Origin of the sequence: Pontibacter sp. E15-1 (assembly GCF_022601975.1) — a bacterium.
In the GTDB taxonomy this organism is placed as follows: Bacteria; Bacteroidota; Bacteroidia; order Cytophagales; family Hymenobacteraceae; genus Pontibacter.
In genome coordinates this window covers 57,672-115,342 of the sequence record NZ_JAKVIR010000003.1, presented here as the reverse complement: position 1 = coordinate 115,342, position 57,671 = coordinate 57,672, and the positions used below count along the sequence as shown (strand labels likewise).

54 protein-coding genes and 2 pseudogenes (1 of these 56 only partly in view) are annotated in these 57,671 nt (G+C 51.2%); 41 read left to right on the top strand and 15 right to left on the bottom strand.

What is annotated here, in order from left to right; all coding sequences use genetic code 11:
- Positions 1-334: 334 nt before the first annotated feature.
- Positions 335-889 (bottom strand): annotated as a pseudogene (locus MKJ04_RS22935) (choice-of-anchor D domain-containing protein); the annotation flags it as partial.
- 1,126 nt (positions 890-2,015) lie between these two features.
- Between MKJ04_RS22935 and MKJ04_RS22930 the strand changes: the two are divergent.
- Positions 2,016-2,411: pseudogene (locus MKJ04_RS22930) on the top strand (SprB repeat-containing protein); the annotation flags it as partial.
- Positions 2,412-2,711: 300 nt separating this feature from the next.
- Positions 2,712-3,419, top strand: a complete 708-nt coding sequence (locus MKJ04_RS22745; protein ID WP_241639300.1) for a T9SS type A sorting domain-containing protein — start codon at positions 2,712-2,714, stop codon at positions 3,417-3,419.
- A gap of 77 nt (positions 3,420-3,496) precedes the next feature.
- Here the strand turns inward: MKJ04_RS22745 and MKJ04_RS03145 are convergent, their stop codons facing one another.
- The 4 genes from MKJ04_RS03145 to MKJ04_RS03130 all read right to left on the bottom strand — a co-directional run bounded on the left by MKJ04_RS03145 (position 3,497) and on the right by MKJ04_RS03130 (position 5,884).
- Complete coding sequence (locus MKJ04_RS03145) at positions 3,497-4,192, bottom strand: metallophosphoesterase family protein (RefSeq protein ID WP_241639298.1); 696 nt, start codon at positions 4,190-4,192, stop codon at positions 3,497-3,499.
- A 103-nt stretch (positions 4,193-4,295) separates the two neighbouring features.
- Positions 4,296-4,532 carry a hypothetical protein gene (locus MKJ04_RS03140; RefSeq protein ID WP_241639296.1) on the bottom strand — a complete coding sequence of 79 codons (237 nt, stop codon included), beginning with the start codon at positions 4,530-4,532 and terminating at the stop codon, positions 4,296-4,298.
- 91 nt (positions 4,533-4,623) lie between these two features.
- Entirely contained in the window at positions 4,624-4,932 is a 309-nt protein-coding gene (locus MKJ04_RS03135) for a hypothetical protein (protein WP_241639295.1), read from the bottom strand.
- 91 nt (positions 4,933-5,023) lie between these two features.
- Entirely contained in the window at positions 5,024-5,884 is an 861-nt protein-coding gene (locus tag MKJ04_RS03130) for an SDR family oxidoreductase (protein WP_241639294.1), read from the bottom strand.
- Positions 5,885-5,997: 113 nt separating this feature from the next.
- Here MKJ04_RS03130 and MKJ04_RS03125 point away from each other — a divergent pair, with 113 nt between their 5' ends.
- The 6 genes from MKJ04_RS03125 to MKJ04_RS03100 all read left to right on the top strand — a co-directional run bounded on the left by MKJ04_RS03125 (position 5,998) and on the right by MKJ04_RS03100 (position 9,839).
- Complete coding sequence (locus MKJ04_RS03125) at positions 5,998-6,270, top strand: 4a-hydroxytetrahydrobiopterin dehydratase (RefSeq protein ID WP_241639292.1); 273 nt, start codon at positions 5,998-6,000, stop codon at positions 6,268-6,270.
- A gap of 121 nt (positions 6,271-6,391) precedes the next feature.
- Entirely contained in the window at positions 6,392-7,102 is a 711-nt protein-coding gene (rsmI, locus tag MKJ04_RS03120) for a 16S rRNA (cytidine(1402)-2'-O)-methyltransferase (protein WP_241639291.1), read from the top strand.
- A gap of 1 nt (position 7,103) precedes the next feature.
- Positions 7,104-8,336: a DUF4105 domain-containing protein gene (locus tag MKJ04_RS03115; RefSeq protein WP_241639289.1), complete on the top strand. Its 1,233-nt coding sequence runs from the start codon at positions 7,104-7,106 to the stop codon at positions 8,334-8,336.
- On the top strand, positions 8,333-9,136 hold the full coding sequence (locus MKJ04_RS03110) for an inositol monophosphatase family protein (RefSeq protein WP_241639286.1): 804 nt from the start codon (positions 8,333-8,335) through the stop codon (positions 9,134-9,136). The genes MKJ04_RS03115 and MKJ04_RS03110 overlap by 4 nt, the downstream gene beginning before the upstream one ends.
- 31 nt (positions 9,137-9,167) lie before the next feature.
- The gene (locus tag MKJ04_RS03105; RefSeq protein WP_241639283.1) at positions 9,168-9,344 is read left to right on the top strand and encodes a FeoB-associated Cys-rich membrane protein; all 177 of its coding nucleotides are present in this window, start codon (positions 9,168-9,170) and stop codon (positions 9,342-9,344) included.
- 156 nt (positions 9,345-9,500) lie between these two features.
- Entirely contained in the window at positions 9,501-9,839 is a 339-nt protein-coding gene (locus MKJ04_RS03100) for a hypothetical protein (RefSeq protein ID WP_241639280.1), read from the top strand.
- 78 nt (positions 9,840-9,917) lie between these two features.
- Here the strand turns inward: MKJ04_RS03100 and MKJ04_RS03095 are convergent, their stop codons facing one another.
- The 6 genes from MKJ04_RS03095 to MKJ04_RS03070 form a co-directional block, all read right to left on the bottom strand.
- Entirely contained in the window at positions 9,918-10,850 is a 933-nt protein-coding gene (locus tag MKJ04_RS03095; RefSeq protein WP_241639277.1) for a mechanosensitive ion channel family protein, read from the bottom strand.
- 38 nt (positions 10,851-10,888) lie between these two features.
- The gene (locus MKJ04_RS03090) at positions 10,889-11,911 is read right to left on the bottom strand and encodes an SPASM domain-containing protein (RefSeq protein WP_241639522.1); all 1,023 of its coding nucleotides are present in this window, start codon (positions 11,909-11,911) and stop codon (positions 10,889-10,891) included.
- 123 nt (positions 11,912-12,034) lie between these two features.
- Complete coding sequence (locus tag MKJ04_RS03085) at positions 12,035-13,216, bottom strand: hypothetical protein (RefSeq protein ID WP_241639275.1); 1,182 nt, start codon at positions 13,214-13,216, stop codon at positions 12,035-12,037.
- Positions 13,217-13,354: 138 nt separating this feature from the next.
- The gene (locus MKJ04_RS03080) at positions 13,355-14,419 is read right to left on the bottom strand and encodes a LacI family DNA-binding transcriptional regulator (protein WP_241639272.1); all 1,065 of its coding nucleotides are present in this window, start codon (positions 14,417-14,419) and stop codon (positions 13,355-13,357) included.
- A gap of 334 nt (positions 14,420-14,753) precedes the next feature.
- A complete protein-coding gene (gene radA, locus MKJ04_RS03075; RefSeq protein ID WP_241639269.1) occupies positions 14,754-16,136 on the bottom strand; it encodes a DNA repair protein RadA in 1,383 nt (460 codons plus the stop codon).
- Positions 16,137-16,321: 185 nt separating this feature from the next.
- Positions 16,322-19,243, bottom strand: a complete 2,922-nt coding sequence (locus MKJ04_RS03070) for a CHASE domain-containing protein (RefSeq protein ID WP_241639266.1) — start codon at positions 19,241-19,243, stop codon at positions 16,322-16,324.
- A 405-nt stretch (positions 19,244-19,648) separates the two neighbouring features.
- Between MKJ04_RS03070 and MKJ04_RS03065 the strand changes: the two genes are divergently transcribed.
- The 5 genes from MKJ04_RS03065 (at position 19,649) to MKJ04_RS03045 (ending at position 25,611) form a co-directional block, all read left to right on the top strand.
- The gene (locus MKJ04_RS03065) at positions 19,649-20,365 is read left to right on the top strand and encodes a hypothetical protein (protein ID WP_241639263.1); all 717 of its coding nucleotides are present in this window, start codon (positions 19,649-19,651) and stop codon (positions 20,363-20,365) included.
- A 195-nt stretch (positions 20,366-20,560) separates the two neighbouring features.
- Positions 20,561-21,958, top strand: a complete 1,398-nt coding sequence (fumC, locus tag MKJ04_RS03060; RefSeq protein WP_241639261.1) for a class II fumarate hydratase — start codon at positions 20,561-20,563, stop codon at positions 21,956-21,958.
- 373 nt (positions 21,959-22,331) lie between these two features.
- Positions 22,332-23,777, top strand: coding sequence for a hypothetical protein (locus MKJ04_RS03055; RefSeq protein WP_241639259.1), 1,446 nt, complete (start codon positions 22,332-22,334; stop codon positions 23,775-23,777).
- 250 nt (positions 23,778-24,027) lie between these two features.
- A complete protein-coding gene (locus MKJ04_RS03050; protein WP_241639256.1) occupies positions 24,028-24,969 on the top strand; it encodes a hypothetical protein in 942 nt (313 codons plus the stop codon).
- Positions 24,970-24,972: 3 nt separating this feature from the next.
- A complete protein-coding gene (locus MKJ04_RS03045) occupies positions 24,973-25,611 on the top strand; it encodes a hypothetical protein (RefSeq protein WP_241639253.1) in 639 nt (212 codons plus the stop codon).
- Positions 25,612-25,787: 176 nt separating this feature from the next.
- Here the strand turns inward: MKJ04_RS03045 and MKJ04_RS03040 are convergent, their stop codons facing one another.
- On the bottom strand, positions 25,788-26,099 hold the full coding sequence (locus MKJ04_RS03040; RefSeq protein WP_241639250.1) for a winged helix-turn-helix transcriptional regulator: 312 nt from the start codon (positions 26,097-26,099) through the stop codon (positions 25,788-25,790).
- 122 nt (positions 26,100-26,221) lie between these two features.
- On the opposite strand from MKJ04_RS03040, the gene MKJ04_RS03035 reads away from it, so the two are divergent.
- The 12 genes from MKJ04_RS03035 to MKJ04_RS02980 all read left to right on the top strand — a co-directional run bounded on the left by MKJ04_RS03035 (position 26,222) and on the right by MKJ04_RS02980 (position 33,885).
- Positions 26,222-26,737, top strand: coding sequence for a VOC family protein (locus MKJ04_RS03035; protein WP_317246696.1), 516 nt, complete (start codon positions 26,222-26,224; stop codon positions 26,735-26,737).
- 34 nt (positions 26,738-26,771) lie between these two features.
- A complete protein-coding gene (locus MKJ04_RS03030; protein WP_241639247.1) occupies positions 26,772-27,092 on the top strand; it encodes a hypothetical protein in 321 nt (106 codons plus the stop codon).
- A gap of 360 nt (positions 27,093-27,452) precedes the next feature.
- The gene (locus MKJ04_RS03025) at positions 27,453-28,082 is read left to right on the top strand and encodes a hypothetical protein (RefSeq protein WP_241639244.1); all 630 of its coding nucleotides are present in this window, start codon (positions 27,453-27,455) and stop codon (positions 28,080-28,082) included.
- A gap of 7 nt (positions 28,083-28,089) precedes the next feature.
- Positions 28,090-28,398 carry a transcriptional regulator gene (locus tag MKJ04_RS03020; protein ID WP_317246695.1) on the top strand — a complete coding sequence of 103 codons (309 nt, stop codon included), beginning with the start codon at positions 28,090-28,092 and terminating at the stop codon, positions 28,396-28,398.
- 188 nt (positions 28,399-28,586) lie between these two features.
- On the top strand, positions 28,587-28,877 hold the full coding sequence (locus tag MKJ04_RS03015; RefSeq protein WP_241639242.1) for a hypothetical protein: 291 nt from the start codon (positions 28,587-28,589) through the stop codon (positions 28,875-28,877).
- A gap of 11 nt (positions 28,878-28,888) precedes the next feature.
- Entirely contained in the window at positions 28,889-30,133 is a 1,245-nt protein-coding gene (locus MKJ04_RS03010; protein WP_241639241.1) for a hypothetical protein, read from the top strand.
- 300 nt (positions 30,134-30,433) lie between these two features.
- A complete protein-coding gene (rlmF, locus tag MKJ04_RS03005; protein WP_241639240.1) occupies positions 30,434-31,411 on the top strand; it encodes a 23S rRNA (adenine(1618)-N(6))-methyltransferase RlmF in 978 nt (325 codons plus the stop codon).
- Positions 31,412-31,503: 92 nt separating this feature from the next.
- On the top strand, positions 31,504-31,713 hold the full coding sequence (locus MKJ04_RS03000; RefSeq protein WP_241639518.1) for an alkylphosphonate utilization protein: 210 nt from the start codon (positions 31,504-31,506) through the stop codon (positions 31,711-31,713).
- A 104-nt stretch (positions 31,714-31,817) separates the two neighbouring features.
- Positions 31,818-32,213, top strand: a complete 396-nt coding sequence (locus MKJ04_RS02995; protein WP_241639238.1) for a methionine-R-sulfoxide reductase — start codon at positions 31,818-31,820, stop codon at positions 32,211-32,213.
- 357 nt (positions 32,214-32,570) lie between these two features.
- On the top strand, positions 32,571-32,954 hold the full coding sequence (locus MKJ04_RS02990) for a diacylglycerol kinase family protein (protein WP_241639236.1): 384 nt from the start codon (positions 32,571-32,573) through the stop codon (positions 32,952-32,954).
- A gap of 56 nt (positions 32,955-33,010) precedes the next feature.
- Positions 33,011-33,406: a DUF6970 domain-containing protein gene (locus tag MKJ04_RS02985; protein WP_241639234.1), complete on the top strand. Its 396-nt coding sequence runs from the start codon at positions 33,011-33,013 to the stop codon at positions 33,404-33,406.
- 2 nt (positions 33,407-33,408) lie between these two features.
- Positions 33,409-33,885, top strand: a complete 477-nt coding sequence (locus MKJ04_RS02980) for a DinB family protein (protein WP_241639233.1) — start codon at positions 33,409-33,411, stop codon at positions 33,883-33,885.
- 131 nt (positions 33,886-34,016) lie between these two features.
- On the opposite strand, the gene MKJ04_RS02975 is transcribed toward MKJ04_RS02980, so the two are convergent.
- A complete protein-coding gene (locus tag MKJ04_RS02975; protein WP_241639231.1) occupies positions 34,017-37,040 on the bottom strand; it encodes an AsmA-like C-terminal region-containing protein in 3,024 nt (1,007 codons plus the stop codon).
- 163 nt (positions 37,041-37,203) lie between these two features.
- Between MKJ04_RS02975 and MKJ04_RS02970 the strand changes: the two genes are divergently transcribed.
- The 4 genes from MKJ04_RS02970 (at position 37,204) to MKJ04_RS02955 (ending at position 40,991) form a co-directional block, all read left to right on the top strand.
- A complete protein-coding gene (locus MKJ04_RS02970) occupies positions 37,204-38,196 on the top strand; it encodes a PorP/SprF family type IX secretion system membrane protein (protein WP_241639227.1) in 993 nt (330 codons plus the stop codon).
- 64 nt (positions 38,197-38,260) lie between these two features.
- Positions 38,261-39,496, top strand: a complete 1,236-nt coding sequence (gene gldJ, locus MKJ04_RS02965) for a gliding motility lipoprotein GldJ (protein ID WP_241639224.1) — start codon at positions 38,261-38,263, stop codon at positions 39,494-39,496.
- Positions 39,497-39,574: 78 nt separating this feature from the next.
- Positions 39,575-40,048, top strand: coding sequence for a DUF4265 domain-containing protein (locus tag MKJ04_RS02960; RefSeq protein ID WP_241639222.1), 474 nt, complete (start codon positions 39,575-39,577; stop codon positions 40,046-40,048).
- A 22-nt stretch (positions 40,049-40,070) separates the two neighbouring features.
- Positions 40,071-40,991 carry a class I SAM-dependent methyltransferase gene (locus MKJ04_RS02955; protein ID WP_241639221.1) on the top strand — a complete coding sequence of 307 codons (921 nt, stop codon included), beginning with the start codon at positions 40,071-40,073 and terminating at the stop codon, positions 40,989-40,991.
- Positions 40,992-41,009: 18 nt separating this feature from the next.
- Here the strand turns inward: MKJ04_RS02955 and MKJ04_RS02950 are convergent, their stop codons facing one another.
- Positions 41,010-41,696, bottom strand: coding sequence for a ComF family protein (locus MKJ04_RS02950; protein ID WP_241639220.1), 687 nt, complete (start codon positions 41,694-41,696; stop codon positions 41,010-41,012).
- A gap of 91 nt (positions 41,697-41,787) precedes the next feature.
- Between MKJ04_RS02950 and MKJ04_RS02945 the strand changes: the two genes are divergently transcribed.
- The 12 genes from MKJ04_RS02945 to MKJ04_RS02890 all read left to right on the top strand — a co-directional run bounded on the left by MKJ04_RS02945 (position 41,788) and on the right by MKJ04_RS02890 (position 57,061).
- Positions 41,788-42,141: a carboxymuconolactone decarboxylase family protein gene (locus tag MKJ04_RS02945; protein WP_241639218.1), complete on the top strand. Its 354-nt coding sequence runs from the start codon at positions 41,788-41,790 to the stop codon at positions 42,139-42,141.
- 77 nt (positions 42,142-42,218) lie between these two features.
- Entirely contained in the window at positions 42,219-42,566 is a 348-nt protein-coding gene (locus tag MKJ04_RS02940; RefSeq protein ID WP_241639216.1) for a hypothetical protein, read from the top strand.
- Positions 42,567-42,668: 102 nt separating this feature from the next.
- Positions 42,669-43,502: an exodeoxyribonuclease III gene (locus MKJ04_RS02935; protein ID WP_241639214.1), complete on the top strand. Its 834-nt coding sequence runs from the start codon at positions 42,669-42,671 to the stop codon at positions 43,500-43,502.
- 74 nt (positions 43,503-43,576) lie between these two features.
- Positions 43,577-46,885, top strand: coding sequence for a DUF4175 family protein (locus MKJ04_RS02930; RefSeq protein WP_241639212.1), 3,309 nt, complete (start codon positions 43,577-43,579; stop codon positions 46,883-46,885).
- 29 nt (positions 46,886-46,914) lie between these two features.
- Entirely contained in the window at positions 46,915-47,340 is a 426-nt protein-coding gene (locus tag MKJ04_RS02925; RefSeq protein WP_241639209.1) for an ATP-binding protein, read from the top strand.
- A complete protein-coding gene (ybeY, locus tag MKJ04_RS02920; protein ID WP_241639206.1) occupies positions 47,324-47,752 on the top strand; it encodes an rRNA maturation RNase YbeY in 429 nt (142 codons plus the stop codon). The genes MKJ04_RS02925 and ybeY overlap by 17 nt, the downstream gene beginning before the upstream one ends.
- 66 nt (positions 47,753-47,818) lie before the next feature.
- Entirely contained in the window at positions 47,819-49,681 is a 1,863-nt protein-coding gene (gene mnmG / locus MKJ04_RS02915; protein ID WP_241639203.1) for a tRNA uridine-5-carboxymethylaminomethyl(34) synthesis enzyme MnmG, read from the top strand.
- A complete protein-coding gene (locus MKJ04_RS02910; protein WP_241639200.1) occupies positions 49,682-50,569 on the top strand; it encodes a class I SAM-dependent methyltransferase in 888 nt (295 codons plus the stop codon).
- Positions 50,570-50,647: 78 nt separating this feature from the next.
- A complete protein-coding gene (locus tag MKJ04_RS02905) occupies positions 50,648-52,261 on the top strand; it encodes an Ig-like domain-containing protein (RefSeq protein ID WP_241639197.1) in 1,614 nt (537 codons plus the stop codon).
- A 1,707-nt stretch (positions 52,262-53,968) separates the two neighbouring features.
- Positions 53,969-56,044 (top strand): cation:proton antiporter, encoded by a 2,076-nt coding sequence (locus MKJ04_RS02900; RefSeq protein ID WP_241639194.1) that lies wholly within the window; start codon positions 53,969-53,971, stop codon positions 56,042-56,044.
- Entirely contained in the window at positions 56,010-56,567 is a 558-nt protein-coding gene (locus MKJ04_RS02895) for a DUF4385 domain-containing protein (protein WP_241639191.1), read from the top strand. Before MKJ04_RS02900 ends, MKJ04_RS02895 begins: the two co-directional genes overlap by 35 nt.
- A gap of 35 nt (positions 56,568-56,602) precedes the next feature.
- On the top strand, positions 56,603-57,061 hold the full coding sequence (locus tag MKJ04_RS02890; protein WP_241639187.1) for a hypothetical protein: 459 nt from the start codon (positions 56,603-56,605) through the stop codon (positions 57,059-57,061).
- A 132-nt stretch (positions 57,062-57,193) separates the two neighbouring features.
- Here the strand turns inward: MKJ04_RS02890 and MKJ04_RS02885 are convergent, their stop codons facing one another.
- A protein-coding gene (locus MKJ04_RS02885) for a hypothetical protein (protein WP_241639184.1) crosses the window boundary here: on the bottom strand, positions 57,194-57,671 show its final stretch. Its footprint extends 659 nt past the window's final position; the window shows 478 of its 1,137 coding nt (coding positions 660-1,137); the start codon falls outside the window, past its right edge — the gene reads right to left on this strand; its stop codon occupies positions 57,194-57,196.

Below are 57,671 nucleotides of genomic sequence, written 5' to 3'. Positions count from 1 at the left end.
CTGTGATCCGGGGGGAGGTTACCGTAAACGTTGTGCTTTCTGCAAACTTACCTCCAGTGGTGGTTACCCTAATAAGACCTGTAGTTGCATTTTGAGGAACGACAGCATCGATTTGCGTGGCGCTGACCACAGTGAAAGACGCTGCTGTACCATTAAACGCAACTGAAGACACAGCGCTAAGATTAGTACCGGTAATTGTTACAGTAATGCCTATTTTGCCGGAGGTAGGGTTGACACTTGTTATGGTTGGGGTTAATTCTTCCGCGGTTCCTGTCAGGGCAAATGTGTATGGATTTTCGTCTGCATCGTTGTTCGCAATGCTCAATGTCGCTGTTTTATTACCGAAGCTGCTTGGATTGAAAGAAATTTCAAAACTCGTGGATGCCCCAGCTGCGACAGTACCCAGTGTTGTCGATTCGTTTACGACAAACTGGGCTGCATCAGTGCCAGATATAACCACTTTTGGGTTCCCTGTAAGCGTTAAGCTTTCGGTGCCGCTATTTTCTACCACAAAGCTTTTGGGGTTACCAGTACCAACACCCACAGTACCAAATGCAAAACTTCCGCCTGAGCTGATGCTTGTACTATTTTGTTTTATATTAATTTCAGGCCCTGGAACAGCTTCTGTTAACGTAATGTCATCCAGTAATATAGATGCGGTAAATTTAGTTGTTATATAGGTAAACTTAATATATCTCGTGCTGGCCTTAGGATTAACAGCGTATTTGGTACCCTCTAGTACATTTGGAATACTCGTATGGCTGTTTAGCAACGTATAGGTTATCCCATCTGCTGATTCCCAAACCTGAAATTCATTCCCATCAATGGTCGCTGCATACTGGTAGGAGAGCCAGTAAGTCAGAATACCTGGCACCTGGTTGAATTGCATCACGAGGTTATGCAATTCGCCGGGATCAAATCCTGCTGAGCCACCAGTCGTACTGTTTCCTAGCTCATCAAGAAAATCCAGCCCCAAGCTTCCGCTCAATCCTGTAGGCAGCCTCCCTTCCCATTCTCCTCCATAATTGAAAGGCAAAACTGCCTGAGCAAACCCGGCAGACGCGATCCCCAGCGCTAAGATGCATTGTAACAGCAGCGGCAAGAAAATGCCACGGAAGGAACAGGTGAAAACTTTATTCATATTGCTAACTTTTAAATACTTGCCTTTCACCTATGTGGTGTTTCTCTCTACATATCCTGACATGAATTGTCTTATTTTTACAGTTTAAGAAAGTAACACATCTAGTATATAGCACTCAAATCACTCAGCATCCAAAGCAGCTATCTATGTGATGTACTATTACATAAGTCTTCCGAAAGATAAGCAAGCTTTTATCAATTATGCAATATATATAGGCTTGTATTTTATTTATCAAATTGAATTTTTATACTTTCCCAGATCATCGATTCTCGCCTGTCAACATTTATACCGCTGGTTGTCTCAGTCTTCAACTATGCAGCTACGATGTACAGTTTCAATGCAAAAGCAATACTCCTCAATAAGGCATCTAGGGTAAAATTTATGTATGCCCCAGATTCAACCTCTTCACATAGCAATACAAACCCTAGTATAACTCATCGCCAGTTTGCCATACCACACTATTCATATAATTATGTTTAACTAAATAAAACTCTTATGTTATAGTGCAAAGATTTGATAGAAATACAATTTACAGATATCCATACTACTTATTTAGAAGTCTAACATCTCCTATTTATAGGACAATAATGAAAAAGCCTGTCATATTCGTACTCGGCAGGATTATAAGGCATCCCAACTAATCAAATTTTATAGCCTGCTTAAAGCTTTTTCTGAAATCAGCACTTGGCGCTTTATCCAATGCAGCGCTAATCAACATAAACAATCAAATTTAATTTTATAATAAAAAAAGCATTTATATATATAAATTGCTTAATATAATATTTGTAATTACTTTCCCTCTTTCAAACGCACTGCACGCTGGTGCCTGTCTGAAACAACTTCATTTTATACACAAATAAATTTCACAGAAACCATGGGGAAAATTTTACTCAGTCTTAATATTGCATCTGCAAAATTAGGATTATTTGGTCTTTCAGATCGAAAGAAAACAGGATTGGGTACGCTATCGGGAAGCACACGCCTCTGCCTGATCGGCTTAATGCTTTTTCACAGTATTTCTGGTATAGCTGCACCTGCCAAGGGTGACATACCCACAGTAATCAATGCGTATAAGGCGGCTAGCCAGTCGAGCCGGGGCGCAGACGTTCGTAGGATCAGCAGTGAAAGCGCTGATTTCGCTACAGCGCTTGCTAGCCAGTGCACGGTGCAGGTTACGTCCAGGATAGCCGCAAGCTCCTGTACAAATCAAAAAAACGGCAAGGTAGAATTGACCGGAAGTAACGGAGTGGCCCCTTATACCTATTCTCTGGACGGTGGTCAGCTTTATCAGAGCGCCTCTTGGTTTGAGAATTTGGCCCCCGGCAATTATGTTGCGCACGTAAAAGATGCGACTGGGTGTGTGAGCGAGCCACTGCAGGTTACCCTGACAGAGGCGCCACTTCCTGCGGTGGCTATATCCTTGCCTTATACGTCCTTCTGTATAAATGCCGCCGCGATCATTCCTACAGGCGGGTCTCCGGCTGGAGGTTTCTATAACGGGCCTGGTATGTTGAGAGGTAAATTCTACCCTTCACGCGCGGGCATAGGCACACATACGCTAACATATTCTGTGCTTAACGAAAACGGTTGCATCGGCTATGCATCTCAGACCATAACCGTTGACCCGATGCTTGAGGTAGATGCCGGGCCTGACAAGACAGTGTACCCGGGCTACAAGGCTGCTAACCGCGCCACACTCACGGCAAGCACGAACATCACCAAAGCGTCACATACCTTTAAGTGGAGTAACGGTGCCACGTCACAGTATGTAGAAGTATCGCCCGAGGTAACGACGAGCTATACTGTAACTGCCACTGACCCGTCCGGATGCTCCAGCACAGATGAGGTAACTGTGTTTGTAGATGACTCCCGTTGTGGCAAGAATGGCGAGAAAATAGTTGTTTGCCATAAAGGAAAATCGCTTTGCGTGGCACAGGATGCTGTAGAAGACCACTTAGCACATGGCGACGCTATCGGCGACTGCGGTACCGAAGACAAAAAATCGGATGCTAAAAAACCGCAGGAGTTCTCGGTATACCCTAACCCAATGGGCACAAAGGCACAGGTTACGTTACGGCTACAGGAGCAGGACTACATCACACTCGACATACTCGACATGGACGGAAAGGTGGTTCAGCAACTGTACCGGGGCACCGCCGCCGCCAACGAAAAGCTGAATTTTGACATCAAGCGCAGCATCGGGAACCAAAGCATGTATGTTGCCCGACTCACAACATCCCAAGGCACGGAGTTTATTAAGATTGTGATGGAAAAATAAATTTGATTGGCATAAAAGCAAAAGGGCAGGTTTTCACCTGCCCTTTTGCTTTTATATGGCTCCCAAACTGGCGCCTTTCAGCTTTTCCGGGCAACGGGGTAGGGCCGGTCCTGGTTGGGCTGGATGAACAGTTGCTGCGTGTCCAGGTCCAGGGCGACGAGGTTGCCGTAGGCCGCGTTCCTGTAGTAGACGCAGCCTGCGTCCAGGTTCAGCCTTTGGTCTTTGTGCGAGATGGTCTTTTTTATGCTGTGCAGCGCCGTAGGGGTATGGCCGTGCAGCAGCAGCTTGTTGTTGATCTTCTGCCAGTCCACGGTATAGCCCCGGAGGTTTAGCATGGCATCCTTGTCCTCAAAAATATCCTCTCTCGTGAAGTTAAAGCCCGCGTGCACCAGAAAGTAGTCTGGCAGCTCGAGGTAGTAGGGCAGGCTTTTCAGGAACTTCCTGTACGGCTCGGGCAGGTCCTCGAACTGCGAGATGCCGAAGCTTTCCAGCACGAGTTTTTTCTCCGTGTCTGTCAGGTTTAGTTTCTGCGGGCCGTGCCTGGCGGCTTTCAGCAGCATCTGGTCGTGGTTGCCGCGCAGGCAGTGCACCTGGTGTTGCTGTGCCTGCAGTTCCAGCACAAAGTCAATCACGCCTTTGCTATCGGGCCCCTTGTTCACCAGGTCGCCAAGTATGTATAGCTCGTCGGAGGGCTGCAGTTTGAGCTGCTCCAGCACGAGCGCTCTGAAAGTACGGGCACAGCCGTGGATATCTGTGAGGGCGTAACGGGCCATGGAAGTATAGGGTATGGTCTAATACGGGAGGGCAAGGTAGGTATAAATAGAGATAGCACCCGCCGGAGCAGGTGCTATCTCTAAAAAATATGCGGCCACAAGCCTAGTTATACGTGTTGTTGTCAATCTCAGGCTTATCGAGGTTACGGTTTGGGTTGTTAGTCTTGGCGTTTTGCCCTGCCTCATCCGGCCCGTCGGTGTGTTTCTTTTTCAGCTCTTCGTGCCCGGCACGCGTCTGGTTCGGGTCCACGGGCTTTCCGCCGGCCGCTTTATCCTGGCCTTTTCCGCTTGGCTTACCCTCGTTCTCAGCACTTGGCTGTGTATGCTTATATGATGTCATGATGCTTTTCTTTAATTGGTTAATATAAGACCCTGGCGCAAATTGGTTAATATAAGACCCTGGCGCAGGGAAATTGCGCCAGTGGCAGGAATTATGAGCCCCTTCCTTCTTCCTCGGTGCGCATATTGTCCGGTGGCGGTGTACCATCGTCGGCAAAGTCGTTTACGCCGGTGGCCGATGGCCCCTCCGAGGCAGTGTCGCTGCCGTAACCCTCTTTGCCGTCGCGGTTGCCGAAGCCTCCGCGCTGGTGCTCGTTTTTGGGCGGATCTGCCCCGGGCGTGATGTGCCCGGCTTTCATCTCCTCTTCGCTTGTGTCGTCCTCTATCACGCGGTAGGGCCGCTCGTTGGGCGATTGGCCCTGAAGCTTGTTCTCTTTATCTTTATCTTTATCTTCTGCCATAATGGTATACTTTTAAATTGCCCGGGCACCCATACACGGGGTATCCGTTAGTAGCTTTTACTCTGTTGGAGGCGTCAGGGTTTAGGTTTGGTCAGGAGCCGATCTGCTCTCCGCCATTCACGTGTATCACCTGCCCTGTGATGTATGACCCATCATCCGAAGCCAGTAAAACATAGGCTGGCGCCACCTCAGAGGGCTGCCCGGGGCGCTTCAGGGGCACGTTCTGCCCAAACTCCTTAACTTTATCTTCGCTGAAAGAGGCCGGGATCAGCGGTGTCCAGATGGGGCCGGGGGCCACGGCGTTCACGCGGATGGGCTTCTCGGCAAGGTTGGCGGAAAGCGAGCGGGTGAACGCTGTGATCGCGCCTTTGGTGGAGGCATAGTCCATGAGGTGGTGGCTGCCCCGGTAGGAGGTGATGGACGTGGTGTTGATGATGCAACTGCCTTTCTGCATATGCTCAAGAGCCGCTTTCGTGACGTAAAACATCCCGAAAATATTGGTCTGGAACGTGCGCTGCAGCTGCTCCGCCGAAATGTCCTTTAAATCCTGCTGCTCGTGCTGCTCGGCCGCGTTATTCACCAGGATGTCCAGCTTGCCAAACTCGGCCACGGTGCGCTGCACTGCCTCCTGGCAAAACGCCTCCTCGCCCACATCCCCGGCCAGGAGCATACATTTCCGCCCTTCAGCCTCTACCATTTTTTGGGTGTCTTTGGCATCTTTGTCCTCATTGAGGTATATAATGGCCACGTCGGCTCCCTCGCGTGCAAAATGCACGGCCACGGCCCGGCCAATGCCGCTGTCGCCTCCTGTTATCAGGGCCACTTTTCCTTTCAGCTTATCGCTCCCGCGGTAGGAGTCGCGGATAATCTCCGGCTCGGGGCGCATTTTATACTCATCGCCCGGCTGTTTCTCCTGTTTCTGCGCGGGTAAAGATTCTGGTTTGTTTTTCATAGTTCTGGATGGCTTAAATTCGTAACAATTTATACCTATACGCCCCGCCGTTTTGGCTTGTTTCCGGAACAGGCGCGCGGGGAGGGTATGGGGAGGTATAAAACGCTAAAACTATGTGGCAGGAAGAAGACAACAAGTTAAAAAGCAGCTTCACGTTCAAGGACTTTGAGCAGGCGATGGAATTTATGCAGGAAGTGGCCGTTGTGGCCGGCGAAATGGACCACCACCCGTGGTGGAGCAACATGTATAACAAGGTAGACATTGAGCTCAGCACCCACGACGCGGGCAACACCGTTACCATCCGCGACCACAAGCTGGCCACGCGCATCGAGGAAATCTATAAGGCGAGTTATGAGTCCGGGGTTCCGGGCGCCGGGGCTGACTAGAGGCCGACTCCGAAGTGCCTTTAGGCTGGTATGGCGTACAGTTTGTTAGTTGAAAGCCATACAATGGCTAACTCGGCGCGCAGCACTCGGAACTCAAAACTCAAAATACTATCTTTGGTGCATGCAGGAACAAGAGAAGACAAACCTATACCTGGTGCCGACACCCATCGGCAATCTAGAGGACATCACGCTGCGCGCCATCCGGATACTGAAAGAGGTAGACGTGATTCTGGCCGAGGACACCCGCACCAGCGGCAAGCTGCTGCAGCACCTGGGCATCGAGAAGCGCATGCACAGCCACCACCTGCACAACGAGCACAAGGCCACCGGCCATTTGGTAGACCGCATGAAAGCGGGTGAGGTGATGGCCCTGATCTCGGACGCGGGCACCCCCGGCATCTCTGACCCCGGCTTTTACCTGGTGCGCGAGTGCCTGAAGCACGACCTGAAAATAGAGTGCCTGCCCGGCCCCACGGCTTTTGTCCCGGCACTGGTAAAATCCGGCTTCAGCACCGACCGTTTTACGTTTGAGGGGTTTCTGCCCGTAAAGAAAGGCCGCCAGACGCGCCTGCAGAGCCTGGCCACGGAGGAGCGCACCATGATTTTCTATGAGTCGCCGCACCGCCTGCTCAAAACACTGACGCAGTTTAAGGAGTACTTTGGCGGGGAGCGCGAGGTGTCTGTTTCACGTGAAATCACGAAGATGTTCGAGGAGACGATCAACGGAACCTTAGACGAGCTAACGGAGATTTTCACCACAAAAACCATTAAGGGCGAGTTTGTAATCGTGCTGGCCGGTGTCAGCAAAGGCGGCAAACAGGAAAAAGAATAACATGAGAAACTATATAAAGCAGTTCGGGCTGGCGCTGACGCTGTGCCTGCTCTCGTTTCAGGGGTGGGCGCAGTTCGAGACGTACCGGCTTTCGCCCCAAGCCAGGATCAGCCTCATCACCTGCTCCAGCGGCAGCGACCTGTATGCCATCTTCGGGCACAGCGCGGTGCGCGTCAACGACCCGGTCAACGGCTTCGACATCGTCTTCAACTACGGGACGTTCGATTTCGACGAGCCCAATTTCTACCTCAAGTTTATCCGGGGCAAGTTGCGGTATAAACTCTCCATCGCCGACTTCAACCGCTTTGTGTACAGCTATACCGCCGACAACCGCTCGGTGTATGAGCAGGAGATGAACCTGACCGAGGTACAACGGCAGCAATACTGGGCCTTCCTGACGACCAACTACCTGCCCGAGAACCGATTTTACCTCTACGACTTCTTCTTCGACAACTGCGCCACCCGCATCCGGGACGGCGTGGAGGCCAGCTTCCCCAACCAGGTCCGGTTTAACATCGGTGACTTTGACAAGGACATGAGCTTCCGCAACCTGATCGACCTGTACCTGGTGCCGCAGCCGTGGTCTGACTTCGGGATTGACCTTGCCCTTGGGGCGCCCATCGATCAGGAGGCCGCGCCTTACGAGTACATGTTCCTGCCCGACTACCTGGCCCAGGGCTTTGCGCAGGCCACGCTCACCGAGGGAAACCAGACAAAGCCGCTGGTGGGCAAGATGAAGGTGCTGTTTGAGCGGGAGCCGATTCCGTTCACGCACGGCCTCTTCACCCCGACGCTGGTCTGGTGGCTGTTCTTTGCCGTGGTGCTGGCCCTCACTGTACAGGATTTGCTGAAGCGCCGCCGCAGCCGCCTTTTCGATATGGGGTTCTTCTTTATAACCGGCCTGATGGGCGTGGTGCTGCTCCTGCTGTGGGTAGCCACCGACCACCAGGCCACCGCCTACAACTTCAACCTGCTCTGGGCTCTGCCTACCCATCTGGCAGTGGCTTTTTTCCTTGGCCGCAGCAACTTGCCGGACTGGGTGCGTAAGTACATGGCAGGCACCGCCATACTGGCCATCCTTATGCTTGTGTTCTGGCCCTGGTGGCCGCAGATGCTGCATACCGCCATCATACCCCTTGCGCTGGCGCTTGGCCTGCGTTCCGTTTATACCGTATGGCTTTCCCGGAAGGCCCCCTCAGAAATCATTACGCCACACGTAGAGCAGACAACATGAACCTGAACCAACTATCCAACAACCTGAACATCATCGCCCGCAAGGTGGGCGCATACATTAAAAACGAAGGAAGCACGTTCGACCGCTCCAGGATCGAGATGAAGGGCTTTAACGACCTGGTGTCTTACGTGGACAAACAGGCCGAGAAACAGCTGGTGGAGGCGCTGCGCCAACTGCTGCCCGAGGCGGGCTTCATCACCGAGGAGGGCACCGACACCACGAGAGGCGACCGCTACAACTGGATCATCGACCCGCTGGACGGCACCACCAACTTCACCCATACCCTGCCTATTTACTGCGTGAGCGTGGGCCTGCTGGACGGGGACGAGGTAGTAGTCGGGGTAGTGTATGACCCGGGCCGCGACGAGTGCTTCTCGGCCTTCAAAGGCGGCGGCGCTTTCTGCAACGATACCCCCATCCGGGTATCGGACGCCCCGGCCCTGAAAGACTCCCTGATCGCGACAGGTTTCCCGTACTACGACTTTGGCCTGACGCAGCAGTACCTGCAGGTGCTGGGCTCGTTCATGGAACGGTCGCATGGCATCCGCAGGCTGGGCTCCGCCGCCCTGGACCTGGTGTATGTGGCGGCGGGCCGCTTTGAGGGCTTCTTCGAGTATAACCTCAACGCCTGGGACGTGGCAGGCGGCACCATCATTGTGCAGGAGGCCGGCGGCAGGCTGAGCAAATTCACCGCGGACGGCGACTACGTTTTTGGCCGCGAGATCGTGGCCAGCAACGGCAACATCCATGCGGAGATGCAGCACACCATCCAGGAGCACTGGAAGAAAGGCATGGAATAAACTTTTTCTAACTTCAGAGAGTTATTAAGGCATGGTACAGGAACTCATCATCCTCCTCATTTTTTTAGTGGCCGCCCTCTACATGGCCCGCATGGTATACCGCAGCTTTTCCGCCAAGAGCGGCTGCGCCAAAGGCTGTGGCAGCTGCGGCGCCATCGACTTCAAGAAAATCCAGCAGGAGCTCGACAAGAAAAAGGCTTCCGCGTAGAAAGCAGCGACAGGATGTGCCATTGGCCTTTGTGCCGCCCGCAGACACCCGGGCCAGCAGGCGCGGCCACGATTAATCCGCGTCTTTTCGTATCCTAAGCCCGTTTTTGCGTATAGTTTTATACTTAGAGTTTGAACGCCATAAACACCATATGCTATGCAAGATAAAATAGAAGAGAGATCTTTAGTGAATGTGCTGAACCGCCTGCAGAAAGACGGCTACAAGCATGACTTCAAAGTGTCGGAGGAGGGGAAGATGTGCTCTATGGACGAGAAAGAAAGCTTTAGCCCAGAGCAAGTGCGCATCGTAGACCATTACCGCTTCGAAGGCGAGAGCAACCCCGACGACATGTCTATCCTCTATGCCGTGGAAACCACCTCGGGCCAGAAAGGCACTATCTCCAACTCATACGGCCCTTACGCCGACGAGAAAATAGACACGTTCCTGAAGCAGGTGGAAGACCTCGGAAAAGACCTGGACAAGGATGACAAGTAGTTTCCCCATACATATAAAAACAGCGCGGGCCGATCGTTAACGATCGGCCCGCGCTGTTTTTATATGTATACTTTGCTGTTATTTGCCGTTGTTGCCAAGGGCCTGCCCGTCCTTCACCGAAACGTTCATGGCCTGCAGCTGCTCGGTCAGCGTCTCGCCGCCTTTTATACCGAAGTCCAGCGTGCGGATCGGGAACGGAATGAGGATGTCGTTGGCGTCGAAGGCCTTTTTGATGCGGATAATCGCGTCGCTCTTGGCCCCCACATAATCCACCTGCCGGCTGTAGCTTACCCAGAAGCGGGCCTTGAAGTTGATGGAGCTGTCGCCGAACGAGTCATACATCACTTCGACGGCCTTTGTTTTCACGCGGTTTTTCACGTCTTCCAAGGCCTCAATCACTACCTGCTGCACGCGCTCCAGGTCCTCGCCGTACGAGATGCCCACCTCCAGGTCGATGCGGCGGGTGCCGTAGACGGAGAAGTTGGTGAGCGGGTTCTCGAACACCATCTTGTTCGGTAGCTTCACCAGCTCGCCGGTTACCTGCCGGATGTCGATGGTGCGGAGCGTGATGCGCTCGATGGTGCCGAAGTAGTCGTTCGTCTCGATGTTGTCGCCCACGCCAAACGGCTTCTGCACCGCGATGATCACGCCGGAGATGAAGTTAGCCGCTATGTCCTGAAAGGCAAAACCCAGCGCCAAACCCAGTATACCGACACCGGCCAGCAGCGAGATCACCACCCGATCCAGGTTCAGCACGTTCAGCACGAAGAAGAAGCCCACCATCAGCATGCCGATGTAGAGCAGCGTGAGCACAAGGTTGTTCAGGGCGGCGCTGTGCGAAAAGCGGTTAATGAACTTCTCGAGCCAGCCCCTGATGAAGCCCGCCACGTAAAACGTGACGATCAGCAGGATGATCGCCACAAAAATGTTGGGCAGCATCAGCACCCCCTGCTCACCCCATACCTCCAACTTCCCCCACAGTAACTCTACCGTTTTGTTCAGGTCCTTCATATAATCTGTCAAATTGATTCTCTTTAAAATTTAGCGGGTCATGCCCATACCTTGGTTCCTTCCGTGCAATTGCGGCACATTTCTATATTGGCCCTCGAGCCCAGCAGCGACTGCCTGAACCGGCTGTATACCGGGCCGCGCCATACCTGCGCAAAGCTGTTTTCCTTCAGGTCGCCCATCCTGTACTCGGCGTCTTTGTCGAAGCAGCAGGGCACCAGTAGGCCGTCCCAGGTGATGACGCAGGAGTGCCACATCTTCCAGCAATGGTTCAGTAGCTTGTTCTTGATGGTGTAGCTGCCGTCGCCGTTGTTTTTATACCTGGAGTAGTAGTCCAGGGTGGGGATGAGCGGGGACCCCTGCGCATAATCGTAGATCTGGGCTGTCTTATACACCACCTCGTCCACGCCGAGCTCTCTTGCCAGGGTTTTTACGTCTTCCAGCTGGTGCTCGTTTGGCCGCACCACCAGAAACTGGAACATAATGTGCGGCGTCCTGGACTTCATGGCTTTTTTCCACTTCACCACGTTGCGCGTTCCCTCCAGCACCTTATCCAGCTTGCCGCCCACCCGGTAGGCGGCATACGTTTCCTGCGTGGTGCCGTCAATAGATACGATCAGCCGGTCCAGTCCGGATTCCACGGTTTTACGGGCCGTCTCGTCGTCCAGGTAATGGGCATTGGTGGAGGTGGCGGTATAAATCCCCCGGTCCGAAGCGTACTTCACCAGTTTCAGGAAGCTCTTGTGCAGGTATGGCTCTCCCTGAAAATAGAAGATGAGGTATAGCAGGCGGCGGTGCAGCTGGTCGATGGTGTCTTTGAACAGCTCGTCCTGCAGCATGCCCGTGGGGCGCGTAAACGAGCGGAGGCCGCTGGGGCACTCAGGGCAGCGCAGGTTGCAGGAGGTGGTGGGCTCCAGCGAGATGCTCAGCGGATACCCCCAGTGCCTGGCCCTGCCCGTCAGTTTCGAGAGCATGTAGCTGCCCACCACCTGCAGCGCGTTCAGGGCGCGTAGCGGCGTCAGTTTGGATAAAAAGTTATACCCGTCGGTCAGGTGCAGCTTCATGCAAAGGGGGATAAGCGCCAAAGAGGCCCAAAGGCCATTCAGGCGCAACATAAAAGGGCAGCCGCTATGGCTGCCCTCTAAGTTAAGGTTTCTGGCGCACAAGGCCAAAATATCTATCCGTGGCTAGTAGCGGAACAAAGCCTTTACGCTGGCCCCTTGCGTGGCGGCCTCAGCCATGCCGTTGTAGCTGCTCACGAACACCTTGCCGCCCTGCGCAATGGTCTTGATCGCGGCCAGGTTGATGAGGTCGTCGTCGCCCCGCTGGTACTCCTCGTGCACCTCGGCGGTGGCGCTCACGGCGTTGTAGCTGCCCCATACCGGCTGGCTCGGCGAGATAAACAGCGTGTCTATACGGCCATGCACGGCCTCGGCCGCCACCGTGGCAATGTCCTCGGAGGTAGCGCCTGTGCCCGCCACGTTCTGGTAGCGCGTCAGCGAGTCGGAGTGGCCCTGCTGCATCACGGGCTTCATCACGGCCAATGCCTTCTCGTGCAGCGCGTGCATGTCGTCCGTGCCCTCGTTTATGTTGATGTTCTGCGTCACAATGTGCTTGTATTTGCTGATGTTGCGGTAAATGCCGCAGTAGTGGTCTACGCCTGCCAGCACCAGCGGCTCGGTGGCGTTGTGCAGAATCTGCTGCAGGCTGTTATCTATATCCAGCATAAACTCGCGCACGCGCTCATGCTCCTCGTCGCCTTTGGTAGAGCCGGGCCCGTGCACGATGTTGCTCCCGTTCACGGTGGTGGTGGAGTTGGTAAAGTCCTGATCGTTGCCCTTCACGTCAAACTTAAGGGCCTGGCTAAGCGACTGCGGCACAAAGTCGCTGATGTCGATCGGCCGCACCCTGTCAATGGTCGCCTCATAGAAGCAAATCTTCTCGCGGTACAGTTTCAGGATAAAGAAGCGGCCATTCTGGCTCAGGAGCGGCAGCATGGGGGTAAAGTAAAACTGGTCGAGCGCATACACCTCGTCGGGCATCGCGATGGGCAGGGTGTAGTGGGCCGAGAAGCCTTTGGTGATAAACAGGGCCAGCCCCTCGCTTTGGTGTCTCCAGAAATTGTTGTCGTGCAGTAGTTCTTCAGCAGGTTTCAGGTATTGCGCCACTTCGGCCTCGGGTACATCATGTTTTTCCAAAAGCTCGCGGGCTTTGCGCACCTGGTTTTTGAAGGCGATGCTGTCCTGGCCATTCAGCGTTTCTTTGCCGGAGCGGTGCGTAGGTAAGTAGAAGGAGAGGCACAAGGCGTTCTGTGTGTTGCTTTGCACGTTTATCAGCTTCTCAACGTCACTCTTATTTATTAATGCCATACAATTTGGGGGTTAAGAACGTAAATATCCTTTGAAAAAAAACACACCCCAATCTCTCACGGTGTGTAGGATTAAAGTACGCAGCATAACAACCGACGGTTATTGATGGGCCGGATATGAGGCACCGCCGCCCGGGCGTCAGCTATCGGCCCCGATGTAGTATTGCAGGTTCTCTTTTGTGATGATGTCCAGCGGCAAGTACTTGATCGGGTTGCTCTTCTTCCCGAAAACCAGGTGGTCCGCAAGTGCGTGAATGCCCCAGTAGCCCTGCCCTTTGGGATTTTGGTTGATCAGGAAATCAATCACCCCGTTGTCCAGGTAGTGCAGGTTCCGCGCGATCAGGTCGTAGCCAACGAGGCTTATCTGCCCCTTCTGGCGCTGGTGGAGGTAATCGGCGATGACACTTGCCTTCGAGGTCGTCACGAAGATGCCCTTTATTCCGGCCTCTTCCTGAAACAGGCGATCCAGCTGCTGCGCGATCGTGTGGCTTTCGCTGCGCCGTAGGTCTGAGGAGAGCACACGGTAGCGCCCGTCCGGGTCGTGCTGCGCGAAATAGTCTTTGAAGCCCTGCTCCTTTCGGATCAGGTGAGACGAGTTCTCCACGTCCTCCTCGATATGGGCGACCACGAAGGTGGCTTCCGCTTTGCAGCCATAATGCAGCAGCTTGCCCGCCAGAAAACCGCTCTGGTAAGAGTCCTGACCGATATACATAAGCGGTTCGTAGTCCGGGATGTGCGTGTTGAAGAGCACGAACGGAATGCCCTGCCGCTTCCAGGTGTTGAAGAAGGCCAGCGACTGCCGGTAAAAGATAGGGGCGACCAGCACGCCGGCGAGGGTAGTGGCGGCTACCTTTTCTGCCGCCCTGGAGAAAGAGTCCGGGTCGAAAGGGTCGAATATATACTGCTCCACCCGCACGCCATACTGCTTCAGTTCGTTCTCGGCCTTTTCCACGCCATCTTTCGGCGCCTGCCAGTAACTGTCGGCGGCGGGGTCGGGGAGGAGGGCGGCGAGGGTATACGTTTTGTTGGTGACCAGGGCGCGGGCCAGCAGGTTCGGTTTGTAGTTCAGCTCTTCGGCAATCCGGAGCACCCGCCTGCGCACGTCCTCAGCCACCCTGCCGCGGTCATGCAGCACCCGGTCCACGGTTCCTGTCGACACGTTCGCTTTCTCGGCTATATCCTTGATTCTGACAATTCTATCCACGTTCCTGTTCTATTTTATACCTATACCCTTCGCCCTGCCGCCATACCTCCAACCTAAAAACAGGAGGTCATTCTATACACTCCGCCTGTGCGGCGAGGCGCAGCAGGGTATAAAGTTACACCAAAATCCGTTCAGGGAAACAGCCTGCCGCCAATGCCCGTTTGTAAGCACTGGCGCAAGCGTCCGCTTGTGCCTATCATGTTAGGCGGCAGGTCGGATTGCTTGTGAGGCACAAGCGGACGCTTGTGCCATAGAGAGCCATAGGGGGAGGTTACTTGCTTATGAGTGAATAGTACACCTTACAAGCAGTTGGCATGTATAGCACCCGGCAGCCTTACCCAAACAGGTTGGCAAACACCTCTTCCAGGCGGCCAAAGGCGTGTATATTGATGGAGAACTTGCTGAAGTCGAGCCCCTTTTTATTGTACTTGGAGATAAAGACATCGGTAAAGCCCAGCTTCTCGGCCTCGCTGATGCGGTTCTCGACCCGGTTTACGGCGCGCACCTCGCCGCCCAAACCCACCTCGGCGGCAAAGGCTGCTGTGCTGGGTATGGCCATATCCTCGAAAGAGGAGAGGATGGAGGCGCACACGGCCAGGTCCAGCGCCGGGTCTTCCACCTTCAGGCCGCCCGCAATGTTCAGGAACACGTCCTGCGCCCCCAAGCGGTAGCCGCCGCGTTTCTCCAGCACAGCCAGCAGCATGTTCAGGCGCTTGGCGTCGAAGCCGGTGCTGGTGCGCTGTGGCGTGCCGTAGGTAGCGGGCGTCACGAGGCTTTGCACTTCTATCAGCAAGGGGCGGTTGCCTTCCAGCGTGGCCCCGATGGCGATGCCGCTGAAAGCGTCCTCGCGCTGCGAGATCAGGATCTCCGACGGGTTGCTCACTTCGCGCAGCCCCGTGCCCAGCATCTCATATATACCCAGCTCGGAAGTGGAGCCGAAACGGTTTTTGGTGGTGCGCAGAATGCGGTAGGTCATGTGGCGGTCGCCCTCAAACTGCAGCACGGTGTCTACCATGTGCTCCAGTATCTTGGGGCCCGCCAGGTTGCCCTCTTTGGTGATATGGCCGATCAGGAAAACGGGTGTGCCGCTCTCTTTGGCAAACTTCAGCAGCTCGGCGGTGCACTCGCGCACCTGGCTCACGCTGCCCGCCCCCGACTCTATGAAAGAGGAGTGGAGCGTCTGGATGGAGTCGATGATGAGCACCTGCGGCCGCACCAGTTCTATCTGCTTGAAGATGTTCTGCGTGCCTGTCTCGGTCAGGATAAAGCAATCGGAGGTTTGGGCGGTGAGGCGCTCGGCGCGCATCTTAATCTGCTGCTCGCTCTCCTCGCCGCTCACGTACAGCACTTTCAGGCCGCTCAGGCTCAGGGCGATTTGCAGCATCAGGGTGCTTTTGCCAATGCCCGGCTCCCCCCCGATCAGCACCATCGAGCCCTGCACGATGCCGCCGCCCAGCACCCGGTTCAGCTCCTGGTCCTGCGTCACGATGCGGTGCTGTTCCTGAGAGCTGATGTCGGCGATGGGCTTGGGCTTGTTGGCTACCTGGGCGCTGCTGGTGTTGCCTACCTTCCAGGCGGTGGTGGGCGTTACCTCCTCGCGCTGCACCACTTCCTCCACGTAGGTGTTCCACTCGCCGCAGGCCGGGCATTTGCCGATCCACTTGGCGGACTGGGCACCGCAATTCTGGCAGAAATAGGATGTCTTTATCTTGGCCATGGTGTGTCGTTGTTTGTTTTTCGATGCTCGTTGTTGATCTTATCCGTTGCTCGTTACTGTTGGTGCGTTGCTCGGTTTACATAGGCTAAAACTCCCTCCGCCGGTGCGCAGGCCTTTTTAAAAGACGCACAGCAGCGGATATTTTACTTCGATCAACTATGTTATACCTAACAGGAAGAAACGACTCAAAACACTGCCGCTACGGCCGCCTGCTTAAAATATACCCGGAACGTGGTGCCGGCCCCTTCCACACTCTCCACCTCAATCAGGCCGCCGTTGTTCTCGATAATGCGCTTTACGATGTATAAGCCGATGCCCGTGCCCTCTACGTGGCTGTGCAGGCGCTTGAACATGGTAAAGAGCTTGTGCTGCTGCTCCTTTTTTATACCCAGGCCGTTGTCCTGCACCTCCAGCACCACAAAGCCCGGCTGCTGGTATGTGGTGATGCGCACCTCCGGCTCCCGGTCCTCCGACCTGTACTTGATGGCGTTCGACACGAGGTTGTACAGGATGCTGCGCAGGTTTTTGCGGGCATACAGGATATCGGTCACTTCAAAGCTGGTCTTCAGCGTCACGCCAGACTCCCTGATCAGGCTGTCGATGTCGTTGGAGATGTCCTGCAGCGTGTTTTCAAACGACAGGGGCTCTACCTCCGACTGCATCTCTTTCTGCACCTTCGTAATCTCGGCCAGGTCGGAGATAGTGCCTTTGAGCTTGTTTACGGCCAGCTGCATCATATCAAGCACCTGTTCATCCTCCTCGTCCAGCTTGCCCTGCAGAATGTCGCGCAGCAGGCTGGCCAGCCCCTCCATGTTCGCGATCGGGGATTTGAGGTCGTGGGAAGCCGTGTACACAAAGTTGTCGAGGTCGTTGTTGATGCGGAGCAGCTCGTCGTTCTTTCCGCTCAGCTCGTCGTTAGCTGTCACGAGGCCCTTCCGCGCCCTCACCAGCTCGGTTACCTCCACGGCAAACACCAGCACCGCCTCCACCTTGCCCTCCCCGTCGAGCAGTGGCTGATACACCAGGTTAAAGTAGCCGTGCGCCAGCTCCCCGTTGTTGTGCCGGTCGAAGGTAGACGGCATTTCGTTGCCCACAAAGGGTTTGCCCGATGCGATCACGCGCTCCAGGCGCTTGAAAAACCCGGCCCCCTCTTCTTTGGTATGGGCCTCGTAAATAGACTTGCCCACCAGCGGGCGGTTGCCATACAGCTGGCGGTACTGCGGGTTTGCCAGCACATACTGAAAGTCTGAGGCCCGGATAAGGCCCACTACGGAGGGCACCTCCAAGAACAGCTTCTGGAGCAGCTCGGCGTTCTGCTTTATTTTTTGCTCGGCCTCCTTAATCTCGGTGATATCGATGATGGAGCCGATGTGCCCCAGAAACTCGCCATTTATGTTAAAGCGGGGCATGGCCGTGTTCATGGTCCAGCGCAGCTTTCCGTCGCGGCCCCGCATGCGCATCTCTATCTTAAAGCTGCCGTGTTCCTCCACAGCCTTCTTAAACACCTCACTGTAGGCCGCCAGATACTTGGGGTCCATCACACCCTGCCACCCAAGGTGAATACTTTTCTCAAAGGAAATGCCCGAGAAGTCGATCCACTGCTTGTTCACATAGACGCACTTACCCATTGGGTCGCCCACCCATATCATCACAGGGGCATTGTCGGCCATCGTCCTGAAGCGCGCCTCGCTTTCTACGATCGCTTGCTGCGCCTGTTTCTCCTCGGTGATGTCGCGTACCTCGATAATGGCGTAGGTGCCCGCCCCGCTGTCTTCTATGGGCTGCACACTGCACGAAACGGTAAAGAAGGTCCCGTCCTTCCGGATAAAGACGTCTTCGTAGGATCGCATGGGCTCTTTAATGGCAAGCGATGTCCGGATCACGCACTCCTCGGCAGGGAAGTCAGACCCGTCGGGGTGTTTGTAATGGATGACGTCGTGCAGCGTCTTCTCCTCCATGTCCTCGAGGGTATAGCCCGTCATCTCCTCGGCAGCCGGGTTCATGAAGGTGCAAAACCCCTCCGAGTCGATGATAAAAAGGGCTGCCGTGGCGTTGTCGGTGATGGTCTGCTTCAGGCGGTTGGAGCGCCGCGTGTTGGACAGCGACCAGATGATGAAAGCCATCAGCATGCTGATGATGCCGCCGCCCATCAGGATAAAGTAGGGCAACTCCGAATCGGCCGTCTTGCCAAACTCCGGCGAAGCCGTGATGTAGAGCCGCCAGGTATGGTTGCCGATGCTGATGGTGCTTAGCTTATGGAAGTCCCGGTCGTGTTCGGTGCGGTAGCGCAGCGTGGAGTCTGTGTTGTAGAGCAGCGACTCTGGCGTGAGGCTGGTACCGTCGTACAACTCAATATCGATGTCGCTGTAATTTTGCTGCAGGATAGAGGTCATCAGGTCGGCGGCGCGGAACGGGCTGTAGACGTAGCCCCTGATTTGCTGCTGCCGGCCCTGGATCGTGCTTATGTCGGCGCCGTTTTTATACACCGGGAGGTATATCAGGAACCCGGCCTGCCCGTTCTCCCCAACCTCCTGCACCAAACGCACCTTCCCCGACATGGCCGGCATCTTGGTGTCGCGGGCAATGCGCATGGCCGACCGGCGGGTGCTCTCACTGAACATGTCGTAGCCGAATGCCCGCAGGTTCAGGCCCGTAAAGGGCTCCAGGTAGGTGATGGGGGTATAAAGCTTGCGGTTTCCCTCCGGTATAACGTGGTACTCCCGGAAGCCCTCTGCCTGTATTCTCCGCTCATGCTTTGCCATCTCCGAGGGCTTGACCACTTGCGCATACCCGATCCCTTGTATACCGGGGTAGTTTTTTTCGATACCGAGGGAGCTGTAGTAAGCCTTCCAGGCAACACGGTCTACGGTGTCGGAGGCCACGAAGAAGGCCTTTGCGCCGATAAGCACCTGTATGTAGTTATACATACGCCGCTCAATGGAAGAGGTAGCCTGGTTGGCGCGCATGGTGAAGGCCCGCTCGCTGCGCTCCTCGGTCTTTTTCTTCGTCTCTGAATAGATGAACAGGGTAAGCAGAAAAATAAGAAGAAAAGAGAAAACAGCAATGTAATAGTCTCTTACAAAACGGGTTATCCTGGCTACTTTCATTTACTACGGTATTATGTTGCGGCCCTGAAACAGGAGAAAAGCGCGTTTACCTAAATTTGCAAATTCGCTGTGGGCTGCTTCTCCTTGTTTCTCAAATGTACAACCCAACAGGCCTGACAGCCTGAAGGGTCGGCAATAAAATTGTGCGTTAAAGCATGCTGTATCTTTGCAAAGGTACAGCAAAACCAGTAAATTCCTTTCATTTACAAAACATAATATAAATACATAACCCACTAACTATCAGCATTAAAGCAAAATATTCCCGTAATTTATCAGCGCACCGAAATATCGGGGGCGCTTTTTATTATCCTACTGCACAGGGTCGGGGCGTTTCCGGTGCCGCGCGGCTTTATTTGTCGGAAATTGGGGATACCGTGTTAACTTTGTGGCACCAAATCATACCCTATGCTGGAGATTATCAAAAGTTTGCTGATTGCCTTTTTTGCGGTGGCCGTACTGCTGCCGGTTGTCCGTTACGCGTTGCGCAGGCTGTCGCCGGCATACAAGGGCGCCCCCCTCACGGCAGCGGAGCAGAAGTACATGCAGAAGCAGGAACTGAAGCTGACGGTGGTCTACTTCATCTTCGCCTGTGTGCTCTCCGTGTTCAGTGCGGGCACGCTGGCGCTTGTCTCCAGCATCATCCACCACTCCTCGGCGCACCTCCATACCCTTACCCCTAACTTCAGGGCCTTTTTCGCGCCGGGCCTGCTGTTGGGCCTCACGCTGGCCGGGCTGCCCCTGCGGTGGGTGCAGCCCACGTTCCTGAGCCACGACTACGACCTCTATAAGACCTATACCAGCCATCTGGAGGGCTTGCACTCGAACCGGATCTATAACCTGCTGCTCGCGGTGATGCTGGTGATTTCGGGGGTGGTGACCTGGTATGCGCTGCAGTGGCACGTAACCATTGGCGAGGAGAAAATGGAGGTGACAAACCTGCTGCTGAAGCAACGCACCTACAACCTGCGCGACATCCAGCGGATCCAATACCTGGGGGCTGACGGCGAGTACCTGATCTCGTTTAACGACCAGACCAACATCAACACCACCTACCTTAAGCCTGTTACGCTGGAGATGATCGCGCTGCTCTCCGCCAAGTCGGGGAAGCGGGTGATCCGATAGGGTATAAAGCCATTCTGCCGGATGTCCGTATGATAGAAGGCAGCAGGGGAGCGGGCACGCCCGGCGCAGGAGCAGTTTTATACCCCCTGGGGCCAGCCAAAAAGCAAAAGTCTTGTGCGGTAGGCCTTGATACTTGTGCCGCATTCCTTAGTTTTGCCACAGACACATGTTCCTTTAATCAATAGATAAAACGATATGCAAGTTCGTGTAGAAAAAGACACCATGGGCCCGATAGAGGTGCCCGCAGACAAATACTGGGGCGCGCAGACACAGCGCTCAAAGGAAAACTTCACCATCGGCGGCCAGACCATGCCGAAGGAAGTGATCGAGGCGTTTGCGATACTGAAAAAAGCGGCGGCCCAGGCCAATGCGCAACTGGGCGTGCTGGCCCAGGACAAAGCCGACATCATCAGTGAGGTATGCGACGAGATTCTGGCGGGCAAACTGGAGGGCGAGTTCCCGCTGGTGGTATGGCAAACGGGCTCGGGCACGCAGTCGAACATGAACGTGAACGAAGTGGTGGCCAACCGCGCGCACGTGCTGCTGGGCGGCGACCTGATGGACGAGAAAAAGAAGATTCACCCGAACGACGACGTGAACAAGTCGCAGTCGTCGAACGATACCTTCCCGACCGCCATGCACATTGCGGGCTACAAGAAAGTGGTGGAGCATACCTTGCCGATGGTGCAGAAACTGCGCGACACGCTGCACGCCAAGTCGGAGGAGTTTATGGATGTGGTGAAGATCGGCCGCACGCACCTGATGGATGCCACGCCGCTCACGCTGGGCCAGGAGCTTTCGGGCTACGTAGCGCAGCTGGATTACGGCATGAAGGCGCTTCGCAACACGCTGGCACACCTCAGCACCCTTGCACTGGGTGGCTCTGCGGTAGGTACCGGCCTGAACACGCCTGAAGGATATGCAGAACTGGTAGCCGAGAAGATATCGGAGTATGCCGGGCAGGAGTTCATTACAGCACCCAACAAGTTTGAGGCCCTGGCCGCACACGATGCGATGGTAGAAACCTCTGGCGCCCTGAAGCAACTGGCCGTAAGCCTGATGAAGATCGCCAACGATATCCGTTTGCTGGCCTCAGGCCCACGCTCTGGTATCTCAGAGATCCTTATCCCGGAGAACGAGCCGGGCTCTTCCATCATGCCGGGCAAGGTAAACCCAACGCAGGCCGAGGCCATGACGATGGTATGCGCCCAGGTGATCGGCAACGACGTGGCCATTTCGGTAGGAGGTATGAACGGCCATTTCGAGCTGAATGTGTTTAAGCCGGTGATGATCTACAACCTGCTGATGAGCGCCCAGCTGATCGGCGACGCCTGCGACTCTTTCGACAAGCACTGTGCCGTAGGCATCGAGCCAAACACCGACAGAATCAAGGAGAACCTGGAGAACTCGCTGATGCTGGTAACGGCCCTGAACACCCACATCGGGTACGACAACGCTGCCAAAATTGCGAAGAAAGCGCACAAGGAAGGCACTACGCTCCGTAAAGCCGCCATCGAGCTGGGCCTGCTCACCAACGAGCAGTACGACGAGTGGGTGAAGCCAGAAGATATGATCGGCAGCTTGAAGAAGTAGACGCTGGATTTAAGACATTAGACACAAGACTTTTGCAAAAACAAGACGTTAGATTTTAGACATTAGACACAAGACTTTTGTCTCAGCAGTAATCCAAAAAGCAGTTCTCGTTGGGGCTGCTTTTTTGTTTTCAACCGTTAAACATTAGTTTTTAGTCTATATACTTAAAAAGGCATATTTGATTCGGGGTTTTTAGTATTTTGCATAGCTACTCTATCAAGTAACACTCAAGTAACACTGGCACACCTATGCTGACTAAAAACCTAAACCTTAGCACCTTAAGATTTGTCTTTAGCGCCTTTATGCTTTTTTTGCTGAGTGCTTCTGCCATAGCGCAAGACAGGGTCTTGGTGCATGAGTTTAAACTCGATAATTGGTCGATAGAATCAGTGCCGGAGAATGGCAGATTCCTGACAGACAGCGCCTTTACCGCACCTTTGTTCGAGCTACTGGAAAAGGCATACGCTCGAAATTAGGGGACCTGCCAATAGACTATTATTCCGGGAAGCAGATTGATATGGTTAGCCCTGAGATTGACCCTTATTTGGATGCTAAAACCCGGAATAAAGAACGGGACTTTAAGATGAGGGAATATTATGACCGATTCAGAAAAAAGAATCGAAAAAGCCACCGGTACCTAGTTACAGTATATGCGGAGTTTTTAAAGCTGCCTATCTGGGAAAATCAGGAAAATGTAAAGTTCAGGCTAAAGGTAAAAATTAAGGAGAACGGTGAAGGGGAGGTATTCTCAGAGAAAGAAAGATATACGTATTATCTCCAGAACCCTGACTCGCTCCAGCAAGACCAGAACCCCCAGTCTTTTGCCATTTACCAGAACTTTCCCCTTAACAAAGACGAGGTACAGCAAGCCTATCTCAACGGGCTGGAGCAGATTTTCTTTGGAAAAGTAACTCCCAAAAAGCAGTATGTATACAGGTCTGCCTATGACGGCTATAACGACTTCATCGACAGAGCAGAGCGAAAGTATAGCCTGTCTGTGCCTGTTACTTACGGGTACGCCACACTCAGCAATGCGAAGTACAGCATCCTGGGGGTAAATGTAATGGCAGGTAAGTCCAAACATTCTGCTATGGTTGCCGGAGAGCTATCCGAATCCTTAAGAGGGCTTGTGTTCATGAGCGAAAACAGGTTTAGCGGGCTTGCAGATATGGACATTACGTTGCCATCAGGTTCCGGCTACCGTCAGTTTACCAGAACCCTTTCGCTTAGCTCTGAGCTTTTTCCTACTCCTTATAAGAACTATACTTTAAAAGGGTTTATTCAGGAAGCCACCACGCTAGGCTTTACAATTAGGCACACATACGCTAATACCTTTAAACTAGACCTGTATGACGAGTACAGGGAATTGAAGTCTGACTTGCTGTTTTACGACCTGGGCGTCGATGGGCTTGACGAGAGGACAGAGACACATGGAAGAGGTGTTGCCATGGGACCTATCGCCTACAACAAATTTGAAGGTTCCAGAAGCCTACAAAAGATACTTCGTAACTATGGCCGCATCTATACCCCCTATATCAAGACAGAGGGGAAGATGCTCGGGAAGCAATTCGCGATGATCACGAACCCTGAATGCATGAATAATGTGGAGATCTATTACGACGATGAAATGGTTGGCCTGATCACGCATGCTAAGCCAACAAAGAAGCAGTTAAAAAAGAAGAAGAATTTTATCCCGCACATGCTTTATCTGGCGGGAGGGCTTACAGCAGAAGAGGAAGCCTTGATTCTGCAAAACTTCCAGTCGATGCGGGTTGGCTATGCGATGAACAGCCTGCAGCGCACTGACAAGATGAAGTAAGGCGCTAGAGGTTAGACTGGTGTTAGAGGACTTAGGAAAAGCAGCTCTGTTTTGGGCTGCTTTTTTTATTGATCAACATACAATTAGCTTTGCTATATTAGGCTATATTGTATTTTATTTCTTTATTTGAAGAAATAAAATAAATGTAATGATATCCCTAATAATTTATACCGATTAGCAAAATCGGCACGTATGACATTATACGTTTGAAAAATTTTTGAATGATATACAGCTGTTTAACCAAATCATTTTGCTAGACAAATTAGAAATAGCGCTAACAGAGGCTAACAATGAAGTTGTAAGCTTAAGGTCAATGTCTGTAGAAGCTATTGAATCGTTTTTGATTGCAGTATCTGCCTTAAAAACTATTGCAGTTTCTATAGTTCATGATGAAAGATTAAATTTTTCAATCTCAGAGGGGTCTGCACAATGTGAGTTAGAAGCTTCAGAAGAGGTATTGGCATCAATATATAAAGAATTAGATAATGCAATTAAAGGAAATAGTACTGATAAACAAGTAGCAGGAAATCTAAGGAGTATCCAAGATCAAATTAAGAGAGAGAGTTATAAATACCGCTTTCTATATAAGCGAAATCAACAGCCTCCCATAAACCTTCAAGTTCGACTTGCTGAATCAAAAAGAATCTCTCTTAAGAGAAGTAAAAATAAATACAATTATAAATTAAAAGTCATAAGAGGATTTTTAAATCAGATTGGAGGTAACAAGCCGAACTATCACTTTGATTACGGCTCAGGTCAAAGTATTACCATTGAGTGCACTATAGAACAAGCTATTGAAGTAAATAGGTATTTGTACAAAGAAATAGAAAGCCTAGTTCTTTGTAAGGAATGGTCTATTGAAGACAAGAAAGATGAGTATTTTCATAAAGCTATTGTATCTCCCAACATTGCTCGTAGTCTAAAACTATACTTGGATTTATATTATAAAGAACAGGATATAATTTCTAAACTTACAAGGACTTATGATTTTGTAGATAAGATGTTTGCTGAAAGTGAAGAAGGCAAGTTAACAGTCTTGTACTTACTTCTCGGTTTCAATGATTTAAAATTTCATTTGAGTGAAATAAAAACTGCCTTAGTAATTTCAAAGCCATTCAGAAATGATAATTTGATGGAAAATGCAAGACGATCATTATTAGAAACTTATAACTCAAAAATAGAAAAGGTGTAGCTAATGTTTGAAGTAGTAAGATCTTTATTTGAATCTGATAGAAAAACGAATTTTGTTGCACTTGGTACTATGCAGAATGATAGCAACTCATATCATTCTGCATTTGTTATCCAGTATGATAAGAATTTATCAGAGTTTCACTACACAGGATCGTCAATAGAGTTAGAGGGTATAAATCATGATTATTATCATAAAATAACAAATACAATTCATCCTGATGAAGTACCATCATTTATTGCCCAATGTCTAAATATAATAAAGAAAGCCAATCCAAAGTATGGCTACTTTTATGCTGGAGAAAGCTATAATAGTGATGGCATACATTTTAGCAATAATGACTTAGGGCAAAGAATGACATGTGTAGGTTTCTGCTTAAATGTACTAAAAGGTTTTCTTGAAGAAGATTATATTGAATATTCAGATTGGGAAGAAAATTCTCATGACGAAGAGAATTATTTGGAAAAATTTTGTGCCAGAAATGGTATAAGTCCTGAAAAAGTTGCGCCATTTCATAGAAGAATAACCCCTAAAGAAATATTAGCATCAGGCTTTTTTGTTAGCACGCCAATCAAAAAAAGTCAAATTGACGCAAAATTAAGTGAATTACAGGAAAAGTTTAATAGTATATTTTCAACTCAGTAAAATACAACGCCCCATCCCGCAAGTTTAGCGGCAGCGTAACTTGTGGGTATACATTGCAGCCAGTTTTTAACTGGCATTCTCGTAACTATACTTTCGCGAGTTGAAAACTTGCTTTCATACGTCCCTACAAGTTACCGCTGCGCTCAAACTTGCAGGACACGAGGAATTTATACCTGTTAAATACGCGCTGCCATTTCAGTTCCCCAGGCATCCAAACTGAGCAGAATTGCTTCCAGCGATTTTCCGGTTTCAGTTAGCTCATACTCTACCTTCGGCGGAACCTCAGGAAATACCTTTCTGCTAATGAGGCCATCCTTTTCTAATTCTCTCACTGTTTGGGTAAACATTTTATTGGAAATCTCCGGAACACTCTCCTTTAGCACCCCAGATCGTAACGGGCCTTTAAGCAAGTGAAATAAAATCAGCGGCTTCCATTTAGTGCCAATCAGGTTCATGGTATAGTGGAGCGGGCAATCTTCTTGACGCATATCTTTTTCTGTAATCAACTCATTATCAACAAATAACTCCGTTAGTAACCTAAAGCACTTTTAAGTAAGTTATTGTATAAGAGTTTAATATACTGCTATTTTGAGCACTTAATACTTGAATTATGATGAGAACGCAAGAAAATTACCCGAGATCATTTTCCCATATCGGACTGACTGTACCAGATATAAAAAAGGCCGTTGAATTTTATGCTGATGTGATGGGCTGGTATGTCATAATGGAACCATCCACGGTGAAAAAGGAAAGAGAGACTGCCATTGGGCAGATGTGTATCGATGTTTTCGGGGAAGACTGGGAGGAGTTTGAAATCGCGCACATGGCTACTTCCGAGGGCATCGGCATCGAGCTGTTTTCATTTCCGCATGGCATTAAGGAAGCCCCAGCCTTCAATCCTTTCAACACCGGCCTTTTCCATTTCTGTATACAGGACCCAAACATTGAAGCACTGCTTGCCAAAATCGTGGCTTCAGGAGGCAAACAACGCATGCCGATCAGGGAATACTACCCTAAGGAAAAGCCTTACAAAATGTGCTATGTAGAAGACCCGTTCGGAATCGTTTTTGAGATTTACACGCATAGTTATGAGTTAACGTACTCTTCCGGGGCGTATGCCAAGTAAATCTTTGTAGCTTGTAACAGCTAACAGCACTAACATGACAGACCCTCACATTGATTTCGCGCATATACCCTGGGAAAAACCCGCTACCGGCGTGGCCCAGAAAATTTATACCGATGGCAAAAACAGAATGCGGCTGCTGCGGTTCTCAGATGATTTTGTGGAGGAGGAGTGGTGCGCAAAGGGCCATGTGGGGTATGTGCTGGACGGCGAAATGGACATCGATTTTAACGGCACACGCCAGCATTACAAAAAAGGGGATGGACTATGGATCGGGAAAGGAGAGGCCGCCAGGCATAAGGTTATGATCGAAAGGGGGAAGTTTATCGAGCTCATCTTATTCGAGTCAGAAGCCTAAAGGTTAAGGCTAATCGGTTTATTGCGTATCCTGTCTTATTCTCTTGCCGCCTACAACCAATTACCTTCTCAGGAAAAGGGCCGTTTCATTCAAACTATACCAGAGTCAAACCTATCTGTCATTCTGTAAAGAAACTTGGTAGAAGGGAGGCTAAGCTGATGCTACTAGCTACCAAAATCCTTTCAAGATGACAAAAGTAGTAGAATGAATCAGCCCTCTTCTCAGGAAAAGGAAGCCCATCATATGGCCGCAACCGTCAGCTTTTTTTAACTATCTTTTTTAAAAACGACCAAATATTTTATGCTAACTATTCGACTTTACGTAAAGCTTTATTAACTTTGAAACTCAAAGTACTTTAACATGAGTCAGCAGCAAGAACAGTTAGCCACCCTGCACGAGATCCGTAACATCATGGATCGTTCTTCCCGGTTTATCTCGCTCAGCGGGCTTTCAGGGGTAGCCGCCGGAGTTTCGGCGCTTATAGGTGCGGCTGTTGTAAAATGGTACCTGGTTACGCATACCATAAACTACAAGCAGGGCGTAGGCGTAGGCCTTAACCTGACAAGAGAATCCATCTTGTTTCTGATTTCGGTGGCCGCACTTGTGTTTATACTTGCACTTTGTTCGGCTATTTATTTTACCACACGCAACGCCCGCAAATCCAACCATCGGGTTTGGGACAGCAAGACGGAAAGGATGCTGGTAAACCTGTTTATACCGTTGGCGGCAGGCGGCATTTTTTGCGCAGTACTGATCTACCACAACCTGCCATACCTGGTCGCGCCAGCAATGCTTATTTTTTATGGTTGCGCTTTATTAAATGCCAGCAAGTATACCCTAAACGATATCCGGTATCTGGGCATATTCGAAATTATACTTGGCTTGCTTGCCAGCTTTTTTGTGGGGTATGGTTTATTGGCCTGGACAGTGGGTTTTGGGGTGCTGCACATCGTGTATGGCACGCTGGTGTATTTCAAATACGAACGCTAGCACGCCCGTGAAAGAGTATCTCGGAAATATAAATAAAGCCTTCGAAAGCAGGGCACGCTTAGGCATTATGTCGGTGCTGATGGTGGAAGAGAAGGTAGACTTTAACACCCTGAAAGACACGCTGCAACTTACAGACGGAAACCTGGCCAGCCACCTTCGCGCATTGGAAGAAGCAGAATACCTGCGCGTAGAAAAGCAGTTTGTAGGCCGTAAACCAAACACGACTTATTATGCCAGCGAGACTGGCCGCGAGGCGTTCAACAGCCATTTAAATGCACTGGAGCAGCTTATTTTAAGTAACAGGAAATACAAATGATATTTTTTTATACCTAAACTTTGCATTTCAAAGTACTTTAAAAAACATCTTTTAAATGCTTGATTCCGCCTATACCTGAATCATTTATAACAAAACAATAATAGCCAACTTATTCGAAAAGACAGGAGGATTGATTTATAACACACCAATTACCATACATATAACCGTCAATTATAAACAGAAAAATTATGATTATGCAAACCAAAAGACTTATCGCCATTGAGCTCGGAGCAGCGCTTCTATTGCTTATTCCTCTAACAGCGATGCAGTTCACGGATGAGGTGACCTGGACGCTGTCTGATTTTGTGGTCATGGGTGTCCTGCTGCTCGGCACTGGCCTTGTGTGTGAGCTTGTATTGAGGACGGTACACAACAAGGACTACCGGATTGGCATTATTGCAGTCGTGCTGGTCGCGCTCTTCCTTATTTGGGCAGAACTCGCCGTCGGCATCTTCGGGACACCGTTTGCCGGCAGTTAGACAGTAAAGCCATGAAAGACGAAATACGCGCCCATCTAAATGAACCCGGCCACCTTGAAAAGCTATACCGCGGCAACAAAGTGCCTTTCAAGCGGGAGTTCATCGCCCTCTATCCGGAACTGAAGGGCAACGCACTCGCTGATTTCTGGAACGAAAGGCTGAGTTATGAAACGGATGAGATTAACTGGGGAACGGGCAGGGAGTTATTATTTGTGGTTCTTGCCGGGCTCGTGGCAGGCTTTATTGCCAAAATACCGGGCATGTTCCCGATCGACGAACTTTTCTTTTATCCCAGAAATGCAGGCTTCATCTTTCTGCCACTCCTGACGGCTTACTTCGCCTGGAAAAACAACCTGCACCCAAAGCACATAGCGGTGATCTGTGCGGTACTGCTAGTTTCGCTTGTCTATATCAACGCCCTGCCAGATTCCACTAAAAGCGACACGTTGCTACTGGCCTGTATCCACTTGCCTTTGCTGCTATGGGTACTGTTGGGCGCTGCTTTTGTAGGAAACAACCTAACAGACACTGACAAACGCCTCGAGTTTTTAAGGTATAACGGCGACCTGATTGTGATGACAACGCTTATCCTGATCGCCGGTGGTATAATGACAGGGCTCACGATCGGACTATTCTCGTTGATCGGCTTTCAGATTGAGAAGTTTTATTTCGAATACATTGGCGTTTTCGGGCTGGCTTCAGCGCCTATCGTTGGCACGTACCTGACCCAGACCAATCCGCAGCTAGTGAATAAGGTCTCGCCGGTAATCGCCAAAATCTTTAGCCCGCTGGTATTGATAATGCTTGTCGTTTACCTAGTCGCCATCTACTACTCTGGCAAAGACCCTTACAACGACCGGGAGTTCCTGATTATCTTCAATTTACTGCTGATCGGGGTGATGGCCATTGTTTTCTTTTCGGTGGCAGAAAGCGCCAAAACAACCGGAAACACCACAGCCACCTGGGTGCTTTTCCTTTTATCAGCGGTAACTATACTTGTAAATGGCATTGCGCTGTCAGCTATTGTATTCAGGATATCGGAATGGGGCATTACGCCAAACAGGCTGGCTGTGCTGGGCGGCAATTTGCTGATGCTGCTGAACCTGCTCTTTATAGCCTTCCTGCTTTTCCGGTCTCTCACAAACAAATCTGATATTGCAGCCGTTGGCAGATCTATTGCCACATTTCTGCCTGTTTATAGCATTTGGGCTATGGTCGTGGTCTTTTTATTCCCGGTGATTTTTGGCTTTAAGTAACCCCTGCAGGAAATTTGAAGTGCTTGTACCAGCAAAACAAAGACTGTTTATGGCGCAAGCGTCCGCTTGTGCCTTCTCATGCAATCTTACCTGCACATCACATGGAGGCACAAGCGGACGCTTGCGCCAGTGTTTGTAGACACACCCTGAACGTTGCTGTATACCCATGCTTCTCCAGCAAAGCTGTTTGAAAAGTTGGTTGGGCGGGGTTTGGGGTATGGCAGACTGCTGAGGCCAACATACCCACAAGCGCATTTTGTGGCTTTACTTGGAGCAACTTTGTAACTTGCCATTCGATATATGGCGCATCAGAAGAAATCATACCCGAAAGAAAAAGCTGGTTTACACCCCAGAAACAGGCACCGGGAACGCTACGATTTCCCGAAACTCATAAAGAGCTGCCCCGCGTTAGGCCCTTTCGTGACGGTGAATGCCTATAACGATGCCTCCGTTAATTTCTTCGACCCGCAGGCGGTAAAAACACTCAACAAAGCCCTTTTGGCGCACTTCTATGGCGTCAAACACTGGGACATACCAGCGGGCTACCTGTGTCCGCCCATCCCCGGCAGGGCCGATTACATCCACCACGTGGCCGACTTACTGGGCAGCGCCAACAAGGGTATGATTCCGGAGGGCCGCGGCATCACGTGCCTCGATGTGGGCGTGGGCGCAAGCTGTGTATACCCCATCATCGGTAACCGGGAGTATGGCTGGTCGTTTATCGGGGCAGACATCGACCCGGTCTCCATCGCCTCTTCACAGAGAATTATTGACGCCAACCCGACCCTGAAAAGCAGCGTGAAATTGCGGTTGCAGCAGAACCCCAAGGACATTTTCCGGGGCATGCTACAGCCCGGCGAGCGCATCGACCTGACGGTTTGTAACCCACCCTTCCATGCGTCGCTGGCAGAGGCGCAGGCAGGCTCACTGCGCAAACTGGGCAACCTTCAGCAAAAGAAAACCGCAAAGCCAGTGCTGAACTTTGGCGGCCAGAAAGCTGAGTTGTGGTGCGCAGGCGGGGAGAGCCGCTTTGTGAACGACATGATTTACCAGAGCAAGCAATTCGCCGCTTCCTGCCTCTGGTTCTCCACCCTCATCTCGAAACAAACCAACCTGAAAGGAGCCTACAACGCCCTGACAAAAGCGGGTGCCGCAGACGTGAGAACCATACCAATGGCCCACGGCAACAAGATCAGCCGCATCGTGGCCTGGACCTTTCTCTCGCCGGAACAGCAGCAAGCCTGGATAAGCGCCAAGTGGCGCAAACCGACCCAATAGCGCCGCCCTACCTGACCAGAGAACCATAAGAAAGCTGCTGAGTCTCCCTTTCCTCTAAAAACGGTATATTTGGCTTACTAACAATCAAAATGATGGATACAAAAGACAGCAACGGCAACGTGCTGCAGGATGGCGACTCCGTGCACGTGGTAAAGGATTTGAAAGTAAAGGGGATGACAACCATTTTAAAGCGCGGCAACGTGGTCAAGAACATTCGCCTGACGGGCAGCCTGAATGAGGTGGAGTGTCGTGTGGGCAAAAGCACCGTGGTGCTAAAGACTGAGTTTCTGAAAAAGGCATAGGCACCCGCTGCGCCGTTTCTGTTGCGCCATGTTGTTTTGGCAAACCCTTAGGGCCGTTTGCCGGTTTATACAGGTAAATAGCATCAGCATAAAACATGAAATCCATGAAAATAGCGAAAGACCCATCCGAATACAACAAACTTACTCCAGAGGAGGCCCGCATTATTGTAAACAAAGGCACCGAGCGTCCGGGTACAGGGGAGTATGAGTATAACAAAGCAGAGGGGGTATACCTGTGCAGGCGTTGTAACAACCCGCTGTATACCTCAGAGTACAAGTTTGAGTCGCACTGCGGCTGGCCAAGCTTTGATGACGAGATAACCGGTGCCGTGAAGCGCGTGCCGGATGCCGACGGCAGCCGCACCGAGATAGTTTGCGCCAACTGCGGCGCGCACCTGGGCCACATGTTTGAAGGAGAGTACCTGACACCCAAAAACGTGCGCCACTGCGTAAACTCGCTGTCGATGAAATTTGTGCCTGTGTCAGATCTGGAGAAGTAAACCCGGAAAGAAAGCAGATGTGGAAACGCGTCTGTTTTCTTTTTGGCCTGGCACCTGCGGCAGCCGCAGCGTGGAAAGGAGGGAGCACAGCGCTGAGCAGGAAATCCCAGCTTAAAAAGGCCGCTATCCCAGGCGTGGAGCCGAATGCCAGCTATAAAACGTGGCGGCTGCCATACCAGTAGATGCTATCTGCTACAAGGTTTTGCTCAAATCGCCTGCGGATACTTATCGCACTCACGTTTATATGGTTTTTTGAACATGGCTTATACCGGTATACCTGCGCTCCATTACCTGCACTTTATACATCATACTGAGCGACATAGATTTCCACCGTTCGCCCTGCCCATACCTGTCATTATGGCCCAACCATCTTTCTTCAGTTCCCGCTACAACAGCTTCAAGTTTGCCTTCAAAGGGATCGCAGCCGTTTTCCGCAGCGAACAGAACATGCATCTGCACATTATCGCCAGCGTGTTGGTGACAGGCATGGGGTACTGGTTCGACGTGACGCGCCTGGAATGGTGCATGCTGGCATTGTGCATCGGGCTGGTATGGATGGCGGAGATCTTCAACACGTCCATCGAAACGCTCACAAACCTGGTGTCGCCGGAGCACCACGTGCTGGCAGGCAAAACGAAAGACCTGGCGGCGGGGGCCGTGCTGATGGCGGCCATCACCGCCGCGGTGATTGGCCTGATAATTTTTGTGCCTTATTGGGCATCCTTCGTAAACAGTTTGTAAGCAAAGTTTATATATAAGTAGTCGTTTAGTATCTTTGCCAGCTAAACATAAACAAAATGGCAAAACCTGGTGGCACGATTCTTACCCTGGCGCTGCTGGTAACCCTGTGGTTGCCTGCCTACAAGCCGGGCACCTCGCCGATGATCTCGGAAGCTGCCACGGCCAACGCGCAGGGTGCTCCGTGGCTCAACCAGTTGATCCAGGAGCTGCAGGAGGCCGAAACCGCCAATCCACCCGCTAAGATTTACCGCTATACCTACAATGGCCAGGAGATATACTACCTGACCGGCCGCTGCTGCGACATACCCAGCAAGGTGTACGACATGTATGGCAAGATACTCTGCGAGCCGGATGGGGGTATAACCGGCAGGGGAGACGGCCGCTGCCCCGACTTTGCCGAGAAAAGAACAGACGAAACTTTAATTTGGGAAGATAAACGAGAACAAAAGTAACCATGACTGGAAACGACGTACTGAAAAACCTATCGGAATACAATATCTGGGCAAACCAAACCATGCTGGATGTGTTCAGCAGCTTGCCAGAGGTGCCGGACAACGCCGCCCGCCTCTTCAGCCACGCGCTCAACGCGCAGGCTATCTGGATAGCCCGCATCACAGGCACCGAAAGCCCTGTGAAGGTATGGCAGGAGCATAACCTGGAGGAGCTGAAGGCACTGCACAAGAGCACATCCTACAGAATAGCCGAGCTGGCGCAGAATGCCGACGAGGCAGAGTTTATCCGCCTGATCGACTACAGCAACAGCCTCGGAAACCAATACAGCACCCGCGTGCTCGACATCCTGACGCATGCCTTTAACCATGCCACCTACCACCGCGCGCAGACGGCCACCGACCTGCGCAAAAACGGCCATACCCCCCCAAACACCGACTACGTGACGTATGTGCGCGAGCTGATGGGGCAAGTATACTAGGACGTTAGATTTTAGAGGTAAGACAATATCGACTTACTAAAAAGAAGAGGAGCCTTTCTAATCGAAAGGCTCCTCTTCTTTTTGCACTGGGTTTTAGATGCCAGCATCCTTGTGTTATACTACCGTTCGTATCAGTTCCCGGTTTTGGCTGTGTCAGCTGGTGTGGGCGCGGGCTTGGTGAGCTGTTTCAGGAAACCGCCCACTTTGTCGGTGGCCTGCTTCTTTAGCTGCTGCTCGGCGTCCAGGCGCTTTTTATCCAACGCTTCGCGGGCCTTTTGCTCAGCCTCCAGCTTTCGGCGGTTCAGCTCATTCTGCACACTGTCCTGCAATTGCTGCTTGCGCTGCTCTACCTTCAGCTTCGCCTCGTCCAGCTTGTTCTGCACCACGCTCTGCACCACATCGGCAGCCTGCTCTTTCACGGAGCCCCCCACCAGCGCCACTTTCGGGTCAGACACGGTACCCCCGATGTTCAGGTTCAGCGTGATCCGCTCGGAAGTAGCCAGGCTCTCATTGCCCAGCAAACCGGCAAGGCGGGAGTTCAGCTCACGGCCCACTTTGCCTGTCGGTACGTTCAGGGCAGTCACGTAGTCAATCTGGCCGTTCACGTTGTTTGCGCCGCCCACTTTCATCTCCACGTTGCCTATCTTCAGGTCGAAGGGTTTGATGACGAGGCTGCCGTCCACAATCTCAGCGTCTATTCTCTTGTTCTCGATCACAAACTTCTTCAGTTCGTCGAGGCGCGTCAGGCTGGTAATCTTGTCTACAATAGGCACATTGCCCACCGCAGCCCGCAGCACATTGATCACACCCGAGCCGTCCAGGGTCTGGAACACGGGAATCATGTCCTGGCCGAGCTCGCCGGCAAAGGCAAAGTTGGTCGAGAACTTACCGTCCAGCAGGGCGGCAATCGGGGCGAGGGTTTTGATGGTGTTGAAGGAGTTGAAGGCCTCTTTAAAGCTCAGGTCCTGAATGTCCAGCTTCATGTCGAAGAGCGGCTGCAGCAGGTTTTGCGTGTTGTAGCTGCCACTAGTGGCAAAGGTGGCACCCAGCGTGTTGAAAGTCACCTTGTTGAGCTTGGCTATCTTGTCTTTCACCTGCACCTGTCCGCTCACGTTGTTCAGCGTCAGGTTATCGTAAAGCACCTGTTTGGCATCGATGTTCAGGGCCATATCCAGGTTGGCGGGCACTTCTACCACACCCGATGAGGCAGCGGCGTCTACCGGAGCCCCTGTGTTTTCGTCCACCATCCACTCGTTCACGTCAAATTTGTTTGAGCTGATGTTGAAAGTGCCGCGCAACGACTGGTTGTCTGCCAGCGCGTAGCCTATATAGTTCGAGAGGCTGCCGCTGGCCTGAATATCGCTTCGGCCCAGGCTTCCGCTCATGTTCTGCAGGTTGATGCGCTCGTTGCTGAAGGTGGCGTTGGCCTTGCTGATTTTCATACCCTGCGGCATATCCTGGCTCACAAAGCTGAGGTTGCTGATGGCCATGGTGCCTTTGGCGGTGATGTTGTTATACTTCTCGGCCTCTATGTCGCTCATCTTGCCTTTGGCAGCCACATCGGCGTTTATACGGCCGGAAAGCGTCGTGTTCTCCAGCGGGAAGATCTTCGTCAGCTTGGTGAGGTCGAGGATGCCTTTGATGCGCCCGTCGAAAACCGGCTTGTCTATACCCTGCACCAACAGGCGGCCTTCCAGCGGTTCGCCATCGAGGGTCATGTTAAACTGCTCGATGTTGATGCGGGTATCGTCGGTGTTGCCGGTGGTGTTGCGGACATTGGTGATCATGTGCAGGCCCTGGATCGGGGCCGGAAAGTCTTTTGATTTGACGTAGCCGTTGGTCAGGTCCATGTCGGCATTTATTACCGGCATGCTGGTCTCGGAGTAGGTTCCCTTGGCGTCGGCGTCTATTTTCAGCAGGCCGCGCAGGGTCATATCTTCCACGGGGAACACTTTGGTCATCTCCGCCAGGTCCACGTTCGCCTTCACGTTGCCATCCACGAGCATGGTCTTGTCCAGGCCCTTGATGGTCATTTTGGCATCTACAGGGTTTTTGCCGAGGTCGAGGTGGAACTTGCGGATGTCCACGTTGGTGTTGGCCAGCTCACCGTTGCGGCTGTCCACGCTCATGTCCACGTTAATGTTGCGGGCGGCCTCAGGCAGGTCAGGGTACTTAAACATGCCGTTCAGCACTTTCAGGTCCACGCCGTAGCCAGGCATCAGGGTATCCAGCATGCGGCCCTTCAGATAGCCTTCAAAGCTTAGTTTTCCGTCGGTCTTGATGTTCTCGAACTGCTCGCTATACATGCCCGGCACCACCGAGAGCACATTGCGGAAGTCTGTTTCGGTGGCGGCAAAGGTCAGGTCCATGTCAATGGCCTCGTCGGGCATCAGGATGCTGCCGGCAAACGTAAACGGAAACTCGTTGAGGCGGATGTTGTTGTCTTTGAAGGTATAAAGCGACTTGTTCAGGTCCATGGCCATGGTCACGTCGCCTTTCAGCTTGGCATTCTGGATGTAGTTCACCCCGTCGTAGGTCATCGTGAAGCGGTCCGCCGTCGTCTCCGACTTCATATCAAACACGTTCTTCTCAAAGTCGCCGCTGCCGCTGTGGTTCACGTTGTAGGCGGCCATCCCGAACGGAATGGTCAGGTCGTCGTAGTAGAGCGTGCCGTTGTTCACCTTCCAGCCTTTGATGGCCATGTTAAAATCGCTGGCGGCAGTGTCAGCCGCTGTTTCGGCGGCCGTGGAGTCGCTGATAAAAATATCCCAGTTGGCTTTGCCGCTCTTGAGCACAATAAGCCGTATCACCGGTTCGTCTAAAGTAATGGAGTTTACCTTCAGCTCGTCGCCCGACACCACGCTCATCAGGTTCAGCCCCATCCGGAAGGAGGGTATGCGGGCAAGCGTGTCGGTGGCAAAGGAGTCTTTGCCGATCACGGAGAGGTTATCGACGCCTAGCGACAGGTTCGGGAAGTCGCGGAAGAGCGAGAGGCTCACGTCGTCTGTTTGGTAGAGCACCTCGGCGTTAATATTCCGGGCGATCTCTTTGTCCAGGGCCAGCTTGATTTTATCTTTGAACAAAACAGGCACCAAGGCCGCCATGATCAGCAGCAGGGCCAGAAAAATAAAGAAGCCGATGGTAACTTTTTTCATAGGAAAGGTCGTCTTTTCGGTGAATGTACTAATATAGAGGCTAAACTATGTTTTTCATAGCCAAAACCGTGCTAAGTTACGGCTTGCGCCTGACTGTAGCCCCCTTTATAATAGCGTAGCGGCAAGCTTTTTTGGTATAGGTATGGGTTTAAAAAGTATTCTGATGGTATGCGTTAGTTGCCTCTGCGCGCTTGCGGCTGCGGGGCAGGACGTGCACCTTACCCAGCAGTATGCAAACCGGCTATACCTCAACCCCGCTTTTGCCGGCATCAACAGCGCGTGGCGCGTGGCGCTTGCGCACCGCAACCAGTGGCCTGCCCTCAACGGCTCCTTCCGTACCAGCCAGCTTACCGCCGACTACAGGCTGCCCGACACCAAAAGCGCCGTGAGCCTGCTCGTGCAGCAGGACCGGGCCGGTATTGGGGGCCTGCAGAAGTGGCAGCTCTCGGGCGGCTATGCCTACCATACCAACCTGACGGAGAATTGGGCCATGTCGGCGGGCTTGCAGGCTTCGGTTGCCTCGCTGCGCGTAAGTTCCGATAACCTCGTGTTTGGCGACCAGCTGTCGGACAACGGCTTGGTGGCGCTCACGTCGGCAGAGGCAAGGAGTTTTGAGCCAGGCTATTACCTAGACTTCACGGTGGGCGGGCTCGCCTATACCAGGCAGTTCTGGGTCGGGCTCACGGCGGCGCACCTGAACAGGCCTGGCTATGGCTTCAACCAGGAAACTGAGTTGCCGCTCCGTTTCACGGCCATCGCCGGATATAAATTTTATGCTAAATCCTATGAAGAGCAGGGGCAGCTTTTTGAGCTGAGCTTCCTGCCAACGGCTACATTTATTCAGCAGCAAAATTTAACCCGCTTAGACATAGGCCTATATACTATCTACACGCCGCTCACGTTAGGATTTATATACAAAGGAGTACCGATGCCCAATGGGACTAATCAGGACAAAACCCTGGCAGTGCTGCTGGGTCTGGAGCTCCAGAATGTGCGGGTTGGCTACAGCCACGATATTGGCTTGCAGGGGTTTAGCGCGGAAGCTGGCGGTGCCAACGAAATTTCACTGATTTTTGAACCCGCTGGCTTCAAAGATTTGTTCCAAAGCCGCAATAACCACAAATTAAACAGAAACATTGTTTGTCCGGCATTCTGATTTTAATTATAATTGCACATTATTTTGCGTTACAAGAACCTTATATTAATTGGGTACTAAACTTATGAAGTTAATTAAGTATTTGTCAGTTGCAGTTATGGGAGGGTTTCTCCTGTCGTCCTGCTCAAAAGGGGGGCAGCCTACCAGCACGGACCCGGGCGGTTACAGCACTGCCACTGGTATCGAGTATGGGGAGGATGAAGAGGCCTTTGATGTTCCTGAGTACGCTGAGTTCCCGCAGGGCCCAGGCCTGGTGTTCATCGAGGGTGGGCGCACAGTGCTCGGCTCTATGGAAGAGGACATCGCCATGACGCGCGACAACATAGAACGCACCGTAACCGTGGCCTCTTTCTATATGGATGAGACTGAGGTGGCGAACATTCACTGGCTGGAGTACCTGCATTACCTCAAGAAGGACTCTTTGCCTGAAGTATACCAGGCTGCCCTGCCAGACACTACTGTTTGGTCGCGCCAGCTGTCGTTCAACGACCCTTACGTAACTTATTACCTGCGTTACCCAGGTTTCCGCTTCTTCCCGGTGGTGGGTGTAAGCTGGCTGCAGGCCAACGATTTCTGCAACTGGCGCACAGCCAAAGTGAACGAGAATTTCGTGAAGCAGGAAACTGATGGCGGTGGCGGTCGTAGAGGCCTTTTCGGTCGTAAAAAGGGCAATGCTGAACCCGTAGAGAGCACGACTCCAGGCATCGAGTCAGGTCTTATCCTGCCAAATTACCGTCTCCCAACAGAGGCGGAGTGGGAATACGCGGCGCAAGCCATGATCGGCACGCAGTATACGGAAGACGAGAACCAGAACAACCGCCGTTTATACCCATGGGACGGACACCAGGTGCGTAACCCGTATGGCAAGCAGATGGGTAAGTTCATGGCCAACTTCAAGCGCGGCCGCGGTGACTATGCCGGTATAGCAGGTTCGTTGAACGACGGAGCCATGATCACGGATTATATTTACAGCTACCCGCCAAACGACTTCGGCCTGTATAACATGGCTGGTAACGTAAACGAGTGGGTGCAGGACATCTACCGCCCGCTTTCTTACCAGGACGTGGAAGACCTTAACCCTTTCCGCCGCGACGGATACCTGGATGAGACGGAGAATTACGACTCAACCGAAGGATTCCACTCTCTGATCAACAACGAGGTGCGTGTATTCAAGGGCGGCTCCTGGAAAGACGTAGCCTATTGGTTGTCTCCGGGCACGCGTCGTTTCATGGCACAGGATTCTTCCACGGCTACCATCGGCTTCCGTTGCGCCATGATCAACGCTGGCTCAAACAAGTAAGCATTCATTCTCTTTGACATATAAAAAGCCCGGAAGCAGTTCCGGGCTTTTTTGCTTTTTAACAAACCCAACACACAAATGAGTGATCAGGAGAAAGCGCATCAGATCATTTTCCGGTTCAACAGCAGCCTCTTCGGGAAAGAAATGACCGAGACGCTGTGGGCCCGAGAAGAAGACGCAGCCCGGCACCTATATAAAATAGACAGCATCCCATACTATGTCCCGCTTGTGGCTACCGGCGACATTGTGCGCGCCACCTTCGATCGGATGGAGGAAGGCCTGCTCTATCAACAGACGGTCACACCGTCGGGTAACTCCACCATACAGGTGATCCGGCAAAATGAGGAGACACCGCTCTTGGATCTGCGCAAGCAGTTTGCCGCGTTGGGGTGCGTGTCGGTTGAGGTGAACGAGGACTTCTTCGTGATGGAAGTGCCCGCGCTTATCGATTACGCCGAGGTAAAAGAAAAACTGGACGAGTTGGAGCAGCAGGAGGAGATTGAGTATGCCGAACCCAGCCTGTCCGACATCCACCGGGAGCAGACGAGCTAGGTAATTAAGAAGTATATTTTATATGGAGAGACTGAAGTACTTCTTTGACGAAATTGAAAACTGCAATTTCTGTGGACGCCCAACTTCTGAAAATAAGATTTTAGGGCAGAGGCTTAATAAGTCACAAGGGTTTGCACCAAAGTCAAAGTGGGGTATAACAACTACTGTTGTAAGATGCACGAATTGCTCTTTAATCTACTCCAACCCACAGCCTGTGCCATTTGATATTCAATCTCATTATGGCATACCTCCCGAAAGCTATTGGAGAGAAGCATACTTTAAGGTTAACCCAAATTACTTTTCTCGGCAAATAGAAACTGCTAAAAAACTGATTGCCTTCCAAAAAGGCATGAAAGCCTTAGACATCGGTGCTGGAATCGGTAAATGTATGATTTCTTTGGAGAGAGCAGGGTTTGACACGTATGGCTTGGAACCATCTGTTTCGTTTAGGAATAAGGCGCTAGATGTGATGGGGATTTCTCCGGACAGGCTTAAAACAGGTATGATTGAGGATTCAGATTACCCTGAAGGAGCATTTCACTTCATTACCTTCGGAGCCGTATTAGAGCACTTGTATAATCCTGCCCAATGCATCGAAAAAGCTTTACGCTGGTTGTCGCCTGATGGTATAATTCAAATTGAAGTACCCTCATCGGATTGGCTTGTCTCTAAAATTCTTAATCTATACTACAGGCTTAAAGGGACTACTTATGTAACGAACTTAAGCCCTATGCACGAACCTTTCCATCTATATGAGTTCGGACTCATATCATTCAAAGAACTTTCCAGGAAACTTGATTTTCAAATTGCTCATCATGAATATGATGTGAGCATCGTATACCATTTACCTAAACCCTTACATCCTTTGCTTAAGTGGTATATGGGAAAAACCAATCAAGGGATGCAGCTGACGGTGTGGCTAAAAAAGACAAAGCTGCCTTAAAACGCCTTGTCGCTAAACTCACGCCGCCGCAATTGCCGCCACACTCACCTCAGTAGCGCCTGCCGCCAGCAAGGCCACGGCGCAAGCCTCCAGAGTGGCGCCTGTTGTCATTACGTCGTCCACGAGCAGCACCCGCTTGCCCTGCACCAACTCCGGATGTGGCACCTGAAACACCTGCTCTACGTTTTCCCAGCGGTCAAGCCTGTTTTTGCGGGTTTGCGTGGCCGTATCGGTAGTGCGATGTAACGCCTTGCCATTATGCGGCAGCTGCATGGTCGCCGCCAACCCCTTCGCAAAACTTTCGGCCTGGTTATAGCCACGGCGGCGCAGCTTGTGTTTATGCAGCGGTACAGGCACCACCAGATCGAACTGCTCCTGATACCTGAAGTCGGAGAGGAGGGAGCCGTAGCGCTGGCCCAGGTGCTCGCCCAGTTCCTGTGCGCCTCTGTATTTCAGTTTGTGTAACAGCCGCTGCACCCGCCCTTTGGGCACGAAATGCAGGTAGGCGAATGCAAACCGCACGGGCACTTTGCCCCAAAACCTGCGCTGCAAAGGGTTTAGCTCGGTTGCCCCATACACATGCGTGTCGGTGTATGGCAGCTTCATACTGCATTTCGTGCAAAGGTAGTGCTCGCCCCGGGCCATGGCGCCGTCGCAGGCGTAACAACTCCTTGGGAACAGTAGCGAAAGCAGATCGTCGAACATAGTGAGGAAGCCGTGGTTTAAGGGATAATACTTAACTTCGCATAATTTATATACCCTTTCTAAATCTTTACGGGCAATAGCAAAAACAACAATGAGCTTAGTAGAAGAATTCAACGACTACCGCACGCGCATGAACGAGCGCATCATGTCTTACGACAATAAAGTAATCAAGCGTTTTTTTAACCTCGATACCAACACCTATGCCGATGGCGCCCTGGACGTAAAAACCAAGGAGATGCTGGGATTGGTGGCCTCCATGGTGCTGCGCTGCGACGACTGCATTAAATACCACGTGGGCAAGTGCTATGATGAGGGTGTTACGGACGATCAGATTATGGAGGTTTTCTCCATCGCCAACCTTGTGGGCGGCTCCATCGTGATCCCGCACTTCAGGAGAGCGGTAGAGTATTGGGAAGAGCTGAAGGAGCGGGGGAGTGCTGAGTAATTAATTGCTGCTTGTTAATTGTTGGCTGAAACTAACACCCAATTAACAAGCAGCAAACATCCATTAACAATCAAACTATGTTCGATTCTGATAACCTAGAACACAACTGGACACAACTGCGCGCCATGCTGATGAAGCAGTTTGGCAAAAAGCCGGACATGAATGCCATCCTGTTCCTCATCGGGATTCAGGAACTGGGGAAGGGGATCCGGGAGTTTACCAAGGAGGAAAAGCAGGACCTGATGCACATCGCCACCTGTAAGGTGTTCAGCATCTCCGGCTACTACGAGCTGACAAGTACCGACGAAGAAGGATGGCCGCATTACCGCGCCGTCAAAACGATTCCGTTTGCCAATTTGCGGGAGCAGGAAAACATGCTCAAATGGCACGTAATCGAGTACTTTAACCGATCAGAAGAATTTTAACAAGGCGCTGGATAACAGAAGTTAGACACTTGACTTTATTTTTCATAAACAAAAAGTATTGTCTAAAATCTAATGTCTGGTGTCTAGCGTCCTTTTTCAATTATGAAAATCATCACCTATAACGTAAACGGCATTCGCGCCGCGCTCACCAAAGGCTTCGGAGACTGGCTGAAAGCCGCCAATCCGGATGTACTGTGCCTGCAGGAAATCAAGGCAGACGCGTCGAAGTTCGATAAAGTCTACTTTGAGGAGCTGGGCTATCATGTATACCTGCACCCAGCCGTGAAGAAAGGCTATAGCGGAGTCGCCATCCTGTCTAAAGAAAAGCCGCTGCACGTGGAAGTTGGTTGCGGTATGGAGTGCTACGACGTGGAGGGCCGCATCCTGCGCGCAGATTACGGGGATGTTTCGGTGATGAGCGTGTACATGCCTTCCGGCTCAAGCGGAGAACACCGCCAGGGGTATAAGTTCAAGTGGCTCGACGACTTTCTGCCCTACATCAATGAACTGAAAAAGGAACTGCCGGCGTTGCTTATTTGCGGCGACTACAACATCTGCCACCAGCCCATTGACATTCATAACCCGAAATCGAACGCGAACAGCTCGGGCTTTTTGCCGGAGGAGCGCACTTGGATGAGCCAGTTTATCGAGAGCGGCTTCATCGACTCGTTCCGGCACCTGAACCCTGAGCCGCACAACTATACCTGGTGGAGTTATCGTGCCGGAGCCCGCAACAAAAATCTTGGTTGGCGTATTGATTATAACATGGCTACTGAGAACCTGAAGCACAGACTAAAGCGCGCCGCCATCTTAACCGAGGCGAAGCATTCCGACCATTGCCCGGTGCTGCTGGAGTTGGCGTTGGGGAGGTATACTAAAGAAAGGGCTGGGGGAGTTTATATAGTAAGGCATTTAATTGCGGCACTTTGTACTTAACAGCAATACTTTACCGGTATTTGGTTAACTTACAACTATAGCTATGATGTGACCAATCATCAAGGAGAATGAACATGAAACACACCGATGCGCTCGATCAGTTGCTGCATCAGTTGCAGGAGTTCAAGCAGAAGTTTTACCTCAACATGCTGTTGCGGGGTAGCATCTTCGCTGTTGGGCTCCTGTTGTCTATTTATATCGTGTACAGTTTGCTCGAGTACATGTTTTACTTTCCGCAGCTGGTGCGCGGTTTCCTGCTTTTCTCGTTTGTGGCGTTTGTGGTGTATGTGTTTGTGCGCTGGATCGCCCTGCCCGTCTCTGCATTGGCCCGGCTCAAGAAGGTGATCTCTGACGAGCAGGCCGCGCTGCGGGTTGGCTCTCACTACCCCGAAATCAGGGATAAGCTCCTCAACGCGATTCAGCTCAGGAACCTCGATCTCACCAATGACCTCATCGCGGCAAGCATTGCGCAGCGCTCGGGCCAGATGGGTGCATACCGTTTCACAGACGCTGTTACGTACCGCGACAATCGGCCTCTCCTGAAGTATGTTGCCTTACCGGCCCTCATCGCCCTGCTCATCGTACTGGTATACCCCTCTATTTTCGTGCAGGGCACCGAGCGAATCGTTCACTACAAAAGGCACTATGAGCCGCTGGCTCCCTTCTCGTTTGTGGTGCAGAATAGCCAGCTGCAGGCTTTTAGGGGCGAGGATTTTGCGCTGGATGTGCGCGTAGAAGGCAAGGCTATACCAAGCGAAGTGTTTATCACGTACAATGGCCGCCGCCAAAAACTGAGCGCCGCTGGCAACGGCGCGTTTACCTATACCTTTAAGCAGCTGCAGAAGCCCGTGGAGTTTCAACTGGAAGGATCCGGCTTTGCCTCCGACGAGTATACCCTGGCTGTGTTGTCGCGCCCCAACCTCAAAGACTTCCGGATGCTGGTGCAGTATCCGGCATACCTCAAGCGAAATCCTGATGAGGTACTGAATACCGGAAACGCCACCATCCCGGAGGGGAGTACCATCACCTGGGATTTCTCGGCAACGGACACCGATCGCATTGTGTTAGACTTTGCCTCGCCCGCAGAGGCGATTCCGGCCACAAAAGCGGAGGGCCGTTTTAGCGCCAGCAGAACATTTGAACAGAGCCAGAATTACAGCATACAGCTCCGCAACAAGTATAGCAGCAACAAAGAGCAAATCAATTACCAGATCACCACCATCCCCGACCGGAACCCACAGATCAGCATAGAGCAGTACCAAGACACGGCCCTTTATACCTACACGGTGCTGGGCGGCGACGTGTCCGATGATTATGGCCTTACCCGCCTGGCTCTGTTTTACCGCATCAACAACGACAAAACACCGCAGGCCAGTTACAAAACCCAGGCTCTGCCCCTGAACAAGCAGCAGCTCAGCCAGACATACTATTACCAATGGAACACCGCCGCGCTGAACATGCAGCCTGGCGATAAACTGGAGTACTTCGTGCAGGTATGGGACAACGATGGCTTGCACGGCCCAAAGGCTGCCCGCACCCGCACCTTCACGATGAAGGTGCCCGACAAGCGCGAGCTGCAGAAGGAACTGGACAATAACTCGCAGTCTGTGGCCAGCCAGATGAGCAAAACCCTTGACAAAGCCACGCAGCTGCAGCAGGAACTCGCACGCTCGGAAGAGAAGATGAAGGCAAAGCGCGACCTGGACTGGCAAGACCGAAAACAGCTGGAAAGCCTGATGGAGAAGAAAAAGCAGTTAGAGCAGGACATCTCTTCCATGAAAGCCCTGTTTGATGAGCTCAACAAGAAGCAGAACATGCTGAGCGAGCAGGACAAGCAGTTGGCTGAGAAAGCGCAGGAACTGCAGAAGCTGATGAACGAGCTACTCGACCCTGAGACCAAGAAGCTGTACGAGGAGCTGGAGAAACTACTGCAACAGCAACAGCCAAACGACACTGAAATGCAAAAGCTCCTCAGCAAGCTCGATAACAAAGAGCGGAACCTGGAGCGTGAGCTGGAGCGGGCCTTAGAGCTCTTTAAGCAGCTGCAGTTCGAGCAAAAGCTTGACAACATTAAGAACAAGCTGGAGGACATGGCCAAAGAACAGCAGCAGCTTGCTGAGAAAACGGATCAGAAGCAGGAGGACAATCAGTTGTTGCAGGAACAGCAAAAGGACCTTCAGGAAGAGTTCAAGGACGTGAAAGAGCAGGTGAAGGAGCTGGAGGATCTGAACGAGAAGATGGAGCATCCTAACTCAATGGATGAGCAGCAGCAAGAAAAAGACGAGCAAAGCATAGAGCAGGACATGCAGCAGAGCCAGCAGCAGCTGCAGAAACAGCAAAACAAGAAAGCCAGCGAGTCGCAGCAGAAGGCAGGGCAGAAGATGCAGCAAATGGCCCAACAAATGGAGCAGATGAGCAGCTCGATGAGTATGGAAAGCATGTCGCAGAACCTGGATGACCTGCGCGACATCCTCGACAACCTGATCAAGCTTTCATTTGATCAGGAAGACCTGATGAAACAGTTTCGCGGCGTGAACCAAAGCGACCCGCGCTTTATCACCCTTTCGGAGCGGCAGCTTAGCCTGCGCGACAATGCCCAGATAATAGAGGACAGTCTCTTTGCCCTGGCCAAGAAAGTGTTTCAGATTGAATCGTTCGTAACACGGGAAGTTGCGGCCATGAACCAGGGTATGGACAACAGCGTGCAGGAGCTCCGCGACCGCAACCCGGGAAAGGCCACCGCGCAGCAGCAACTGGCCATGACCAGCATGAACAACCTCGCTCTTATGCTGAACGACGCGCTCAAACAAATGCAGCAGGCCATGCAGCAGATGGGCAGTATGGCTGGCAAACAGAAGGGAAACAAGCCGCAACCCGGAAACCTTGGGGAACTGCAGCAACAATTGAACAAAAAAATCGATGATTTGAAAAAAGGAGGCAAATCAGGCAAGGCACTTTCTGAAGAATTAGCTAAATTGGCTGCTGAGCAGGAGGCTCTCCGAAACGCACTGAAAGAACTTGAGAAGCAGGGGCAGAAACCCGGAGAAAAAGGCCAAAATGGCAGCATGGGAAATATCAGCAAGATGATGGAACAAAGCGAGACTGATCTCGTTAATAAACGATTGACTGAACAAACCCTGATGCGCCAGCGTGAAATCCTAACCAGACTGCTCGAAGCAGAGAAAGCTGCAAAGGAAAGAGAATTGGACAACAAACGGGAGGCGAAAACAGCCCAGGAAATGGCTAGGAAGGTACCGCCCTCGTTTGATAAGTATATTAAGGCAAAAGATAAACAAACTGAATTGCTCAAAACTATACCGCCTGCACTGTCACCATACTACAAGCGGCAGGTTAATGAGTACTTTCAGAATATCAGTAAATAAACGCACCTAATTTACACTTAACGATTAATATGAATCAGGTTAAAATTCAGATTCCTTCCCTAATCGAGAACATCAGAGTAATTGAAAGCTTTATTGACAACTCAAAAGACGAGTTTGAGTTTGAAGATGACATCTATGGCAACATCATGGTTGCTGTTACAGAATCTGTAAATAACGCGATCCGTCACGGGAATAAGTTTGATAAAGACAAGAACGTTTACCTCACGTTGCAGGTAGAAGACAACAAACTGCTTTTTGAAGTTGAAGACGAAGGCCCTGGGTTCGATTTCGCGAATCTGCCGGATCCTACCGCCCCAGAAAACCTCGAAAGCCCCGGTGGCCGTGGTATCTTCTTGATGCGGAACCTTTGCGATGAGGTAAACTTCGACAGCAGCGGCAAGAAAGTTCAGCTCGTTTTTAATGTCTTCCCTTCACAGAATGGAATATCCAATTGAGTTCTTCAGCGAAGATATCGAGTTTGAGCTACATGACCCTGACGAAGTCGCTGAATGGATCGCAACCGTTGTAGCAAAACACGGACAGGAACTCAACAACCTCACTTACGTCTTCTGCTCCGACGATTACCTCCATAGCATCAATGTGGAGTATCTTGATCACGACACGCTCACAGACATCATCACCTTCAACAATGCCGACGAAGACGGCACCGTTGAAGGTGATATTTTTATAAGCGTAGATCGAGTTGGCGACAATGCCAAAGATATAGGCACCTCCTTTAAAGACGAACTGCACCGTGTCATCATCCATGGGGTGCTCCACCTGTTAGGCTTTCGCGATAAGTCTAAAGAGGAAGAGGCACTTATGCGTAAACAAGAAGATTCTTCCTTATCTTTGCGTAAATTTTAATCGCAGAAAAGGAATTACCAATCCCCTGTGGATGTTTCACGTGAAACATCCCTAAACTCAGAATACATGTTTCCAGAATACGATATTATAGTTGTAGGCGCTGGGCACGCAGGCTGCGAAGCCGCTGCGGCTGCAGCCAAGATGGGCTCGAAGGTGCTGCTCGCCACCATGAACATGAACACCATTGCGCAAATGTCCTGCAACCCGGCTATGGGTGGCGTTGCGAAAGGGCAGATTGTGCGGGAAATAGATGCCCTGGGAGGTATGAGCGGAATCATCACTGACCAGACCATGATTCAGTTTCGTATGCTGAACAAATCAAAAGGACCGGCTATGTGGAGCCCGCGTGCACAAAGTGACCGCATGCGATTTGCCGAAGCATGGCGCCTAACGCTGGAGCAAACCGAGAACGTTGACTTCTGGCAAGAGATGGTAACAGGCATTGAAGTAGTGGATGGAAAAGCTACTGGCGTACGCACAAGCCTGGGGATAACTATACGCGGAAAAGCCGTTGTATTAACGAATGGCACGTTTCTTAATGGCATTATCCACATCGGCGAAAAGCAGCTAGGAGGGGGCCGAGCCGCAGAAAAGTCAGCCAAAGGCATCACAGAACAACTCATCGAATTAGGCTTCGAGGCTGGCCGGATGAAAACCGGAACACCCCCACGGGTAGATGGCCGCTCGCTCGACTACAGCCGTATGGAGGAGCAACACGGAGATGAGAAGCCATCAAAGTTTTCATATACCAACACAGAGCCGCTTCCGCAGCAACGGAGCTGCTACATCACCTATACCAACCCGGAGGTGCACGAGATCCTGAAAACAGGATTCGAAAAATCGCCGATGTTTCAGGGACGCATCCAGGGATTGGGTCCACGCTATTGCCCGTCCATTGAAGATAAGATCAATCGCTTTGCAGACCGTGACCGGCACCAGATATTTGTGGAACCGGAAGGATGGAACACAGTGGAGGTATACGTGAACGGATTCTCGAGCTCGCTGCCGGAAGACGTGCAGCTAAAGGCTCTCCGTAAGATTGTAGGGTTTGAGAACGCGAAGATGTTCCGCCCGGGCTATGCCATCGAGTATGATTTCTTTCCGCCTACCCAACTTAACCTTACGCTGGAAACGCAGCTAGTGGAGAACCTGTATTTCGCGGGCCAGATAAACGGCACAACTGGGTATGAAGAAGCGGCCTGCCAGGGATTGATGGCCGGTATAAATGCGCACAACAAAATCCACGGAAAAGAGCCTTTCGTACTGAAGCGTTCTGAAGCCTACATTGGCGTGCTGATTGATGACCTGGTAAACAAAGGCACCAACGAGCCATACCGCATGTTCACCTCCCGGGCAGAGCACCGTATTTTATTACGCCAGGATAACGCAGATATCCGGCTCACAAAGCTTGGGTATGAACTTGGATTAGCAGACGCCGCACGCAAAAAAGCTGTGGATAAGAAGATAGAAGAAACGGGTGAAATCATCGCCTACTTGAATAATAAGCCTATTGAGCCCGCAGATATCAACATTGTGCTAGAGGCATTGGGATCTGCTCCCATTGTAGAAAAACAGCGGGCAGGCCAGCTGATCAAACGGCCCAATATAGAGATTGAGCACCTGGCAGCCGCCGTGCCATCTATCGCTGAATACCTAAACAGATTCGGCAAAGACAGTGTGGAGCAAGCCGGTATTCAGGTAAAATATGAGAGCTATATCGAGAAGGAGTATGTTATGGCTGCTAAAATGAGCGAACTCGAGAACTACATCATCAAAGAAAGAATAGATTACCGAAACATACCTGCCTTGTCGGCTGAGGCAAAGGAAAAGCTGCTGAAGATTAATCCTGAAACAATCGGGCAAGCATCCCGAATCAGTGGCGTCACGCCAGCCGACATATCAGTACTTATGGTATACCTGGGAAAATAAATGAGCTACGAAAGACTGGATAACTGCCCTATTTGTGGCAAAACCGAGTTCAAGAACTTTATCGTTGTAACGGACAATGCAGTGTCGAAAGAGAGCTTTGTGATTGTGGAGTGCGAAAACTGCACTTTCAAATTCACGAACCCCAGACCCGACGCGCAAAGCATTGGCAAGTACTACGAATCAGAGGAATACATTTCGCATAGCAACACAAAAAAAGGAATTATCAACAGGGCATACCATGTGGTGCGCACCATCACGACCAAGCAAAAGGTAGAGCTTATCAACAGGCATGCGCCAACAAAAGGCAGCATCATGGACTATGGCTGTGGAACTGGCGTGTTCCTGTCGGCGTGCAAAAAGGATGGTTGGGAGATACGAGGCATTGAGCCAAATACGAGGGCCCGGGAAGAAGCCTCTGCGGAAACGGGGGAGCTCATTGCGGAGAGCCTTCAGGATATCCAGGGCGAAAAGTTTGAGGTAATAACGCTGTGGCATGTGTTAGAGCATATCCATACCCTAAACGAAACCATGGCCCACTTGCTCGAAAACCTGCAGGAGGACGGCACACTGGTGATAGCCGTACCAAACGCTGACTCGCATGATGCGCAGGAGTACAAGGAGAACTGGGCTGCTTACGATGTGCCCCGTCATCTATACCATTTCACACAGGCTACGATGAAACGTTTCCTGAAGAAACATAAAATGGTGTTGGAAGAAGTTTTGCCTATGAAGTTCGATGCGTATTATGTCAGCCTGCTTAGCGAGAAGCAGAAAGACGGCAAAAACCATATGCTGAACAGCGTACTTAACGGCTACAAGTCGAACAGCTACGCTGAGAAAAACGGCAATGATTATTCCAGCCTGATCTTTGTAGCAAAAAGAAAATAGACACACCAATTCACCATGTTACCGGATAGGCAAGCGAAAGTTTGCCTATTTTGATTTCACGGATTTCACGAAAGAACAATGAGGTTTATCAAAGCAATTGCATTAGCAAGTTCTCTAGCGGGTATTACTGCCTGTGCTACTATAAGCACTCCGGAGGGAGGAGCGAAAGACCTGGTCCCACCGACACTGCAGTCCAGCAGCCCACAAGACCAGCAACTGAATGTAAAGACAAGCGTCATTCGGCTGGTATTTGACGAAGAGGTTCAACCGAAAAGCCTGACCAAGGAATTGTTGATTACACCGAACATCACAAACAAATATGAGGTCAAGTCTAACCGGAACGAGTTGACGCTTGAGTTTGAAAAACCGCTGCAGGACAGTACTACTTTTACCTTTAATTTCAGGGAAGGGATTGTGGATATCACAGAGCAAAACAAGGCTGAGGGGCTTAAATTATCGTTTAGCACCGGTTCTTTTATTGACTCCAGCAGCGTCAGCGGTAGAGTTATCAACCTTTTGAAGCAGACCCCAGAGAAGGATGCTGTGGTAGCTTTATACCAGGCCGAGGACACGATGAGCGTCCGGAAGAACAGGCCATACTATCTAACCATCACAGACGCGGAAGGCAATTACCAGATAGAAAATATAAAACAGGGTTCATACAGGGTGTATGCTCTGATAGATAAGAATAAGAACACTTACTATGATTCGGAAGAGGAGCGCATCGCTTACCTGACAGAGCCACTGCGCATCATGCCACATACTGATTCAGTAACGCTATACACGGTGAGGCTGGATACTAAAAAGCCGATCCTGCTGCAGCGTGAAAAGTATACCGACCGATTTGTAGCTAACTATAATGAGGGTATAGCACAGGTAACGGCGAAACTACCGGGCAGCGAAACCGATACTCTGGTACAGCAAGTCTCGCGTGATGGAAAGGCAATAGAGTTGTTCAAAACATCGAAGTACAATGGTGGAAAAACGATCTTTACCGCTGTTGATTCTTCGGGAAATATGGCCATAGACACACTAGAGATAGCATTTGAAGGAAAGCGCGCAGCACGTATAAAGGGTGCGCAGCTAAAGGTTATGAACATCGGCACCAAAGGAGGATATAGACCAGGCGAGACAATTACGCTGGAACTTGAAACGCCGGTACGCATAAATGGCACCAACCCAGTGACACTCATGTCAGACACAATCGTAGTGGCACAACTTAATTACCCAGACCAAATCCGGCTGGATAGAACGGGCACAGCACTGAGCTTTATCTTGCCCGACGTAAACAATCGCGTAAAGCAGCTGCAGGTGAATCTCGATAGCACCGCTATACTGCCGTTGCAGGGAGATCCGCTTTCTTTCAGGCCTATTGGCATTGCTATAGCAGAAGCGCGCGGAACCGGATCCATCAGTGGAAGTATCACCACCAAGAGCACATCGTATATTGTGCAGTTATTGAACAGTGACTATAAAGTGGTGGAAGAAAAAAGGGACCCTAAGAAAAATGTGTTCAAAAACATAGAGCCCGGAACGTATAGGGTCAGAGTGTTGGTGGATGAAAACAATAATGGAAACTGGGACAAAGGAGACCCGGAAATGAAAAATGCACCAGAGAAAGTTTACATCTATCCGGAGGCGATTGATGTCCGGGCAAATTGGGAACGAGATGACATCCATCTGGAATTTTAGAAAGCGTGGAAGTTGAAAGGAGGTATGATAGCCTCCTTTTTTTATACCTATTGTCACCGTATAGTTCTGCTGAACTGCCAGCCTGGACCAAGAGCGAACACGACTGGCTATTATAAAGCATGTGAACTCGCTAAAGATTTCACGAATTTCAATTGGAATCATTTATCCCAGGTTTCAATAAAAAGCCCTTTGCATCGGGCAAAATTGTAAGCCACTCCCCTAATGGCGTATGCTTGCCTAATCGACATACTTTCCGTTCGCTACAAGCTTTCCCTCATGTAGCGGATGCTGTGACCAAAGGCACTTCCTGGATAGATTGGTAAGAGTATGTCGACCCATCATTATACCCCAGGAAATGAAGCGACTTAACATCAGACAAATCATACCAGTTGGCAACGGAAGGGAAACACAGCTTCTCACAGAGCGGGCAACCAAATCTTGGTTGCCCGCTCTGTGAGAAGCTTCAGAAAGCTGTTGGCCACGCTATATCATAGGCTTGGGAAGTTTAGTTAAATGAGCCCATCAATCAACCAGCTAGAGGTACAATACCACTGGATTACCATAATCGAATGGGGTTTGCGTTGGAATATTTTCGGGCAGTATTCCCTATGAACTGCCATACCCAGCTCTACGCCTCACCACACCAGCTTCTACCCAATCAACTTTTCCAACAGCTTACTCTGTCCATCCAACTGCCCTGCTAGACAAGAAAGGGTATACTGCTGAGCTCAGGAAGTACGTGCTTAGGGAATTTACAAACACTAGCGCAAGCGTCCGCTTGTGCTGCCATTGTAAGGCTATATGCCGCAGGTGGATGGCATCACAAGCGGACGCTTGCTCCATAGAGGGTGAAATGAGAAATCATTTGACTAAGGCTAATTGCCACGCATGCTAATCAATTGAAACTGGTATAATATGCCACTACGCCGTTAGCCTTGACTACGGCAGCATACCCTTAATAGCTCATAAGTCGGCATTCCTATACCCCACCTGACCCAAGCCTTACAGCCTATACCTTTCAGCTCCCAAGGGAGTAGCAGTAAGGTGAGCACTGTATACACCAACTCATTTCCCCACAATCCGCTCATAAAAACGAAAGAGGCCAGAATATTTATACCGTAAAATCAGTGGGTCGCTGAAGCGATAAACTAGCTGGGCCGCGTGAAAAATACACACTTCAAAGAAATCCACAAACGGGGTGGGATAACTGTGGATAAGCGTGGGTAACATGTTGGATACTTTACACACCCCGACCCGGAACACTAAATACACACCTGTGTAAGAGTGAAAAAGTGGATTACGGTGTATAACATTGCCTCATAAATTACATTTTCAACGTACCTGTGGATTGTTCATAAAGAAATACACACGAATGCCCTTTATGTGTATAATCCATCCAACTTATTATACATCAACAAGATAAAATCAACACTCCCTAAAGATATCTGGTGAAAAGCCTTGCAATGTAAACAAGTTGTCCTCCGTACACAGAATTGAGTAAAGTTGTCCACTTATGAACACACCTGATAGTGAAAGAGGAATATTTAAGAAAATCATTTTATAAAAAGTTATTAGGTAACAGAAGTTGTGGAAAGGTGAAGAAACACACCTGTATAAGGGGACAAAAGACTTACATCAAAACTATACAGAGGAAAAATCGATATATTGAGGACCGTAAGGCATATGCATAAGAAAGACTAAAAAAGAATGCTGACAAATATTAACCTGACCCTGCCGTTCGAAGAACCGGTTATCATATTCACGCTGGTGCTTCTGATTATACTGGTGGTGCCGATCATACTGAAAAAAATAAGGGTACCCGGAATTGTAGGGCTGATTGTGGCTGGCGTTATTCTGGGGCCCAACGGATTCAATATACTGGCGCGCGACGCAAGTATCGTTTTGTTCGGCACGGTGGGTCTGCTCTACATCATGTTCCAGGCCGGGCTCGAGATTGATATGATCGATTTCAAGCGGTATAAAGTACGAAGCCTCATCTTCGGCTCGCTCACCTTCCTAATCCCAATCAGCTTGGGCACGGTGGTCTTTTTCTATATACATGGGTATGAGATAAAGCCTGCCATCCTGCTGGCCAGTATGTTTGCGCCACACACGCTGTTGGCCTATCCCATCGTGAGCAGGCTGGGGCTCAGCAAAAACGAAGCCGTGACCCTGACGATAGGCGGAACACTGATCACGGATACGGCAGTGCTCTTTGTGCTGGCCGTCATCATCAACTCCACACAGGGAAGCACCAGCATGGGGTTCTGGATCTGGATGGTAACGGAGATGGTCATTTTCGTGGGCGTGGTGCTATGGATTTTCCCGAAAATTGCCCGCTGGATGTTTAAGCAGCTGGAGAGCGAAAAAGGGGCGCAGTATATATTCGTGCTGACTGTTGTGTTCGCGGCGGCTTTTCTGTCGGAGGTGGCAGGTATGGAAGCCATCATCGGCGCGTTCCTAGCCGGGCTTGCCCTGAACCCGCTCATCCCTCACTCGTCGGCCCTGATGAACCGGATCGAGTTTGTCGGCAACAGTATCTTCATCCCCTTCTTCCTCATCAGCACAGGCATGCTGGTAGACCTGAAGGTGTTATTCACAGACACCAACGCCATGCTAATTGCCGGTACTATCGTGGTATTGGCCCCGCTGGCCAAGTATGCGGCGGCCTATGTCACGCAGAAGCTGTTCAAGTTTAGCATCCTGCAGCGCAACCTGATTTTCGGGTTGAGCAGTGCCCATGCCGCTGCCACGCTGGCCGTGGTGCTGGCAGGGTATGAAATCGGGTTGCTGGGTGAAAGCGCCCTGAACGGGGCCGTCGTGCTGATCCTTGTTTCGAGTATGATCAGCTCGTTCTCAACGGAGAAGGTGGGCAGAAAACTCGCTATAGTGGAGAGCAGAAGAAAGCCGGATATGAGTGTGAAGCCAGACAGGATACTGGTGCCAATCGGAAACCCCAAAACGATAGAAAGCCTGATCGACCTGTCGGTGATGCTCAAGAACCCAAATCATGACGAGCCGATCTACCCGCTGGCCGTGGTGATCGACAATGAGCATGCGGAGGAGGAGATATTCAAGAAAAACAAAATGCTGGAAGAGGCCATCACGCACGCCTCCGCCACCGACAGCGATGTGCAGCTGGTTTCTAAAATAGACACCAACGTGTCGAGCGGAATTCTGCGGGCCATCAAAGAGCTGATGATAACGGAGGTAGTGCTGGGCTGGAACGCCAAGATAACCACCCGCGACCGCATTTTCGGGACAGTGCTAGACAGCCTGCTGGACAACACCGACGAAATGATTCTGGTGTGCAAGATCATACAGCCCCTGAACACCACCGGCCGGATCGTGGTGATCGTGCCGACAAACGCCGAGCTGGAAAGGGGCTTTATGCGCTGGATCAGGAGCGTGAAGCTACTGTCGCAGCAGCTGGGTGCGCCAATCGTGTTCCGGGGCCGTAAGCGTACCTTAAACAAGCTCAGAAAAGTAGTGACCGACAGCAAGCCATCCGTGGAAGCCGACTACAAGCCATACAACGACCTGAGCGAGATCGCGACCATGAAGTCGGAGCTGGAGAAAGACGACATGGTGATTGTGATCTCAGCCAGAAAAAGCACCGTGTCCTACAACAGCACCCTCGACTACGTGCCGCGCGTGCTGTCAAGAAACTACAAGGACAACAGCTTTATCGTAATTTATCCAGAGCAGTACCCGGTGTACCAGAGTACCCCAGTCAAAAACGTTTCCTATGCCAGAAACACCAACGAGGAAGAAAACTTTTAACTACGAGCTCGACTTCAAGACGATAAACTTCAGGGAGAGCCCGGAGCTATACCGCATTGGCAAAGGCGAGCAGGGCGTGCTGCTGGTAGAGCCCTACAAGTCGGAGATACTGCCGCACTGGCGCTTTAAAACCCCGGAGATCGCACAGGAGTCGTCGGAAAAGTTATATGGCCTTTTTGAGGAGTACCTGGCAAAGCACGATTTTGTGGGGGCCGACATGGCCCGCAAGTTCCTGCAGATGGGCTATACCCGCAGTCGCCGGTATGCCAACCACAAATCAGGGAAGAAGTATGCCGGGCCCGTGCCAGACGACAAAAAGGGGCAGAGTGGGGCCCATGGCCGGGAACAATTGCCCAATGAGCCAGACCCGGTGAAGGCAAAATCGGCGGCTATCTTCAAGGAAAAATGGGACCAGGCAAAACAGAACAGGAAATATCAGCAAATGAGCCAGGAGTTCAGGGAGAAGTATGAGGCGGCCGAGGAGAAAATTTCTACAAAAAAAGATCAATCAATAGAATCGTAAACGCGTATCTTTGCACATATAAACCTTAAATTGAAATGATTAACAAAGACATCAGGTTAGGCAAGGGGCTTGGCAAAATCAAGTTTGGCCTGACAATGAAAGAAGTAGAAGAGTTAATAGGCGAGCCGGAAGAGGTAGAGGAGTCGGATGAGGAAGATGAGTTTGAGCACCAGGCCTGGAATTACTGGGAAGAAGGCTACTCGCTTTACTTCGACAAAGAAGACGACTACCGTCTGAGCTGCATCGAAACGGCCAACCGCGAAGTGCAGCTTTGGGGCGATCGTGTTTTTGAGATGAGCAAGGCGCAGGTCCTGCAACTCTTCACAGACAACGAGATTACAGGCCCGGAGGAAGAAGAGGCTGAAACCGGCGAAACGCGCATCTCTTTTGAGCGGGAGATGATTGACCTCTACTTCGACGAGGATCAACTGATTGCCATCAACTTCGGCGTGTTCATCAACGACAACCTGGAGGTAATCTGGCCTGAGAAATAATATATCCTGACAGCAATTGAAAAGCCCCGGCAGTAGCTACTGTCGGGGCTTTTCTGGTTTATGGGCTGGTAAGAGCAGAGACAAGAAAGGCCTGACCGAAGCCAGGCCTTTCCATAGGGTATAAAAAGGGGCTTATTTAAAGAAGAAATTCTTGATCTCCTGCTGAATAACCGGGTTGATGGCCACCGCCAGGATAATGGAGATAACCAGGCCAATGGTAACCGACAGGATGTCCTTGCCGATCAGGCTGAAGGTCTTGCCAAGTTTGCCGGGGCTGTCTTGCATCCGCAGGCGCATACCCAACTCGCGGCCAGCCAGGAGGCCCACAAATACCCAGGTAGTGCTCATCGGGATGTTGTTGAGCTCTTTGAAGTAGTATAAAATGATGGCGTATACCAGGTCAATGATCGTGGCGCTGCGCACATCGCGCACATCAGATTTCTCGTTGATGATGTGCTGGATTTTCTCGCCGCGCTTGTAAAACATAAAGCCAAGGCCCAGGAAGATGAAACCGGCAAAGGCGGCAAACTCTAATCCGTCCAGCTTACGGGGCAGGTATACCGCCACGTTGGCCAGATCCTGGGCAAGCCAGGTATGCCACAGAAAGCCG

What these genes read in the sequence shown, in the direction of transcription:
- MKJ04_RS02945 (WP_241639218.1), top strand. Translation starts at nt 41,788, where the DNA reads ATGAGCTTAGTAGAAGAATTCAACGACTACCGCACGCGCATGAACGAG.
- MKJ04_RS03015 (WP_241639242.1), top strand. Translation starts at nt 28,587, where the DNA reads ATGATTATGCAAACCAAAAGACTTATCGCCATTGAGCTCGGAGCAGCG.
- MKJ04_RS02980 (WP_241639233.1), top strand. Translation starts at nt 33,409, where the DNA reads ATGACTGGAAACGACGTACTGAAAAACCTATCGGAATACAATATCTGG.
- MKJ04_RS02895 (WP_241639191.1), top strand. Translation starts at nt 56,010, where the DNA reads ATGCCAGAAACACCAACGAGGAAGAAAACTTTTAACTACGAGCTCGAC.
- MKJ04_RS03105 (WP_241639283.1), top strand. Translation starts at nt 9,168, where the DNA reads ATGGTACAGGAACTCATCATCCTCCTCATTTTTTTAGTGGCCGCCCTC.
- MKJ04_RS03135 (WP_241639295.1), bottom strand. Translation starts at nt 4,932, where the DNA reads ATGGCAGAAGATAAAGATAAAGATAAAGAGAACAAGCTTCAGGGCCAA.
- MKJ04_RS03125 (WP_241639292.1), top strand. Translation starts at nt 5,998, where the DNA reads ATGTGGCAGGAAGAAGACAACAAGTTAAAAAGCAGCTTCACGTTCAAG.
- MKJ04_RS02900 (WP_241639194.1), top strand. Translation starts at nt 53,969, where the DNA reads ATGCTGACAAATATTAACCTGACCCTGCCGTTCGAAGAACCGGTTATC.
- MKJ04_RS02950 (WP_241639220.1), bottom strand. Translation starts at nt 41,696, where the DNA reads ATGTTCGACGATCTGCTTTCGCTACTGTTCCCAAGGAGTTGTTACGCC.
- MKJ04_RS03030 (WP_241639247.1), top strand. Translation starts at nt 26,772, where the DNA reads ATGACAGACCCTCACATTGATTTCGCGCATATACCCTGGGAAAAACCC.
- MKJ04_RS03045 (WP_241639253.1), top strand. Translation starts at nt 24,973, where the DNA reads ATGTTTGAAGTAGTAAGATCTTTATTTGAATCTGATAGAAAAACGAAT.
- MKJ04_RS02890 (WP_241639187.1), top strand. Translation starts at nt 56,603, where the DNA reads ATGATTAACAAAGACATCAGGTTAGGCAAGGGGCTTGGCAAAATCAAG.
- MKJ04_RS02955 (WP_241639221.1), top strand. Translation starts at nt 40,071, where the DNA reads ATGGAGAGACTGAAGTACTTCTTTGACGAAATTGAAAACTGCAATTTC.
- MKJ04_RS03040 (WP_241639250.1), bottom strand. Translation starts at nt 26,099, where the DNA reads ATGCGTCAAGAAGATTGCCCGCTCCACTATACCATGAACCTGATTGGC.
- rsmI (WP_241639291.1), top strand. Translation starts at nt 6,392, where the DNA reads ATGCAGGAACAAGAGAAGACAAACCTATACCTGGTGCCGACACCCATC.
- MKJ04_RS02905 (WP_241639197.1), top strand. Translation starts at nt 50,648, where the DNA reads ATGAGGTTTATCAAAGCAATTGCATTAGCAAGTTCTCTAGCGGGTATT.
- MKJ04_RS03085 (WP_241639275.1), bottom strand. Translation starts at nt 13,216, where the DNA reads ATGGCATTAATAAATAAGAGTGACGTTGAGAAGCTGATAAACGTGCAA.
- MKJ04_RS03140 (WP_241639296.1), bottom strand. Translation starts at nt 4,532, where the DNA reads ATGACATCATATAAGCATACACAGCCAAGTGCTGAGAACGAGGGTAAG.
- MKJ04_RS03115 (WP_241639289.1), top strand. Translation starts at nt 7,104, where the DNA reads ATGAGAAACTATATAAAGCAGTTCGGGCTGGCGCTGACGCTGTGCCTG.
- MKJ04_RS03090 (WP_241639522.1), bottom strand. Translation starts at nt 11,911, where the DNA reads ATGAAGCTGCACCTGACCGACGGGTATAACTTTTTATCCAAACTGACG.
- mnmG (WP_241639203.1), top strand. Translation starts at nt 47,819, where the DNA reads ATGTTTCCAGAATACGATATTATAGTTGTAGGCGCTGGGCACGCAGGC.
- MKJ04_RS02940 (WP_241639216.1), top strand. Translation starts at nt 42,219, where the DNA reads ATGTTCGATTCTGATAACCTAGAACACAACTGGACACAACTGCGCGCC.
- MKJ04_RS02910 (WP_241639200.1), top strand. Translation starts at nt 49,682, where the DNA reads ATGAGCTACGAAAGACTGGATAACTGCCCTATTTGTGGCAAAACCGAG.
- MKJ04_RS02995 (WP_241639238.1), top strand. Translation starts at nt 31,818, where the DNA reads ATGAAAATAGCGAAAGACCCATCCGAATACAACAAACTTACTCCAGAG.
- MKJ04_RS03035 (WP_317246696.1), top strand. Translation starts at nt 26,222, where the DNA reads ATGATGAGAACGCAAGAAAATTACCCGAGATCATTTTCCCATATCGGA.
- MKJ04_RS03095 (WP_241639277.1), bottom strand. Translation starts at nt 10,850, where the DNA reads ATGAAGGACCTGAACAAAACGGTAGAGTTACTGTGGGGGAAGTTGGAG.
- MKJ04_RS02960 (WP_241639222.1), top strand. Translation starts at nt 39,575, where the DNA reads ATGAGTGATCAGGAGAAAGCGCATCAGATCATTTTCCGGTTCAACAGC.
- gldJ (WP_241639224.1), top strand. Translation starts at nt 38,261, where the DNA reads ATGAAGTTAATTAAGTATTTGTCAGTTGCAGTTATGGGAGGGTTTCTC.
- MKJ04_RS02990 (WP_241639236.1), top strand. Translation starts at nt 32,571, where the DNA reads ATGGCCCAACCATCTTTCTTCAGTTCCCGCTACAACAGCTTCAAGTTT.
- MKJ04_RS02925 (WP_241639209.1), top strand. Translation starts at nt 46,915, where the DNA reads ATGAATCAGGTTAAAATTCAGATTCCTTCCCTAATCGAGAACATCAGA.
- MKJ04_RS02975 (WP_241639231.1), bottom strand. Translation starts at nt 37,040, where the DNA reads ATGAAAAAAGTTACCATCGGCTTCTTTATTTTTCTGGCCCTGCTGCTG.
- MKJ04_RS03100 (WP_241639280.1), top strand. Translation starts at nt 9,501, where the DNA reads ATGCAAGATAAAATAGAAGAGAGATCTTTAGTGAATGTGCTGAACCGC.
- MKJ04_RS02935 (WP_241639214.1), top strand. Translation starts at nt 42,669, where the DNA reads ATGAAAATCATCACCTATAACGTAAACGGCATTCGCGCCGCGCTCACC.
- MKJ04_RS03010 (WP_241639241.1), top strand. Translation starts at nt 28,889, where the DNA reads ATGAAAGACGAAATACGCGCCCATCTAAATGAACCCGGCCACCTTGAA.
- MKJ04_RS03145 (WP_241639298.1), bottom strand. Translation starts at nt 4,192, where the DNA reads ATGGCCCGTTACGCCCTCACAGATATCCACGGCTGTGCCCGTACTTTC.
- MKJ04_RS03110 (WP_241639286.1), top strand. Translation starts at nt 8,333, where the DNA reads ATGAACCTGAACCAACTATCCAACAACCTGAACATCATCGCCCGCAAG.
- MKJ04_RS03000 (WP_241639518.1), top strand. Translation starts at nt 31,504, where the DNA reads ATGGATACAAAAGACAGCAACGGCAACGTGCTGCAGGATGGCGACTCC.
- radA (WP_241639269.1), bottom strand. Translation starts at nt 16,136, where the DNA reads ATGGCCAAGATAAAGACATCCTATTTCTGCCAGAATTGCGGTGCCCAG.
- MKJ04_RS02930 (WP_241639212.1), top strand. Translation starts at nt 43,577, where the DNA reads ATGAAACACACCGATGCGCTCGATCAGTTGCTGCATCAGTTGCAGGAG.
- MKJ04_RS02970 (WP_241639227.1), top strand. Translation starts at nt 37,204, where the DNA reads ATGGTATGCGTTAGTTGCCTCTGCGCGCTTGCGGCTGCGGGGCAGGAC.
- MKJ04_RS03065 (WP_241639263.1), top strand. Translation starts at nt 19,649, where the DNA reads ATGCTGGAGATTATCAAAAGTTTGCTGATTGCCTTTTTTGCGGTGGCC.
- fumC (WP_241639261.1), top strand. Translation starts at nt 20,561, where the DNA reads ATGCAAGTTCGTGTAGAAAAAGACACCATGGGCCCGATAGAGGTGCCC.
- MKJ04_RS03130 (WP_241639294.1), bottom strand. Translation starts at nt 5,884, where the DNA reads ATGAAAAACAAACCAGAATCTTTACCCGCGCAGAAACAGGAGAAACAG.
- MKJ04_RS03025 (WP_241639244.1), top strand. Translation starts at nt 27,453, where the DNA reads ATGAGTCAGCAGCAAGAACAGTTAGCCACCCTGCACGAGATCCGTAAC.
- ybeY (WP_241639206.1), top strand. Translation starts at nt 47,324, where the DNA reads ATGGAATATCCAATTGAGTTCTTCAGCGAAGATATCGAGTTTGAGCTA.
- MKJ04_RS03070 (WP_241639266.1), bottom strand. Translation starts at nt 19,243, where the DNA reads ATGAAAGTAGCCAGGATAACCCGTTTTGTAAGAGACTATTACATTGCT.
- rlmF (WP_241639240.1), top strand. Translation starts at nt 30,434, where the DNA reads ATGGCGCATCAGAAGAAATCATACCCGAAAGAAAAAGCTGGTTTACAC.
- MKJ04_RS02985 (WP_241639234.1), top strand. Translation starts at nt 33,011, where the DNA reads ATGGCAAAACCTGGTGGCACGATTCTTACCCTGGCGCTGCTGGTAACC.